Source organism: Lysinibacillus sp. FJAT-14745, assembly GCF_001275675.1.
In the GTDB taxonomy this organism is placed as follows: Bacteria; Bacillota; Bacilli; order Bacillales_A; family Planococcaceae; genus Lysinibacillus.
The window spans coordinates 94,625-152,295 of the sequence record NZ_LITM01000004.1 but is presented as its reverse complement, the minus strand read 5'-3'; the positions used below and the strand labels follow the sequence as shown (position 1 = coordinate 152,295).

54 protein-coding genes, 1 pseudogene and 1 riboswitch (1 of these 56 cut by a window edge) are annotated in these 57,671 nt (G+C 37.6%); of the genes and pseudogenes, 15 read left to right on the top strand and 40 right to left on the bottom strand.

The annotated features are described in order from the left end of the window. Nucleotides 1-9: 9 nt before the first annotated feature. The 6 genes from AMS59_RS07250 to mutY all read right to left on the bottom strand — a co-directional run bounded on the left by AMS59_RS07250 (nt 10) and on the right by mutY (nt 6,747). Nucleotides 10-999, bottom strand: a complete 990-nt coding sequence (locus tag AMS59_RS07250; protein ID WP_053483077.1) for an ABC transporter ATP-binding protein — start codon at nt 997-999, stop codon at nt 10-12. Next, a complete protein-coding gene (locus tag AMS59_RS07245) occupies nt 974-1,987 on the bottom strand; it encodes an ABC transporter ATP-binding protein (RefSeq protein ID WP_082337422.1) in 1,014 nt (337 codons plus the stop codon). The genes AMS59_RS07250 and AMS59_RS07245 overlap by 26 nt, the downstream gene beginning before the upstream one ends. 560 nt (nt 1,988-2,547) lie before the next feature. Then, a complete protein-coding gene (locus AMS59_RS07235; protein ID WP_053483075.1) occupies nt 2,548-4,293 on the bottom strand; it encodes an ABC transporter ATP-binding protein in 1,746 nt (581 codons plus the stop codon). Nucleotides 4,294-4,531: 238 nt separating this feature from the next. Continuing rightward, nucleotides 4,532-5,080: a DUF402 domain-containing protein gene (locus AMS59_RS07230; RefSeq protein WP_053483074.1), complete on the bottom strand. Its 549-nt coding sequence runs from the start codon at nt 5,078-5,080 to the stop codon at nt 4,532-4,534. 362 nt (nt 5,081-5,442) lie between these two features. Further along, nucleotides 5,443-5,628, bottom strand: coding sequence for a hypothetical protein (locus tag AMS59_RS07225; RefSeq protein WP_053483073.1), 186 nt, complete (start codon nt 5,626-5,628; stop codon nt 5,443-5,445). An 84-nt stretch (nt 5,629-5,712) separates the two neighbouring features. Next, a complete protein-coding gene (gene mutY, locus AMS59_RS07220; RefSeq protein WP_053483072.1) occupies nt 5,713-6,747 on the bottom strand; it encodes an A/G-specific adenine glycosylase in 1,035 nt (344 codons plus the stop codon). A 205-nt stretch (nt 6,748-6,952) separates the two neighbouring features. Between mutY and AMS59_RS07215 the strand changes: the two genes are divergently transcribed. Continuing rightward, entirely contained in the window at nt 6,953-7,939 is a 987-nt protein-coding gene (locus AMS59_RS07215; protein WP_053483071.1) for a metal-dependent hydrolase, read from the top strand. A gap of 35 nt (nt 7,940-7,974) precedes the next feature. Here the strand turns inward: AMS59_RS07215 and AMS59_RS07210 are convergent, their stop codons facing one another. From AMS59_RS07210 to recX, 3 genes are read right to left on the bottom strand one after another with little or no spacing between them, the layout of a single operon-like run. Continuing rightward, nucleotides 7,975-8,244 carry a YfhJ family protein gene (locus tag AMS59_RS07210; RefSeq protein ID WP_053483070.1) on the bottom strand — a complete coding sequence of 90 codons (270 nt, stop codon included), beginning with the start codon at nt 8,242-8,244 and terminating at the stop codon, nt 7,975-7,977. After that, a complete protein-coding gene (locus tag AMS59_RS07205) occupies nt 8,245-8,574 on the bottom strand; it encodes a YfhH family protein (protein WP_053483069.1) in 330 nt (109 codons plus the stop codon). Beyond that, complete coding sequence (recX, locus tag AMS59_RS07200) at nt 8,571-9,374, bottom strand: recombination regulator RecX (RefSeq protein WP_053483068.1); 804 nt, start codon at nt 9,372-9,374, stop codon at nt 8,571-8,573. Before recX ends, AMS59_RS07205 begins: the two co-directional genes overlap by 4 nt. A gap of 512 nt (nt 9,375-9,886) precedes the next feature. Here recX and AMS59_RS07190 point away from each other — a divergent pair. Together AMS59_RS07190 and rlmD are read left to right on the top strand one after the other, a co-directional pair. Then, nucleotides 9,887-10,705, top strand: a complete 819-nt coding sequence (locus AMS59_RS07190) for a polysaccharide deacetylase family protein (RefSeq protein ID WP_053483066.1) — start codon at nt 9,887-9,889, stop codon at nt 10,703-10,705. A gap of 44 nt (nt 10,706-10,749) precedes the next feature. Continuing rightward, entirely contained in the window at nt 10,750-12,132 is a 1,383-nt protein-coding gene (gene rlmD / locus AMS59_RS07185; protein ID WP_053483109.1) for a 23S rRNA (uracil(1939)-C(5))-methyltransferase RlmD, read from the top strand. Here the strand turns inward: rlmD and AMS59_RS26180 are convergent. The 4 genes and pseudogenes from AMS59_RS26180 to AMS59_RS07170 all read right to left on the bottom strand — a co-directional run. After that, nucleotides 12,129-12,561: pseudogene (locus AMS59_RS26180) on the bottom strand (transposase); the annotation flags it as partial. The gene rlmD and the pseudogene AMS59_RS26180 sit on opposite strands and share 4 nt — an antisense overlap. A 263-nt stretch (nt 12,562-12,824) precedes the next feature. Beyond that, complete coding sequence (locus AMS59_RS07180) at nt 12,825-13,778, bottom strand: hypothetical protein (RefSeq protein WP_156304577.1); 954 nt, start codon at nt 13,776-13,778, stop codon at nt 12,825-12,827. An 854-nt stretch (nt 13,779-14,632) separates the two neighbouring features. Continuing rightward, nucleotides 14,633-15,268 (bottom strand): hypothetical protein, encoded by a 636-nt coding sequence (locus AMS59_RS07175; RefSeq protein ID WP_053483064.1) that lies wholly within the window; start codon nt 15,266-15,268, stop codon nt 14,633-14,635. A 353-nt stretch (nt 15,269-15,621) separates the two neighbouring features. Beyond that, complete coding sequence (locus AMS59_RS07170; protein WP_053483063.1) at nt 15,622-16,800, bottom strand: MFS transporter; 1,179 nt, start codon at nt 16,798-16,800, stop codon at nt 15,622-15,624. A 370-nt stretch (nt 16,801-17,170) separates the two neighbouring features. On the opposite strand from AMS59_RS07170, the gene AMS59_RS07165 reads away from it, so the two are divergent. Continuing rightward, nucleotides 17,171-17,356, top strand: a complete 186-nt coding sequence (locus tag AMS59_RS07165) for an SE1561 family protein (protein ID WP_049668848.1) — start codon at nt 17,171-17,173, stop codon at nt 17,354-17,356. A gap of 53 nt (nt 17,357-17,409) precedes the next feature. On the opposite strand, the gene AMS59_RS07160 is transcribed toward AMS59_RS07165, so the two are convergent. Continuing rightward, nucleotides 17,410-18,201, bottom strand: coding sequence for a YwqG family protein (locus AMS59_RS07160; protein WP_053483062.1), 792 nt, complete (start codon nt 18,199-18,201; stop codon nt 17,410-17,412). Between the two features lie 630 nt (nt 18,202-18,831). Between AMS59_RS07160 and AMS59_RS07155 the strand changes: the two genes are divergently transcribed. Beyond that, nucleotides 18,832-20,370 (top strand): fumarate hydratase, encoded by a 1,539-nt coding sequence (locus AMS59_RS07155; RefSeq protein ID WP_053483061.1) that lies wholly within the window; start codon nt 18,832-18,834, stop codon nt 20,368-20,370. Between the two features lie 606 nt (nt 20,371-20,976). Beyond that, the gene (locus tag AMS59_RS07150) at nt 20,977-22,881 is read left to right on the top strand and encodes a heavy metal translocating P-type ATPase (protein WP_082337421.1); all 1,905 of its coding nucleotides are present in this window, start codon (nt 20,977-20,979) and stop codon (nt 22,879-22,881) included. 56 nt (nt 22,882-22,937) lie between these two features. Here the strand turns inward: AMS59_RS07150 and AMS59_RS07145 are convergent, their stop codons facing one another. Beyond that, nucleotides 22,938-23,876 (bottom strand): YihY/virulence factor BrkB family protein, encoded by a 939-nt coding sequence (locus AMS59_RS07145; protein ID WP_053483060.1) that lies wholly within the window; start codon nt 23,874-23,876, stop codon nt 22,938-22,940. Nucleotides 23,877-23,899: 23 nt separating this feature from the next. Continuing rightward, nucleotides 23,900-24,226 (bottom strand): hypothetical protein, encoded by a 327-nt coding sequence (locus AMS59_RS07140; protein ID WP_053483059.1) that lies wholly within the window; start codon nt 24,224-24,226, stop codon nt 23,900-23,902. 378 nt (nt 24,227-24,604) lie between these two features. Here AMS59_RS07140 and AMS59_RS07135 point away from each other — a divergent pair, with 378 nt between their 5' ends. Then, on the top strand, nt 24,605-24,826 hold the full coding sequence (locus AMS59_RS07135; protein WP_053483058.1) for a DUF1128 domain-containing protein: 222 nt from the start codon (nt 24,605-24,607) through the stop codon (nt 24,824-24,826). A gap of 64 nt (nt 24,827-24,890) precedes the next feature. Here AMS59_RS07135 and motB read toward each other — a convergent pair whose 3' ends face one another. Then, nucleotides 24,891-25,667 carry a flagellar motor protein MotB gene (gene motB, locus AMS59_RS07130; protein WP_053483057.1) on the bottom strand — a complete coding sequence of 259 codons (777 nt, stop codon included), beginning with the start codon at nt 25,665-25,667 and terminating at the stop codon, nt 24,891-24,893. Continuing rightward, nucleotides 25,651-26,454 (bottom strand): flagellar motor stator protein MotA, encoded by an 804-nt coding sequence (gene motA / locus AMS59_RS07125; protein ID WP_053483056.1) that lies wholly within the window; start codon nt 26,452-26,454, stop codon nt 25,651-25,653. The genes motB and motA overlap by 17 nt, the downstream gene beginning before the upstream one ends. A gap of 922 nt (nt 26,455-27,376) precedes the next feature. Here motA and AMS59_RS26625 point away from each other — a divergent pair. Both AMS59_RS26625 and AMS59_RS07120 read left to right on the top strand, forming a co-directional pair. Continuing rightward, nucleotides 27,377-27,511: a hypothetical protein gene (locus AMS59_RS26625; RefSeq protein WP_255350001.1), complete on the top strand. Its 135-nt coding sequence runs from the start codon at nt 27,377-27,379 to the stop codon at nt 27,509-27,511. A 182-nt stretch (nt 27,512-27,693) separates the two neighbouring features. After that, the gene (locus tag AMS59_RS07120; RefSeq protein WP_053483055.1) at nt 27,694-28,257 is read left to right on the top strand and encodes a carbonic anhydrase; all 564 of its coding nucleotides are present in this window, start codon (nt 27,694-27,696) and stop codon (nt 28,255-28,257) included. A gap of 49 nt (nt 28,258-28,306) precedes the next feature. On the opposite strand, the gene AMS59_RS07115 is transcribed toward AMS59_RS07120, so the two are convergent. Then, entirely contained in the window at nt 28,307-28,894 is a 588-nt protein-coding gene (locus tag AMS59_RS07115) for a GNAT family N-acetyltransferase (protein WP_053483054.1), read from the bottom strand. A 301-nt stretch (nt 28,895-29,195) separates the two neighbouring features. Beyond that, nucleotides 29,196-30,029: a polyphosphate kinase 2 family protein gene (locus AMS59_RS07110; RefSeq protein WP_053483053.1), complete on the bottom strand. Its 834-nt coding sequence runs from the start codon at nt 30,027-30,029 to the stop codon at nt 29,196-29,198. A 202-nt stretch (nt 30,030-30,231) separates the two neighbouring features. Between AMS59_RS07110 and AMS59_RS07105 the strand changes: the two genes are divergently transcribed. After that, entirely contained in the window at nt 30,232-30,945 is a 714-nt protein-coding gene (locus tag AMS59_RS07105) for a hypothetical protein (protein WP_053483052.1), read from the top strand. A 26-nt stretch (nt 30,946-30,971) separates the two neighbouring features. On the opposite strand, the gene map is transcribed toward AMS59_RS07105, so the two are convergent. Together map and thiT are read right to left on the bottom strand one after the other, a co-directional pair. Further along, nucleotides 30,972-31,727, bottom strand: a complete 756-nt coding sequence (map, locus tag AMS59_RS07100; protein ID WP_053483051.1) for a type I methionyl aminopeptidase — start codon at nt 31,725-31,727, stop codon at nt 30,972-30,974. 471 nt (nt 31,728-32,198) lie between these two features. After that, entirely contained in the window at nt 32,199-32,759 is a 561-nt protein-coding gene (gene thiT, locus AMS59_RS07095) for an energy-coupled thiamine transporter ThiT (RefSeq protein ID WP_053483050.1), read from the bottom strand. A 131-nt stretch (nt 32,760-32,890) separates the two neighbouring features. Further along, nucleotides 32,891-32,998: riboswitch (TPP riboswitch) on the bottom strand. A 124-nt stretch (nt 32,999-33,122) separates the two neighbouring features. On the opposite strand from thiT, the gene AMS59_RS07090 reads away from it, so the two are divergent. Next, entirely contained in the window at nt 33,123-33,458 is a 336-nt protein-coding gene (locus tag AMS59_RS07090) for a DUF4870 domain-containing protein (protein ID WP_053483049.1), read from the top strand. A 210-nt stretch (nt 33,459-33,668) separates the two neighbouring features. Here AMS59_RS07090 and AMS59_RS07085 read toward each other — a convergent pair whose 3' ends face one another. The 9 genes from AMS59_RS07085 to AMS59_RS07040 all read right to left on the bottom strand — a co-directional run bounded on the left by AMS59_RS07085 (nt 33,669) and on the right by AMS59_RS07040 (nt 47,004). Beyond that, on the bottom strand, nt 33,669-36,749 hold the full coding sequence (locus AMS59_RS07085; RefSeq protein WP_053483048.1) for an AAA family ATPase: 3,081 nt from the start codon (nt 36,747-36,749) through the stop codon (nt 33,669-33,671). Then, entirely contained in the window at nt 36,746-37,903 is a 1,158-nt protein-coding gene (locus AMS59_RS07080) for an exonuclease SbcCD subunit D (RefSeq protein WP_053483047.1), read from the bottom strand. The genes AMS59_RS07085 and AMS59_RS07080 overlap by 4 nt, the downstream gene beginning before the upstream one ends. Nucleotides 37,904-38,382: 479 nt before the next feature. Beyond that, on the bottom strand, nt 38,383-39,297 hold the full coding sequence (locus AMS59_RS07070; protein WP_053483045.1) for an SGNH/GDSL hydrolase family protein: 915 nt from the start codon (nt 39,295-39,297) through the stop codon (nt 38,383-38,385). A 33-nt stretch (nt 39,298-39,330) separates the two neighbouring features. Then, nucleotides 39,331-40,560 carry an aminopeptidase gene (locus AMS59_RS07065; RefSeq protein ID WP_053483044.1) on the bottom strand — a complete coding sequence of 410 codons (1,230 nt, stop codon included), beginning with the start codon at nt 40,558-40,560 and terminating at the stop codon, nt 39,331-39,333. A 1-nt stretch (nt 40,561) separates the two neighbouring features. Further along, nucleotides 40,562-41,710 carry a DEAD/DEAH box helicase gene (locus tag AMS59_RS07060; protein ID WP_053483043.1) on the bottom strand — a complete coding sequence of 383 codons (1,149 nt, stop codon included), beginning with the start codon at nt 41,708-41,710 and terminating at the stop codon, nt 40,562-40,564. A 383-nt stretch (nt 41,711-42,093) separates the two neighbouring features. After that, nucleotides 42,094-42,795, bottom strand: coding sequence for an aspartate/glutamate racemase family protein (locus tag AMS59_RS07055; protein WP_053483042.1), 702 nt, complete (start codon nt 42,793-42,795; stop codon nt 42,094-42,096). Continuing rightward, nucleotides 42,795-44,024: a hypothetical protein gene (locus AMS59_RS07050; RefSeq protein ID WP_053483041.1), complete on the bottom strand. Its 1,230-nt coding sequence runs from the start codon at nt 44,022-44,024 to the stop codon at nt 42,795-42,797. Before AMS59_RS07050 ends, AMS59_RS07055 begins: the two co-directional genes overlap by 1 nt. 122 nt (nt 44,025-44,146) lie before the next feature. After that, nucleotides 44,147-45,133 carry a C39 family peptidase gene (locus AMS59_RS07045; protein ID WP_053483040.1) on the bottom strand — a complete coding sequence of 329 codons (987 nt, stop codon included), beginning with the start codon at nt 45,131-45,133 and terminating at the stop codon, nt 44,147-44,149. Between the two features lie 374 nt (nt 45,134-45,507). Next, the gene (locus tag AMS59_RS07040) at nt 45,508-47,004 is read right to left on the bottom strand and encodes a class I adenylate-forming enzyme family protein (protein WP_082337420.1); all 1,497 of its coding nucleotides are present in this window, start codon (nt 47,002-47,004) and stop codon (nt 45,508-45,510) included. Between the two features lie 490 nt (nt 47,005-47,494). Here AMS59_RS07040 and AMS59_RS07035 point away from each other — a divergent pair, with 490 nt between their 5' ends. Further along, nucleotides 47,495-48,091 (top strand): metallophosphoesterase, encoded by a 597-nt coding sequence (locus AMS59_RS07035; RefSeq protein ID WP_053483106.1) that lies wholly within the window; start codon nt 47,495-47,497, stop codon nt 48,089-48,091. Nucleotides 48,092-48,179: 88 nt separating this feature from the next. On the opposite strand, the gene AMS59_RS07030 is transcribed toward AMS59_RS07035, so the two are convergent. The 5 genes from AMS59_RS07030 to AMS59_RS07015 all read right to left on the bottom strand — a co-directional run bounded on the left by AMS59_RS07030 (nt 48,180) and on the right by AMS59_RS07015 (nt 49,872). After that, nucleotides 48,180-48,761: a DUF305 domain-containing protein gene (locus AMS59_RS07030; RefSeq protein WP_053483039.1), complete on the bottom strand. Its 582-nt coding sequence runs from the start codon at nt 48,759-48,761 to the stop codon at nt 48,180-48,182. 123 nt (nt 48,762-48,884) lie between these two features. After that, nucleotides 48,885-49,055 carry a cysteine-rich CWC family protein gene (locus AMS59_RS24115; protein ID WP_082337419.1) on the bottom strand — a complete coding sequence of 57 codons (171 nt, stop codon included), beginning with the start codon at nt 49,053-49,055 and terminating at the stop codon, nt 48,885-48,887. A 116-nt stretch (nt 49,056-49,171) separates the two neighbouring features. Next, nucleotides 49,172-49,369 carry a hypothetical protein gene (locus tag AMS59_RS07025; RefSeq protein WP_053483038.1) on the bottom strand — a complete coding sequence of 66 codons (198 nt, stop codon included), beginning with the start codon at nt 49,367-49,369 and terminating at the stop codon, nt 49,172-49,174. A 15-nt stretch (nt 49,370-49,384) separates the two neighbouring features. Beyond that, nucleotides 49,385-49,597, bottom strand: coding sequence for a hypothetical protein (locus AMS59_RS07020; RefSeq protein ID WP_369814312.1), 213 nt, complete (start codon nt 49,595-49,597; stop codon nt 49,385-49,387). A 41-nt stretch (nt 49,598-49,638) separates the two neighbouring features. After that, the gene (locus tag AMS59_RS07015) at nt 49,639-49,872 is read right to left on the bottom strand and encodes a hypothetical protein (RefSeq protein WP_053483036.1); all 234 of its coding nucleotides are present in this window, start codon (nt 49,870-49,872) and stop codon (nt 49,639-49,641) included. A 291-nt stretch (nt 49,873-50,163) separates the two neighbouring features. Here AMS59_RS07015 and AMS59_RS07010 point away from each other — a divergent pair, with 291 nt between their 5' ends. After that, nucleotides 50,164-50,658: a L,D-transpeptidase family protein gene (locus AMS59_RS07010; RefSeq protein WP_053483035.1), complete on the top strand. Its 495-nt coding sequence runs from the start codon at nt 50,164-50,166 to the stop codon at nt 50,656-50,658. A gap of 423 nt (nt 50,659-51,081) precedes the next feature. On the opposite strand, the gene AMS59_RS07005 is transcribed toward AMS59_RS07010, so the two are convergent. Then, nucleotides 51,082-51,846 carry a DUF2935 domain-containing protein gene (locus AMS59_RS07005; RefSeq protein WP_053483034.1) on the bottom strand — a complete coding sequence of 255 codons (765 nt, stop codon included), beginning with the start codon at nt 51,844-51,846 and terminating at the stop codon, nt 51,082-51,084. 189 nt (nt 51,847-52,035) lie between these two features. Here AMS59_RS07005 and AMS59_RS07000 point away from each other — a divergent pair, with 189 nt between their 5' ends. Further along, complete coding sequence (locus AMS59_RS07000; RefSeq protein ID WP_053483033.1) at nt 52,036-53,709, top strand: ribonuclease J; 1,674 nt, start codon at nt 52,036-52,038, stop codon at nt 53,707-53,709. 133 nt (nt 53,710-53,842) lie between these two features. Here AMS59_RS07000 and AMS59_RS06995 read toward each other — a convergent pair whose 3' ends face one another. Then, the gene (locus tag AMS59_RS06995; protein ID WP_053483032.1) at nt 53,843-54,478 is read right to left on the bottom strand and encodes a restriction endonuclease subunit S; all 636 of its coding nucleotides are present in this window, start codon (nt 54,476-54,478) and stop codon (nt 53,843-53,845) included. 211 nt (nt 54,479-54,689) lie between these two features. On the opposite strand from AMS59_RS06995, the gene AMS59_RS06990 reads away from it, so the two are divergent. Continuing rightward, a complete protein-coding gene (locus AMS59_RS06990; protein WP_053483031.1) occupies nt 54,690-55,079 on the top strand; it encodes a helix-turn-helix domain-containing protein in 390 nt (129 codons plus the stop codon). Nucleotides 55,080-55,287: 208 nt separating this feature from the next. Here AMS59_RS06990 and AMS59_RS06985 read toward each other — a convergent pair whose 3' ends face one another. Together AMS59_RS06985 and AMS59_RS06980 are read right to left on the bottom strand one after the other, a co-directional pair. After that, a complete protein-coding gene (locus AMS59_RS06985; RefSeq protein WP_053483105.1) occupies nt 55,288-56,166 on the bottom strand; it encodes a radical SAM/SPASM domain-containing protein in 879 nt (292 codons plus the stop codon). Between the two features lie 432 nt (nt 56,167-56,598). Further along, nucleotides 56,599-57,671 carry the 3' portion of a SpoVR family protein gene (locus AMS59_RS06980; protein ID WP_304438248.1) on the bottom strand. The gene runs 331 nt beyond the window's last position, so the window shows 1,073 of its 1,404 coding nt (coding positions 332-1,404); its start codon lies beyond the right edge, outside the window; it ends in the stop codon at nt 56,599-56,601.

Here is a 57,671-nt window from a genome sequence, read left to right as displayed (position 1 = left end):
TAAGTTTTTTTATATCATTGAATGTTGGATTGCATCATATAGATGGCAAGCAACATAATGACCCGGTTTTACTTCTTGCATTTTCGGAACTACTTGAGAACATTCTTCTTTTTTAAAAGGACATCTCGTATGGAAAGTGCACCCGCTTGGCGGATTCGAAGCACTTGGAATATCACCAGAAATAATGAGCTGTTCACGTTCAAACGTAGGATCCGGAACAGGTACCGAGGATAGCAGTGCCTGAGTATATGGATGAAGTGGCTCAGCATATAAATCCTCGCTTGCTGTCAACTCCACTAATTTCCCTAAATACATCACACCTACACGATTACTAATATGGCGTACAACCCCTAAATCATGGGAGATAAAAATATAAGTTAGCTTTAAGTCCTTTTGTAAGTTTTGCAATAAATTCAATACTTGCGCCTGTATTGACACATCAAGTGCAGAGACAGGCTCGTCCGCAATAATCAAACGCGGATTCGTCATCAGAGCACGGGCAATGCCGATTCGCTGTCTTTGACCACCACTAAATTGATGTGGATACCGTTTCACATGATATTCATTTAACCCAACAATTTCGAGAAGCTCTAGAACCTTCTGTTTCCGTTCCTTTGCATTGCCCATTCCATGAACAATAAGAGGCTCCTCCAATATTTTCCCAATATTATGCCTAGGATTAAGAGAAGCATATGGATCTTGGAAAATCATTTGAATGTCTCTACGAGCTTTGCGCATTTCATTGTTCGATAACTCTGAAATCATTTTACCTGCAAATTCAATCTCACCCTCTGTTGGCTCAAGCAATCGCATTAAAAGTCGGCCAGTCGTTGATTTACCACACCCGGACTCACCTACAATGCCTAATGTTTCTCCTTCAAAAACTTCAAAGGAAACATCATCCACTGCCTTTACGTCTCCAACCTGTGTATTCAAGACGCCCTTCCGAATGGGGAAATATTTTTTTAAACCATCAACTTTCAACAACACTTTCGACATGCTGCTTCACCTCCTGTTTCTCTAGTAAAAAACATCTCGATTTATGCTGCTCTGCTGCTTCATATAAAGGTGGTGTTTCTTGTACACAGCGATCCATCGCAAATTCGCAACGCGCTGCAAAACGACAGCCTTCCTGAATACTTCCGGGCTTGGGTACACTTCCTGATATAGAGTAAAGGTTGTCCTTTTTATAACGCATATCTGGTACAGATTTAATAAGTCCTTGTGTATAGGGGTGCTTTGGATTAACGAATATCTCCTGAATAGGAGCCTCTTCTACAATCTGACCTGCATACATCACAATAACTCGCTCGCATGTCTCTGCTACAACGCCTAAATCATGTGTAATTAATAACACAGCTGTATGTAGACGTTTATTTAAATCTTTCATAAGCTGCAAGATTTGAGCTTGAATCGTAACATCTAATGCAGTAGTCGGCTCATCAGCAATCAATACCTTCGGATCACAGACAAGCGCCATGGCAATCATGACCCGTTGTCGCATCCCCCCAGATAGTTGATGTGGATAATCTTTTAATAATTCCTCAGCACGCGGTAAACCTACTAGTTTCATAATTTCAATTGCCCTTGCAAATACTTCTTTTTTCGACCATTTTGGATTATGAATTAAAATCGCTTCTTTTAGCTGATCCCCAATTGTAAACAAAGGATTTAAAGATGTCATAGGCTCCTGAAAAATCATCGCCACATCTTTTCCACGAATTTTTTGCATTTGTTTATCCGATAATGTGACGAGGTTTTTGCCATCTAATAGTATTTCTCCCCCTGTTATTTTTCCAGGCGGTGACGGTATTAAACCCATAATGGACAGTGATGTGACACTTTTTCCACTTCCTGATTCCCCTACAATCCCTAATATTTCTCCCTCATGAACAGAAAAATCGATATCATCTACGGCAGGAATTTGTCCATCATCTGTAAAAAAGGTTGTCTTTAAACCTTTTATTTCTAGCAGCTTTTTTCTCATGATCAATCGCCCCATCCCACCCATATTTTCACTAAATCACTTAACTATCACTCTATTCCCTATTTTCAGATAATTCTAACCAAAAAACATCGCTCTTTCAATCATTATTATTCTGCAATTAACATAGATTTTCTACATCGTTCGAGTTTCATATTAATAACATCTTATTAATTGATAATATTTTATAAATAAGACAAAAAAATAGCCTTCCATTTATGTTTAAACGGAAAGCTATTTTTAGGTTATTGGCTCATTAATAAAATATAGAGATGACATTTTGTTAAAACATATGTCATGAGAATAAGTTGATTGGAGTGGAGGCCAGGCGACTCCTTGGGGATCAGCGATAAAGGAACGAAGGCTAAAAGCATCACATCCTGTGATAACGCCTTCGTGACCAACATCCTGTTGCCCCAAGCGGCTCATCGGACGCCCCCAGGAAGCTTTGCTCTGTGCGAAAGCGTAGTGCTAACGTAGCGGCAGCAACAAAGCGCCTGGCCGGAACGGAAATCAACCCCACATTATGGTGAGCTAGATGTTTTCTATTATAACGTTGTATATCAATCTAAATGTTGCACCTGGAATAAATTAAAGTAAGTCCCCTCTTTTTGCATTAATTGCTCGTGCGTACCACTTTCAATTAATTGTCCATGATCTATAACCAAAATTTTATCTGCATGTGTAATCGTAGAAAGTCGGTGAGCAATTATAATGGTCGTACGTTCATGTGCAAGTACTTCCAATGATTCTTGAATAAGTGCCTCGCTTTCTAAATCCAATGCAGAGGTTGCTTCATCCAGTATTAAAATAGGTGGATTTTTTAAAAATACACGGGCGATCGCTACTCGCTGCTTTTGCCCACCTGATAACTTCACACCGCGCTCCCCAACCTTTGTGTCATAACCATTTGGCAAGCTCATAATAAAATCATGAGCATTTGCCGCTTGTGCCGCAGCAATAACCTCTTCATCAGAAGCATCTGGCTTGCCCATTAAAATATTCTCTTTTACTGAATCACTAAACAAAATATTATCCTGTAGGACGATTCCAATTTGTGAGCGTAAAGAATGTAATGTTACATCACGAACATCATATTCATCAATACACACTGTGCCACTCGTTGTGTCATAAAAGCGAGGAATCAAACTAATGATCGTTGATTTTCCGCCACCACTCATTCCTACAAATGCAACGGTCTCTCCAGGGTTAATCGTGAAATTAATGTTGTTTAAAATTTGTGAGCCATCTGCTTCATATTGAAAGTTCACATTGTCAAAGCGCACTTCACCCTTTACGCGAGGTAGCTCTACCGCATTAGCCTTGTTTTTTATTTCATAAGGTTCGTCTATTAATTCAAACATTCGATCCATTGATGCAAATGATTGTGTTAACATCGTTGATGAACTTACAAGACGACGGAGTGGACCATAAAGTCGTTCGATATAGGCAATAAAGGCCACCATCGTTCCAACTGAAAGTGGACCATTAATAACCTGATAACCTGCATAGGCAATTACTAGGAGAGGTGCTACATCCGTGATTGTATTCACCACTGCAAAGGATTTAGCATTCCATTTCGTATGATCCAGTGCTTTCTCTAAAAATTCACCATTGGCTTCATCAAATAATTTTTGTTCATGCTTTTCTAGCGTGAAGCTTTTAATAATACTCATCCCAGCTACACGTTCGTGTAAATAACTTTGCACACCTGCAAGTGCTTGTGACCGTTTACGTGTTAAAGATCGAAGTTTACCAAAGAAGTACTTCACACTAAATCCATAAAACGGGAACGCAACTAATGCTACTAGCGTAAGCTTAACATCCATGGCAAGCATAATACCGATAGCAATAACAATTGTCGCAAGGTCAAGCCAAACATTCATCAAACCTGTCATAATAAAGTTTTTTGTTTGTTCCACATCATTAATCACTCTTGAAATAACATCGCCAGCTCTTGTATTAGCATAGTATCTTAAACTTAGTCGCTGTAAATGTGCATATATTTGTTTTCGAATATCGAAAAGCACCTTGTTACTAACATGCTGAGCAAAATATTGACGGTAATACTCAATCGGTGGTCGGATAATAAAGAATACAATGATCGTACCACCTAACCAATAAAACAGTTCTTTTGTCTTCTCTGCATCCGTTAGATTTTCTGCAGCAATAATATCATCTAACACAATCTTTATGAGTAATGGGATAAACAATGGAATCGCAAATTTCACTATACCAATCAAAACCGTTAAAATAATTTCCCATGTATATGGTTTTACAAATCTCATATAACGCTTTATACTACCCAACTTATTATCACTTCCTTATTTTAAAAGCCTCGCACTTATGAAAATAAAAGGCATTTTATTTCGTCCATCGCGAAACACCTCAAACCACTTCGCACATAAAAAGAAACAGACATCCACAAACTGAATGCCCAAACGTATTATAGCAATATTTCGTTTGAAGTACAGTTAATTCAACTTTGTCACCAACTATTTTAAGACATAAAAAAAAAACACCCATTAGTAAAACTAATAGGTGCAACTAACAATCATCTGCTTGCATATCGAGCTGAAACTTATAACGACTTGTCCAAGCATCGATGAAATCAGGTGCAAATGGTCCTCTTTTTTGTTGAATCCAGCTAATTAATTTATCGACATTGCGCTTTAAAATTTTATCTATGACATCTGGATAAGACATTTCCTTACGATGTAGTTCATATTCATCCTCATCTAAGAGTGAATAAGACATATCAGGGAAAACTTTAATGTCTAAATCATAGTCAATATATTTAATGGCATTATTATCGAAAACAAATGGTGAGCTTAGATTACAATAATAATACACACCGTCCTCACGTAGCATACAAATGATGTTAAACCAGTGCTCCGCATGGAAATAACAAATAGAAGGCTCTCTCGTTAGCCACGTTCGACCATCGGATTCTGTCACAAGTGTCCGTTCATTCGCACCGATAATAATATTTTTCGTTCCTTTTAAAATCGTTGTTTCTTGCCAAACACGGTGGATACGGCCATTGTGCTTATAACTATGTATTTGTATCGTTTCTCCTTCTATCGGTATTGCCATCTTTGAAGCCCACCTTTTCGTCTATGCTATCTCTAGTATATTATAGCAATGTGTACGCGAAAGGTGTAGTTAGAAAACCACAAATTTCCCTGCGCTCTTTTAAATTTGTACAAAATTTCGTTAATTCAAAGCGAGTTTTATCATAACAACAACTCAATTGGAATTATTTGTTTATTTTTACAGATCTGATCGGGGTTATTTCTTGTGAATTTGAGCGCTTTTCTCGGCTATTCGAGCAACTCCCCTAGCTTCCTGAGCAATTAGATTTTACTAAATAAAATTTAAAAGGAGCTGTCTTTTTTAAATCTTTTCGATTTTAGACAGCTCCTTAGAGGTAAATGCAATTATGCAATTACAAAGTGTTATTCACCAAGATCTTGGTTAGTTTTATTGAAGTTACCTGATGCTTGAGCTTTTTTCTGCTCTGCTTTAGCATTTTGCTTTTGCACTGCATTAGCGTCTGTAACGTCTGTTTCATAACCAAATTCTTGACTTTGACGTTGCATGTTTTTATTCGGTTGTAAATTTTGGTTGTTTTGCTTTTTCATTATTCATTCACCTCCACGTTCATTATTGTGTACCGAGGTGAATGATTTTATGCTCATAAATTTTTATAAATATTATTTTCTTGATTAATCCTTAATTTCTTGCCAAATTTTCAGCATTGGAACGGGCATTGGTAATAATTCTATTTGTTCGCGAGTCAGCCATTCGCCCTTTACTGCTGAATTGCATTTCATATAATAGCTATTTATATGCCATGTTAAATGTGAAAAAACATGTTTAAATGTTAACAAATCCTGTTGCGATTGAACATTTATAGCATAATCATTCATAAAAGTATCTGTTGAATCTTTGCCGTGCTCAAACATTGGAAACTGCCATAGATTAGCTAGTAAACCTTTTGTTGGGCGCTGCTCCAATAAAATTCGACCTTTATCATCTTGACATACAAGCACATCGTATGTGATATGCTTCATCTTTACTTTTTTAGATTTGATAGGTAATTTTTCAGGCTCGCCTTCATTAAACGCGATACAGTATTCGCGAACTGGACATAATAAGCACTTTGGTGAAGTTGGCGTACAAATAAGTGCACCTAGCTCCATTAAGCCTTGATTGAAGGACGATGCATTTTCAGGATCGATCAGTTCTTCAACTGCCTCTTCAAAAATCTTTTTAGTTTTTGGAACGGCTATATCATCGTGAATAGTAAGTACACGACTTAAAACACGCATAACATTGCCATCAACTGCATGTTCGGGCTTATTATAGGCAATACTTAAAATAGCTCCAGCAGTATACGGACCTACGCCTTTTAATGTTGAAATCTCATGGCGATTATCGGGTACTACCCCACCGTAGTTTTCTAATACCTCACGAACACCTGCTTGTAAGTTACGCGCACGGGAATAATAGCCAAGGCCTTCCCAATGCTTCAATAAGTATTCTTGTGGAGCTTCCGCGAGTAATTCTAATGTTGGAAAACTTTCCATGAAACGATTGTAATAAGGAATAACTGTGTCGACACGTGTTTGCTGTAGCATCACTTCCGATACCCAGATTTTATAAGGGTCCGTCGTATGCCTCCAAGGTAAATCACGTTTCTCAACATTAAACCATTCGACTAAAGATTGTCGAAATTCTGTTACATATGGATAATTCACAGTGACCTCCAGCGTCTTTACGATTTTATTTATGGTAAAAAGAGTATACAATTAAGAAAAGATCATCTGTCTGAAACGACAAAAAACGTCACAATTTTCAAACTTCAAATTTGTCTTAATTAAGTAAATATCAGGTAATACGGATTATTGAAATATACATGTATGCAATTGTACTCTATTTTTTGCATACAAGGAGTGGATATTTTTGGATTCAGGTACACATTTCGTTATGGGTATAGCCCTCGGTGGTCTTGCATTAGTTGATCCCGTTGTAGCAAATCATTCTATGACCTTTACCGCAGTAATGGCAGGTACGATTATTGGCTCGCAGGCACCTGATGTCGATACTGTTTTAAAACTGCGCAACAACGCAATTTATATTCGACATCATCGTGGAATTACACATTCACTACCAGCAGTAGCTATTTGGCCCATCTTAATTACCGCGGTTTTAGCACTTATTATTCAGGACGTAAATGTGTTTCATTTATGGCTTTGGACATTTTTAGCTGTAGCGCTTCATGTCTTTGTTGATATCTTCAATGCTTATGGTACACAAGCACTTCGACCATTCTCTAGAAGATGGGTTGCACTTGGTGTCATTAATACATTTGATCCTATTATTTTTACACTACATTGCCTTGGCATTTTACTTTGGGCATTTGGCGCAAATCCAGTTTGGACATTTAGTATCATGTATCTCATTATTATCGTTTACTACATTTTACGATTTGCAGTCCAAAAGGCTGTAAAGAATGCTGTGCATAATACTATTCAGGATGAAGAGTATGTTATTGTAGCTCCTACAATGCGATTCTTCCACTGGCGAATTGCAGCAAAATCCAGAACGCATTATTATGTTGGCCGTGCTTATGGGCGAACTGTTAATATTTACGATAAATTCGAAATAGAACCTTTACCGAAAACGCCTCTTATCGAAATAGCATTGAAAGATCGCAATCTCGCTGCCTTCGTGTCATTCTCACCATTGTATCGTTGGGAAATTTCAGAACTCGATAACGGCTTAACAGAAGTAAGATTAATTGATCTGCGTTATCGTAGTGATAATCGCTATCCGTTCGTTGCTGTCGCTCATTTAAACGATGACAACGAGATTGTCACTTCATACACAGGCTGGATATTTACAGAAGATAAACTCCAGAAAAAATTACAGATTGGCGCAAGTAATTAAACAACAAACCCTGACCAACATTGGCCAGGGTTTTGTTATTGCACCATATCATCACTAGCATCAAGTAAATGTGCGTATTTGGGATTGCGTCCTGCAAATGTATGCAATTTATCGCCATAACTAGTAATTAATTGACGCACTAAATTTTCAGTGTAATCAGCACCTCGATAGGAGTAGCCAGCTTTTGCAGAAGTTGATTCAAAATCACTCCATAAAAGCTCAATCCATACTCGTGCACGCCCTACTGACATTTGCGGGTTTTTCGCAAGTAACTCAGCAGTTAGTTTCTCAATTTTTTCATCCATTTATTTGCCCACCTTAACAGGAGATAGCATTGAAACCGGTAAAGCCTCTTGGTATTTCTCGCCCCCTAAGCGATGTCCCCAGGCAAAGCGTCCTTTTAAATAATCCACTTGGAAAAATTCATTTTCAGAGCCATCAATACGATACATTTCTCCAGGAATTATTGTATCTAAATCAACCAAATAAGCAGCTGCCATTAAAGCCTTGCGCTCGTAAACTGCGAATTCATTGATAATTCCTAGCTGCTCCGCCTTACGTGCTTTTTCCTTTATCATAGCTATTTCTTCACGTAATTCGTGCTCTGACATTGCAGCATAATTTTTTTCGTTCATTCCTCATTCTCCTTCTCTTCTATAAAACGATCTATAACTTCTATAGGAAAACCCTTTTGATAGAGCGCCTGCTTTACTTTCATTTTCAATTCATAGCCAGTATACTTTGATGAATACTTTTTCCAAACTTTTTCGCCTTGTACCTCAAGTAGCTGTTGCCATTCATCTTCATCTTGCTCAATCTCTACTTGACTTAGCACATCATCTACAACACTAAAAGAATAACCTTTTCGCATTAAAAAATCTTGAATTTTAGCTTTTACTTGTGTTGGTGTTTTCTTTTTTTCTGATCGAATGACCTTCTCAGCCAATTGTGTCGCAAGCTTTACTTGTTCCGCATGACTATACGTAGCAAGTACCTCATCCTGTAAGCTTTTATCAATTCCTTTTTTCATAAGGTCTTGTCTAATTGCCTTGGGTCCCTTTTTCATCGTAGCTTTTTTTGTGTTGAGTAATGCCTTGGAGTAAGTTTCATCATTTAAAAAGCCATATGATTTCAGCTTTTGTATAGCCTCTAAAATAACTGCCTCCCCAAATTCCAACGCAAGAAGCTTTTTCTTAACTTCATGTTCACTACGCATTTGATAAGATAAAAAATTTAACCCTTTATTAAACGCTTTTCGAATCTCATCCTCATAGGCAATTTCCTGAATATCAAATTCCTCAAGCACTTTTCCCTTCGTTAACCCAAATTGAATGAGAATTGCCTCATCTACAGGAAAAGCGTATTCTTCGTTCAAATATATATTATAACGTTCTGGATTGTTTTTTTGACGTGCAATTTTCGTAATAATACGCATTAGTAACACCTCACTATTAACCATTATAACATTTTTCAAGGGTATTGCTTTTTTCCCATAGGCATTTCATGTTTGTGGGTGTTCGCTTCTCTTTCGCGAGTATTTTCACGTTTTGCGCGGGTGTTTGCTTCGCGGGTATTTGTCCGGTTCGCGCGGGTATTTGCTTCTCTTCCGCGGGTATTTTCACATTTCGCGCGGGTATTTGCTTCTCTTCCGCGGGTATTTTCACATTTCGCGCGGGTATTCGCTTCTCCTCCGCGTATATTTTCCGGTTCGCGCGGGTATTCGCTTCTCCTCCGCGTATATTACTGCTGGGAGATTAACAGTTGCAAATGAATATGTTGTAAAATTTTCAATTACACCTATGTACTACCTACTGTTTAAGAAAAACATCATTTTACATCTAAATTTCTTCATTTAAAAGAAGCACTTCAAAATTTATTGTATTAAATCGACTAGGATAATTTTTAAAAAAATACACATTCTAATGAAAAAGAAAGGATGCGTTTTTAATGTGGAAACAGCATATTGTAGGAGCGGTCATCGCTACTTTTATTATTGCCGCGGCAATTAGCTATAATCCATTTTCAGCTTCCGGCTCTGATGAATACCATTGGGGATTAAAGCGAGCGAAAAACGGTGAACCAGCTGAGGCTGGGGCACAGCTTGATCAGCTACTTGAGAAGTATGGCGCTATTTATAAAGGTAAGCCTGATAAAAAAGTTGCTTATTTAACCTTTGATAACGGATATGAAAATGGGTTTACGGAAAGCATTTTGGATACATTGAAGAAGGAAAAAGCACCAGCTACCTTCTTTTTAACTGGTCATTATTTAGAAAGTGCCTCCGATATAGTGAAACGCATGGTTAAAGATGGCCATACAATCGGCAACCATTCATATGGACACCCAAATATGGCGAGATTAACGCCAGATGCTATGCGTACAGAATGGAAAAAATTTGACGATAAGCTGAGGGGGTTGACTGGTATAAAACGTACAACATACTTCCGCCCACCTGAAGGTATATTTAATGCGAAATTATTAGAGGTTGGAAATACTGAAGGCTACCGTCATATTTTCTGGTCTGTTGCCTTTAAGGATTGGGAAAGGGATGTACGGCGTGGCGCAGATTATGCGTATAATGCTCTAATAGAACAGCTACACCCTGGTGCCGTAATATTAATGCATACTGTAGCGCAGGATAACGCTGAAGCGCTCCCTAGGTTTATTGCCGAGGCGAAAAAACAAGGCTATACATTTTTATCCCTTGACGATTTAGTTTTAGAACATGAAGATTTCCCTGTCGCTTTGCAATCGTCTACTCCTTAGTTATAATGGGGAGATGATATTAAAAGAACAGGGACGTGGAACGCTTGACGCAGCAAACAACAATGGAAGTAGGACAAAAATTTCCTCTAATAATAAAAAGACTTGGTATTAATGGTGAAGGAGTAGGCTTTTATAAGCGTAATGTTGTATTCGTAAAGGGCGCTATTCCTGGTGAAGAAATTACAGCACAAGTGACTAAAACACAGCGAAACTTTGCCGAAGCAGAAATAGTAACAATTAGCAAAGCTTCAAAATATCGTCAGGAAGCACCATGCCCAGTTTACAACGAATGCGGCGGCTGTCAGCTTCAACATATGACATATGAAAAACAGCTAATCGAAAAGCGTGATATCGTAATTCAAGCATTAGAACGTTATGCTAAGCCTTTAGCTAATACAGTTGAAGTTCGCAAAACTCTAGGGATGGATAATCCATGGAATTATCGTAATAAAAGTCAATATCAAGTACGTAAAGAGGGTAAGCGTGTCTATGCAGGGCTATTTGCAGAAGGTAGTAACAAGTTACTGAACATCAATGATTGCCTTGTTCAACATCCGATTACATCCAAAATTACAGTGGCAACACGTAAAATTTTACAAAAACTGAATATTACTATTTATGATGGTCGTACACTTGATGGCTTAGTACGTACGATTGTTGTACGTACAGGAATTCGTACTGGTGAAACACAAGTCGTGCTCGTAACAACTCGTAAGGAAATTCCACATCAAGCGGAACTCATTGCACGTATTAAAAAAATCGACCCAAGTATCGTATCGATCGCACAAAATATTAACCGTGAGAAAACATCATTAATCTTTGGCGATGAAACGATTGTCCTCGATGGCAAAGAAACGATTCATGAGGAGCTTGGCGAATTAGCCTTTGATTTATCCGCTCGTGCCTTTTTCCAACTGAATCCAACACAAACCGTTCATCTTTATGATGAAATTAAAAAAGCAGCAGCATTAACAGGCAAAGAAACAGTTGTTGATGCTTACTGCGGTGTTGGGACAATCGGTTTATGGCTAGCTGACCAAGCAAAAGAAGTTCGCGGAATGGATGTTATTCCAGAAAGCATTCAGGATGCACGTAAAAACGCCCGAAACCATGGCTTTAAGCATACAAAATACGCAGTCGGCACAGCAGAAAGTGTCCTAGCAAAATGGCGCAAGGAAGGATTTACACCAGATGTCATTACAGTTGATCCACCACGCACAGGTCTAGCACCAGAGTTCATTCGTACGGTATTGAAACTAAAACCGAAGCGCTTTGTCTATACGTCTTGTAATCCTTCAACATTAGCGAAGGATTTAAATGAATTATCGAAGTTTTATGATGTGGAGTACATTCAGCCCGTGGATATGTTTGCACAAACAGCTCAGGTGGAATGTGTCTCGCAACTCATTTTAAAAGAAGGCAACTAACCGTACCTAGTTGCCCTTGAATAGGTTCCTATAATATGGATATTGTTATAATAAGTAATATAATCTTCGACGATTTGTTTTACACATGCATTCGTTGTGCTGTGTATGCCGTCGAAGTAGAACGTTTCTAACTTTAGCGAGGAGTGAAACGTTTCGATTGGGGAATTATCAGCGGCGTGCCTTTACGGGACATGCTCATGGTAATTCCTTTTTCTTTTACTGTTTTTTGATAGTCATACGACGTATAGACAGAGCCTTAATCACTATGCAAGGTAGATGATGGAGCTGACGAAGGATATCTAAGACAAAGTTCGTATCTTGAACAGAACTAATTGCATACGCAATAATTTCACCGTTAAACGATTGTCCAAAAGGCAAGTAAGTAATATCTGTTACGAGCTTCTGTAAGGGTTGGTCAGTGTGAAAATCTAGACTAATTCCAAATAGATAGACAGCATGGACTCATAATAAAATGTCATCAGTAATATATAATTCTTATTCCATTAGATGATGCAGGTTACTTGCAAAAAGAAGTTATTCTTTAGTCATTACTGTAGCTAGAATGGTAAAAGAGACACCAGAATTTGGTGTCTCTATCGGAATAATTCTCTTATGTTGGGGATGAAAAAGAGAAGTACTTCCAACGTTTCATTGTTGTTCTTCCTTTGAGTCAATTTCTTTAATTCCAATTTTTATAAATTATAAGCCAAAGTTGCTGGATCTGTAAGACCAAAAGTCAGATACCAAGGTGCTCCTAACTGTTGACCTGCAGGCACGAAAACGTCAAAAGTCTTAGTCTGAACATTATAACGCCGTACTGAACCTGTATCAGGTCCAGTTCCCGAAATAGGCACAAATAGTTTTCCATCTGGTCCAAACAGGATTGCCATAGCAAAAGCACGCGGTCCACCGACTGTATCAAGGTCAATCTTATCTAGAAATAATCCAGTTTGGCCATCAAAAATAAGAATTTTATCCGTGTCGTTCTCGTCTGCGCGAAAACTCGTCACATAAAGGTTACCGTCTGGACCGAAAACTAATCCTTCAGGACGGTGTAGGTTGTTGACGGCATCACTCTCAACAAACACCTTTATGAACTCCCTTTTCACCGGGTCAAACTGTAAAACCCAGCCATTTAGTGGGTCAAAAGGATTGAAGACCGAGACATAAAGCAAACCGTCTGGACCGAAGACTACACTGCGTGGAAAGAACGTTCCATTGAAACCAGAATGGTTAAAATTACCCAAAAACTCACCAGTAGTACCATTATAAGCGCTCAGTTCTCCGGGCTGAGGCGTGTCGCCAGGGCTTTGTATGTCTGCCACATACAATACATTGTTGTCGGATAGGACTATGCCGCGTGGAGCAAATGGTGCACCTATTTGAACAGAACTAACGAGTTCGCGTAGAAACTTCCCTGTCTGTCCATTGAACTTTAATACATCGCCGTTTTGGGGCTGATTAACGTTCTGGTTGGAGACAAGAAGATTGCCTATATGGTTGAAGATAATTCCCCTAGGACCGTGCAACCCACCGCTTTCTGATGCTACAAAAGTACCGAGGAATCGCCCGGATGTTGCATCAAAACGCTTTACGGTGTCGTCGCTCGTGTCTCCAATATAAAGAAAATCTCTATGAATACCCAAAAAATACCCCCTTTCTATAAAATATTCCATAAGTAAAAAATGATTCTACTTACTCTAATAATGTATGATAACGATAGTGTATTGATATAGGTAACCTTCTTGATAAAACAGCACAATTTATATTCTTCTTAACGAACTGCTTCTATTGAAGATTAATCCTAGATTATTCACTAACTAACACAAAATCCCACTGAAAAGCTGACTTATCGGCTTTTCAATGGGATTCTCTTTTCACTCAATAGATGAAAAATGAAGCCATTTCTGTTAAGGTTATTGCGACTAAACTCTAACCAAATGAAACAAAAATGCTACATCTTCGCATCTCTCACCTTTTTATAGCGCTTATTATATATAAGTAATGCTAATTAATAGAATTATCACTTTATGAAACCAAAACGTTGAGACAAAGTTATACCAGTACATATAGCCCCTTCTAAACATTCTTTTAATTTACATCTTGTTTCCCATTTATTTCATATGTAATCCAATGCGTTTTAACAGAAGCAAAACAGGCGTCTCCTAAAATTAAGAGACGCCTTCATTGTTTTGTATATTATTTTTATATGTACTGCACAGCTCCAGCTGCCTGGTGGATGACGGACGGTCCAGAAAAATCAACACCTTAACCAGTAAACCAGGATTTAAAAGATTTTTATGCTTTAAGTTTTTAGCTTTAATACGAAAGAACTTTGAAACGTAAACTTTAGACTTTTAACTTTAATCTTTGAACTTTTATCTCCGATTATTTAAACTATCCATTGTAGTAAGACATGTTTCAAGTTTTAACTCGCACACATGTCTTGAAGCGCGAGCGACTTTTCGTTTTCCGTTTTCGCTAGGCCATGCATATTTAGTTAGGCTTGCACTTCAATAAATGTCGTTGCATTCGATTCCGATAATACTGCATCGACCTCTGATTCGAATTCTTCAATTCGATTACTTAACGCCTCAATTTTCTTTTTAACATTCATCGGATCAATTAACTCGTACTCGTTTCTTTTCATAAATGTATCCGTATGTAATTTTACTTCTTCTGGAGATTGTTTATCTTTATTTCCTAATATATTAACTAAATACGTTTCTAGCTTTGCTGGCAACGCATCATTTTCTTTTGCAACCGTATTTATCGCTGAACGATATTGCTGTTGCATGACTTCTAACAGTTCCTTTTCATATTGAATGGACTGTTTGCGCTCAATCGCTTCTGCTACAGTCATCTCTTCTTTTCCCACCATTACGTTTGTTTTAGCATTAGACTGTACAACTAGCGCCTTAATTCGGTTGCGATAGTCAATTAAGCTAACTACTTTATCGTATGAGGCTTGCATTTGCTTTTCATATTCTTGAATCTCTACACCATTAATTTTGCTATTGCTTTTACGATTAGCTAACACTGAACTAACTTCATTCGTTGCTGCTTCGATACGGTGATTTAGCATCTTTAATTCTGTTAATGCACGGTGAATCGATATTTTTTTATATTCTGCCATGTGTTAATCTCCTCATTATAAATAGTCATCTTAGTGTGTTCTTCTATTATATAGAGATAGAAATCCAAAATTCAAATATTACCTATCTGCAAATATTATTTGATTTTATGTTTGCTTGTCTGTATAATACAATTCTAGGTGCCAAACCTATGTGACTTGGACGGAACATCCTTGTCACGCAAAGAACGCCATAACAGCACGGATTTGCTGGGCGTTTTTTGTTTTATGAGCGGGAGATGAGCCCCGCTCTTTTATTTTGCTCAAAAGTCTCCGAGCTGAGCGATTCTTCTGTTTCCCCGAGCGTTTGACTTTCTTCCTCCGCTTCAAGGATAATTTCCAAAAGACAATGCCCCTTACATCGACACTAGTCGCTTATTTTTATTTCGTCCAAATACTAGTAAAACAATGGCTATAGCTAGCAAAAGCATCGCCACTAATAAAAGGAAGCTGTAATTTACATATTCTAAATAAACGCCTCCTAAAAATGGCCCTGTTAAGCTACCAATACTAAGGGCAATGCCGCACAGCAGATTTCCTGTTGGCAGTAGTTCCTTGGGTGTTAAGTCAGCCATATAAGTAATACCTAATGAAAACATCGAACCGACTAATGTACCTGTAAAGAAAAATGCTACGGCTACTGCCATTTGTGAATGCTCTACATAGCTTGCAATGCCAAAAATAATAGCCCCTCCGAACGAGCCTATCATTAAGACATTGCGTCGCCCTACTTTATCCCCTATAGCTCCAAGGGGTACTTGTGTTAAAATCCCGCCAAATGTAAAGACTGATAAAATAATAGGAATCATATCCATGTCAAAGCCTTTACGTAAAGCATAAACTGGGAACAAAGCATTTAAAGAAGATTCTAAAAACCCATAAACAAATGGCCCTAAAAATGCAATCCATCCAAATACAATGGCTATTTTATAGCGATGCCAGCCTCTTGCATGTAAGTCTCCCGTTAAACGCTCTGGTTTTTCATTTTGTAAGAGAAATACAAAAGACCACGCGAATAAACACATAATTGAGGATACAATAAACGGTAATGCCTCTGAAACTTGTATAAGTTTCACCATCAGAGGACCGACCGCAAAACCTGTACTAAAAGACAAGCCATAAATGGCCATACCTTTTCCTAAGCTTTTATGATCCGATGTGCTTGTAATCCACGTCTGTGTTGCAAAGTGTAATGCATGATCCCCAATCCCAATGAGTAAGCGAAGGGTAAACCAAAAGGTCGCACTCTTCCATAAAGGAAATGCTAACAGCGAAGCGAAGACAAGTGCACCGCCAATTAAAATAATTGGTTTGAAGCCCCATTTTCGTAATGGCTGCTCGATAAACGGTGAGATTAATAAAGTTCCTATGTATAGACCTGTTGCGTTCAATCCATTCAACGCAGAGGATACTCCATCACGTTCGAAAATAATTGAAATTAGTGGTAAAAGCATCCCTTGCGAAAAGCCTGAAATAGATACAATTAACACTAGAATGGCAAATCTTTTTTTGCTGTAATCTGAGAAGTATGTCATCTTTTCCTCCAACATCAAGTCATCCTTACAAATATCAGCATAACAAAAAGCCTTAGCGCTCACCACATGTGATTTTACGCTAAGGCCTAACTAACACTTATCTCCATTTAATTGTATAAACACGAATTTCGGCTTTTACATTGGCCGAGTACTTGTTTAAACTCCCTCCTTTTCGAGTTAGAGTCTTTTTAGATTTTTTAAATCAGCTCCTTTACTTTTTCTTAATATTAATTTAACACACAGCTTCATTATTGTAAATATTCTGTCTATTGATTTTCGCAAAATAATCGCTTAGTCCTAGGTGTTTACCTAAACATTGAAATTTAGTCCCGAATCAGCTAAGATGGAGGGGACGAAATGAGGTGTATGCATGTCAAATCCAATCACTGATAAAAAACAGCAAATGAATTACTTAAAAGAGCGTCTTGAAATGTTTTTAGAAGTTTTAGATGCCATTGATCCTGAAACAACTGAATTAGAGGATATTGATCGTTTAATTCAAATGATGGATGATTTAGAGGACAAAATGGAGCAATTTAATGCTCGTGAACAATAATTGATAAAAGCAAGTGGACATAAAGCTCTCCACTTGCTTTTTTCTTCTGTTATTTAATAGCAATCCCAATTATATAGGACTTTACTAAAATCTCTACGTTGCAGTTCATCCTCTGTGATGAAAAAGTTGCCGACTCCGACATCTCCCCACAAAATATGATCACCTATACTGTCAATCTGAAGCAATAAGACTGTTGAATCTGTATAATCACCAAAGGCTCTTGGATCATCCTGAGTAAAAAATGGATATCCCCCGATTTTATGGCCTGTACTATTTAATGTTTCATAAAATGAGTCTACTAAATTATCATTGTCTTCTATATTAGCAAGGATCTTCGCATATGGTTTTTCACTTCTAAAGTCATTAGCTGATAATGGTTCATAGCCTGTTCTAAAGGACAATGCCATTTCTTTTTCCACTGGAAAGTATAATTCTTCTTCTTTCGCTTCAACAAATGAGAAGTCTTGTACTAACTGTGATTCGTCGCTGACAATATGTTCGTGAAAAATAACATGGAAACCTTCCTGATTTTGACCATTATCAAAGTCCATTCCTAGTACATCGTCATAACCATCAATATAAAACTGCAAGATTCCCTCTTTAGGGAAATTTGATAAATGCTTCGGTACATCTGCAAAATTAATTTGAGCTAGTAATTTTAATGGTTGCCCTTCAGAACTTTTCGGGTACTCCATTGACAGCGGGAAATACGGATCGCCTGCAAACTTACTTTCAAATAAAGACGTTTTTCGTTCTTCCGTTTCAATATATACAGTAGGCTGTATCGTTTCCTCTATTACTGTCCTATATTGTTCAAATGCTTCAGGTAAATTAAGTAACTTCATATATTACCTCCTAAAGTAGATTTAATACCATTGTAGAACAAACGTTCCTTTTCAACAATCTTTATTTCGATGAAACTCCAACTTGTGAATAAGACAGGAAACCTACGTTTACAAATAGATATGTTCAAGTTCTAAAAGTGATTAGCTTTGCTACAGAAGTGATCGGCTTTGGCCTAAAAGTGCTCGGCTTTGTTCCAAAAGTGCTCGGCTTCTGCCTAAAAGTGCTCGGCTTCGCTCTAAAAGTTCGGCTTTGCTTCAAAAGTGATCGGCTTCGCTTCAAAAGTGCTCGGCTTCGCTTCAAAAGTGCTCGGCTTCGACCTAAAAGTGCTCCGCTTCACTCAAAAACCGCTCGGCTTCGGCCTAAAAGTGATCGGCTTCGACCTAAAACCTCGGTTTCGCTTCAAAAGTGCTCGGCTTCGGCCTAAAAGTGCTCCGCCTCGCTCCTAAAGTAATCGGCTCCAACCTAACGTTAGATAATATTTGAATAACATAATTTTACACTTAAATTACCTCTTTTTGAGAATAGGCCCTTAATTCCGACTACAATGAGTTGAACTCTTTTTTTCATTAGTTGAAAAGAGTATAATGTAACGTGGAAATAATCAAATTTTCTATGGGGGGCAATACTAAATGAATATCCAAACTTTGGAGAAAAGTCTTTACGATTTAATTACTCAAACATCTACGAATCTACCTAAAGACGTACGTCGTGCAATTAAGAAAGCTAAAGAAGCTGAAAATGCTGGTACTCGTGCTGCAATGAGCTTAGACACAATCTCAACTAATATTATTATGGCAGAAGATAATGTATCACCTATCTGTCAAGATACTGGTCTACCAACATTCAAAATTTATACTCCTGTTGGTGTAAACCAATTAGAAATTAAAGAAGCTATTAAAAAAGCTATTAACGATACATCTGCTGATGCAAAATTACGTCCAAATGCGGTTGATTCATTAACGGGCGCAAACAGCGGTAATAACCTTGGTGAAGGTCTACCTGTTATGAAATTCGAGCAATGGGAAAAAGACTACATCACAATTAAGTTAATCCTTAAAGGTGGCGGCTGTGAAAACAAAAACATTCAATACAGCCTACCATGTGAGCTTGAAGGTCTTGGCCGCGCTGGTCGTGATTTAGATGGTATCCGTAAATGTATCCTTCACTCAGTATACCAAGCGCAAGGACAAGGCTGTTCAGCTGGTTTCATCGGTGTAGGTATCGGTGGTGACCGCTCTTCTGGTTATGACTTAGCGAAAGAACAATTATTCCGTCATGTGGAAGATACAAATCCAAATACTGATCTTGCTAAATTAGAAGAGTATGTAGTAAAAACTGCTAACACATTTGGTATCGGTACAATGGGCTTCGGTGGTGAAGCAACATTACTTGGTTGTAAAATTGGTGTTATGCACCGTATCCCTGCATCATTCTACGTATCAGTAGCATATAACTGTTGGGCATACCGTCGTATGGCTGTGGACATTGATCCTCAAACTGGCGAAATTATTAACTGGCATTACCAAGAAGGCGAAAAAATTACATTTAAAGAAGATGAAGTTGCAGCAACAACAGAAGATACTACTACAGATGTAGTGGAACTTACTGCACCAATTAGTGAAGAGCAAATTCGCGCTCTAAAAGTTGGGGACGTTGTATCGATTACTGGTCGTATGTATACTGGCCGTGACGCAATTCACCATCACTTAATGAGCCATGATGCTCCAGTTGATCTTAATGGACAAGTTATTTATCACTGTGGCCCTGTAATGGCAAAAGATGAGGAAGGCAACTGGACAGTAAAAGCAGCTGGTCCAACTACTTCTATTCGTGAGGAGCCATACCAAGGTGACATTATGAAAAAATTCGGTATCCGCGCTGTAATCGGCAAAGGCGGTATGGGACCAAAAACACTTGCTGCATTAGAAGAACATGGTGGCGTTTACTTAAACGCAATCGGTGGTGCTGCACAATACTACGCAGATTGCATTAAAGGTGTAGATGGTGTTGATCTAATGGAATTTGGTGTTCCAGAAGCGATGTGGCACTTAAACGTTGAGAAGTTCACAGCTGTTGTAACAATGGACTCTCACGGTAACTCTCTACACGCAGACGTAGACAAATCATCATTAGAAAAACTTGCGCTACACGCAGAAAGAGTTTTCTAATAAAGAAAAATAACTTTTATAAAGAGTTACTTTGAATAGCAGTAATGTTTATTTTAGCTGTGGCGTAAGCGAAGCGGCAGCCACACCGCAGAACGAGTATTCTAATATTTTAAGACTAGTAGTAGTCTTTTAGCTGTGGCGTAAGCATAGCGGCAGCCACAATAACGAGTTTATAATTAAATAATTTATGGCTCATCACCAAAAGTTGGGTATGACATTTGTTAAAACGTATGTCAGTTGATTGTAGTGAAGACTGGACGCCTCCAGGAAAGCGCCCAGCCGGAACGGAAATCAACTCTCTTTACGGTGATGAGCCTGCACAAATTTGAAAAGCACAGAATATTCCTATGAATAACTGTGCTTTTTCTTATGTTCAAAATTAATTCAAAAATCCTCATAATCGCCGCAATCTCAATCCTGGACTGCTTTTATTCCCTTTCTTTAACAATCCCTTCAAATTTCTTACTTTCTTTTTCCAAAAACCTTTGTTATAATAATTCTAAATTAGAAAGGAGCTAATTGAAATCTATTTTCAATTCGATATTGTTTATATATACTGATTTATAAAGGTTTTGATATTGATTTTCATTATCAGGAGGGATAAGAGTGGAACAATCTAAACGAGAAAATTTTAATTTAATTGAGAAAATGAAGGAGCACGCTGAATTAATCGCAGCCCTTATAGCAGGTTTGTTTATTTTACTTGCATGGCGTTTAGATACTAGCGGGCAAACAACAGCTTCTATTATTTTATATATTGTTGCATTTTGTGTTGGTGGATTCGCTAAAGCAAAAGAGGGCATCGAAGAAACCATTGAAAATAAAGAGCTTAATGTTGAACTATTAATGGTATTAGCTGCAATTGGTTCAGCTGCAATCGGTTATTGGACGGAGGGCGCAATTCTTATTTTCATTTTTGCTGTAAGTGGCGCTCTTGAAACATACGCAATGAATAAAAGTCATCGTGAAATTTCTGCACTCATGAACTTACAACCCGAAGAGGCTTGGCTTGTTCGTGGTAACTTCGAACCAATGAAAGTTTCGGTCTCTACATTACAAATTGGAGATCACCTGCTCGTAAAACCTGGTGAGCGTGTACCAGCAGACGGCGTGATCTTTAAAGGACAGTCTTCTATCGATGAATCTGCTATTAGTGGTGAGCCCCTTCCAGTGGCAAAACGTGAAGGCGACGAGGTATTTGCAGGTACAGTGAACTTAAATGGTGCCATTACGATGGAAATGACAAAACCAAATTCTGAGACACTATTCCAAAAAATTATCCAGCTTGTACAAAGTGCTCAGAGTGAGAAATCTCCATCTCAACAGTTTATAGAAAAATTCGAAGGTACTTATGTGAAGATTGCGCTACTTACCGTTGCCCTTATGATGTTTCTACCTCACTTTGTACTCGGTTGGGACTGGACAACAACTTTCTATCGAGCAATGGTACTCCTAGTAGTTGCTTCTCCATGTGCACTTGTTGCATCCATTATGCCAGCAACTCTTGCAGCCATTTCAAATGGTGCAAAACACGGTGTGCTATTCAAAGGAGGCCTACATTTAGAGCATCTAGGTGCATTACGTGCACTAGCGGTAGATAAAACAGGTACTTTAACACAAGGAAAACCAACCGTTACTGATTTTATTGTTCGAGAAGGATTAGACCGTGAAAATACAATGGCAATCCTTGCAGGTATTGAAGCACAATCAAACCATCCACTTGCTCAAGCAATTACTTTATTCGCAAGAAAAGAAGGTATCACACAGTTTGCTCAAGCCACTATAGAAGATATCCCAGGTTGGGGTATCAAAGGTTACGTTAATGAAGTCGAATATCTTGTTGGTAAACCAGACTTTGTTGGTCTAGATGAGGCAAATGAATTTGCAAATGGTGCAGCAGAAAACCTTGCCTCAGAAGGGAAAAGTGTTATTTTTATTCGTGACAAAGATGGCATTGCCGCATTGGCAGCTTTAAAGGATACCGTTCGCAGTGAAGCAAAAAAAGCAGTATCATTACTAAAAGAGCTAGGTATTGATGTGATCATGCTAACGGGCGACAACGAGAAAACAGCAAAGGCAATTGCTAAGGAAGCAGGCGTGACAGAATACGTTGCAGAATGTCTCCCTGAAACAAAAGTGACTGAGATGAAACGACTTCTTTCTGAACATAAGTTTGTAGGGATGGTCGGTGACGGCATTAATGATGCACCCGCTTTAGCAACTGCAACTACCGGAATTGCTATGGGAGAAGGAACAGATGTTGCTTTAGAAACAGCAGATGTCGTTTTAATGAAAAATGACTTATCAAAAATTGCCTATGCAGTACGTTTATCACGTAAAATGCAACGCATCATCAAACAAAACATCTCCTTCTCTATCGGCGTTATCGTTTTATTAATTGCCTCTAACTTCTTACAAGTCGTCGATTTACCTCTAGGAGTTATTGGACATGAAGGAAGCACTATTTTAGTTATTTTAAATGGCTTACGTATGCTTAATAAAAACGTCTAAAAACAAACAGCCTCGTATCATAAAACGTGATAGCGAGGCTGTTCTTTTCAATAATCCTAACGGTTTGTTAGCGTTTCCTGCTTCATAAGTTCTTTTTGCAATACTTTTTTCTGCATCGTCGCATTTAAAATGCCACCAAAAATTAAAATAATCCCCGTGAAATATAGCCAAAGCATTAAAATAATAACGCCACCAATACTGCCATATGTAGCGGAATAATTCGCGAAATTATTAATATAAAAAGAGAAAGCATATGTTACTGCCACCCAGGCAAGAGTTGAAAACAATGCCCCTGGCCAAACTCCCATTAACTTCAAACGAGGATTTGTATTCGGAACAATTCCATATATCCCCATTAAAACTATAAAAATAAGTAGAGGTGGTATCGACCAGCGCATTCTATACCAGATTATTTCAAATTGTTCCTCAATGCCAACAATTGAAAATAAGAAATGCCCCACTTGTTGCCCAAAAACCGGTAAAAGTAGAACGACAGCAATAACAACGACAAATGCTAAGGTGAAAACAAGGGATAACCCTCGATCTAATAGACTCCCCTTAGTTTCAGTATCATAGGCCTTATTCAAGGCTCTAATCAATGCATTAATTCCTTTGGAGGCAGACCAAATTGTTCCAAGCACCCCGATAGATAATAAACTACTATTACGAATTGTTAAAATTTCATCTAATGTATTTTTTATAAGCCTATATACCTCGTCCGGCATTATATTCACTAGAAATGAATACACTTGCGTCGTCTCTAAATTCAAATAAGGTAGTAATGTGACTAGAAATATTAGAAGCGGGAAAAAAGATAGTAAAAAGAAATAAGCCAATTGCGCTGCAAGAGCTGATATTTCCACTCGCTTTAAGCGTAGCATTAAATCTTGCATAAAGCCCCTTGATGTCATCACATCTACAGTGTCTTCGTCTGGTGAGACAAATGATTTCACCAGACCGACAGCTGTATGTATCGATGCTTTTTTCTCCTCCATACAAATTTCCTCCTGTACGACAACTATTCTTTATCTGGTAAAGAAAAGGCCGATTTTGTATCATTAATCATGCCTTCAATTGTGGAAGGTAATTCTTTAAATTCATCCACTTTTTCAACAATTGTGTTGACATTTTCTGATACGCTTTCACACAGCACTTTAGCGGACAATACTTTTTCCTCAACTAGTACTTGTAATTCATCTCGATTGGCTGCATAATACGATATTGCTTCTTTCATCTTTTTCGTTGTAGCTATTGTTTTCTCACGCGTTGCACGATCAAACATGCTTAATGCAGCACCAACTGTGGCACCAACTACGATAGATGCTAATAATTTACTTCGTCCCATATTAAATACCCCCTGCTTGGTAAATGTATATTCCTTTAAGATAATTAAGATTCATCTCCAAAAGTTAGGGATGATTTTGTTAAAACGTATGCCATAAATAAGTTGATTGGAGTGGAGACTGGGCGACTCCTTGGGGATCAGCGTCACAGATGAGACCCTGGAGCGCAGCGAAGCGGCTCATCGGACGCCCCCAGGAAAGCGCCCAGTCGGAACGGAAATCAACCACACGTTATGGTGATGAACCATAATTAAACTACTTACTGCCCTTATTCTACCCAATAACAGTTTATTTTTAAAGCAATGTCGAAATACAGTGTTGACATTTTTTTTATTCAATGAAATGATATTTTCGAGGATTACGAAAGGTAGGTTTAAATAATGGATTTATCAGTACCGTCAAAAGAGAACGTTATTTATATGGTTGATCAAATGAAAGACAAGCTTCGTATGGTTAATGTTGATGCAATGAAATCGGAAAATTTCGATGAAGCTAATTACGAAGACCTAGTCTATTTATACGAAATGGTCATGAAGCGCAACACATTTAGTCCTAGTGAAATGCAAGCCATCGTTGCTGAATTAGGAGCTTTACGCAAATAAATAGGATTTTGTAAAAAAAGCTATTAGCAATGAGGCACCAAAGCCGTTTGCTAATAGCTTTTTTCTATTTTTTTGTATTCTTTACGGCAGAACCATCCTCAGTTACAAGTGGTTGTATTAACACTTCTACACGACGGTTTTTAGATCGCCCTTCTGCAGTATCATTTGGTGCAATGGCACGATTTTCACCGAAACCTTGCGTACTAAAGTTTCGACCATCTAACTTCGAGTTACTCTTCAACAGAATTTCTGCGAAGTTCACTGCCCGCAACGCTGAGAGCTGTAAGTTAGAAGAGAAGTTTGGACCAGCTGGAACATTATCCGTATGACCAGTAATAACAATACTACGTGGTGGATTAGATACCAATACATCTGCAAGCTCTTTTGCTATTGTCATGTACTCTGGTTTAATGTCTGCTTTCCCCGAATCGAACAGGATACTATCACGAATTGTAACAAGTAATCCCTCATCAGTCATCGCTGTTGCGAATTGACCTTCCATCTCATGAACAGCGATGAAATTATCAACACTATCTTTAATTTGAGCTAACTCCTGCTGATCCTTTAAATAAGCAGAGTTTTGTTGTGCTTGTTGTGGCACTTGGTCACTTTCTGCATTCGGACTTTTTATCGGTGCAGGCTGATCTAAAAAGCTTGTACCACCATCAAATACTTGATTAAACACTGCTGACATTCTCTCTAGCTTTTCTTGGTCTACTGAACTGGATGCAAATAATATAATAAATACAGCTAATAGCAGCGTTAAAATATCTGCATACGGAACTAACCAAGACTCATCAATATGATCATCATGCTTTTTTTTCTTAGCTTTCTTTGCCAAGGCCGCCCGCCCCACTTTCATGAGAAATTTGACGACGTTCTTCCATTGTTAAGTAAGAAGATAATTTTTGTTCGATAACGCGTGGAGCCTCCCCTTCTAAGACAGAAAGGATGCCTTCGATCATCATTCTTTTTTGCTTAACTTCGATAGCAGATTTACGTTTTAATTTATTCGCAAATGGATGCCATAAAACATAACCTGTAAAAATACCTAATAATGTAGCCATAAAAGCAGCTGAAATAGCATGTCCTAGCTTTTCTATGTCATTCATATCTGCTAATGCGGCGATTAACCCTACTACCGCACCAAGTACCCCTAAAGTCGGGGCATATGTACCAGCTTGTGTAAAGATCGCAGAACCACTAGCATGACGTTCTTCCATTGCTTCGACTTCTTCTGTTAGGACGTCACGAATATAGTCCGCATTCTGACCGTCAATTGCTAATGTAAGTCCATTTTTCAAAAATGGGTCTTCAATCTCTGAAGCTTTACTCTCAAGCGCTAATAGACCTTCACGGCGAGCTAAATCAGCCCATTGTGAAAACATCTTAATAATCTCAATATCATCTGCTAATTTTGTTTCTTTAAAAAGAATTTTAAATAGCTTTGGTACACGCTTTAACTCCTTCATTGGGAAGGCAATTGTTACTGCGGAAATTGTACCGAAGATGATAATTAGAATGGCGGCTGGGTTATAAAATGCACTTAAACTTACACCCTTTAGCACCATTCCTGTTAACAGCGCTACTAGCGCAAGTATTAACCCTACAATCGACGATATATCCATTCTAGAACCTCCAAATCTCCTATTTACCTTTATTTCGTCCTTTTTTTCCATTTTTTAATAAACACATAATATAGTATAAATGTATTTCACATTTTTTTCGACGAAATAAATACTTTTTATTCACTTTTCGACCATATTTGATTATATTGAATTAAGAATAATACACTAAATTGTCTTTATTCGAAAAAAGTTAAGAATTTGTTATCATCCTCGACACAAAATTACTAAAATATGCCGAACTAGCCGTAAAAATAGGTTTAAATATTCAAAAATACTAAGATATCCATATAATCTGTTCGAACTATAATTCAAAACTAATTCAGATAATTACTAAGAAATAACATAAAAATGATACAAAACAGTTTATTATCGATTCATCAGACAATACACTTTTTTCATACTCACTATAAAAACGCTCCGAAAGACTCATTTGATTTCTTCCCATATTTAATCAATTATGCCTCAGTATAATAGTGTCCAGATTGGCTTTATGCTTGCACAAAAAACTACTTTCACCATCTAAAGGCACGGAATTACCTATTTCACAGTCTTGTTTATGATTATTGGTGAAAATGCCCCTAATCAATTCGCTATAGAGAATGCTGCCTATTCTTTTTGTAGTGAGAGTCGGAAGGAAGTATCCTTTAAAGAGCTGTTGAAGAATAAACTAAACCAAAACTTAACACATGACTTTATGATTAGTTCAGAGTAACTGAGTATAGAAAACATTACTAATGATAGGTAAAAAGAACTTATTCTTCGTAATGAAAACTGGACATTTTAAGTATTTTATACCTACTAACATTAGTCTGGTTTATGCATGTTATGGATGTCATAAATTCTCCTTAGATTTTCCTAGTAACCTATTGTATAATTACTTTAGATAGTATTGTAGATTATTTAGGAGAGAGGAGATTTCATTATGTTCATTACGACTGTACTTGGCTTTTCAGCCGTTTTACTAATTTCTCTAGCATTCTTCATCCACTACCTACAAGTTGGTTTAGATTCTAAATCTTCAGTAACTGTAGATCCAATGCCAAAAGAAAAATATTAATTGCATTAAAAAACAGCTACTAAAACGTAGCTGTTTTTTATTTATTCCCAACTAATTCGGTTCGCTAAATAAATTACTAAACTCCTTTTTTTTTCAATAAAATTGCGTGAATATTGTCATTATTATTTGCATATTCAAAGTTTTGCTCTAAAATATTTCTGTAGGGAAGGGAGCAATCTTTCATGACAATGTTACAAGATATTCTTAAGTTTAATGAAGATTTCGTTCAAGAAAAAAAATATGAGCCTTTTATTACAACAAAGTATCCTGATAAACGCATCGTTGTGTTATCTTGTATGGATACTCGTCTTGTAGAGCTATTACCTAAAGCTATGGATATGCGTAATGGCGACGTAAAAATCGTTAAAAGTGCTGGGGCATTAGTTAGTCACCCTTTTGGTGCAATTATGCGTAGTTTACTTGTAGCTGTTTATGAACTACAAGCAGATGAGGTGTATGTTGTTGGACATTACGACTGCGGTATGAGTGCAGTTGACCCAGAAGCAATGCTAAATAAAATGGTTGCTAGAGGGATTAACCCTGAAACGATCAAAACGGTAGAATATTCAGGTCTCGATTTAAAAGAGTTTTTACGTGGCTTTGGCGACGTAGCAACAAGTGTAAAGAAAAGCGTCGATACAATTCGCAATCACCCGTTAATGGTTAAAGATGTGCCTGTTCATGGATTAGTAATTGATCCAAATACAGGTCGCCTTGATTTAATCATAGACGGTAGCAAACAATAGTAAGAAAGAAGCGTCTATCCTTCAAACAACGAAAGATAGACGCTTCTTTTTATTGGCCCTCTAAACGTGCATACATATAATGATCCACCCATTGACCATTAATATACAGCAGCTTTCTTAAAAGACCTTCACGCTGAAATCCAGCCTTTTCTAAAACTCGGATAGAAGGATTATTTTGTGTTGAAACATAAGCCTCTACTCGATGTAAGCCTACTTGCTCGAACGCAAATTGCACGACCATATTAACTGCTTCTGTCACGATCCCTTTTCCAATATAAATTTCATCCATCGCATAACCAACAAATGCACTGGAATACGGTAAACGTTTTACTGCATAAAGAGCAATATGCCCTATTAGATTATTTGTACCTGGCTCAAAAATACCGAAAGTAAATTCTCTCTTTGAATCCATTAAGTATAAGCTTTCTTGAATTTTTTTATATTGAGCATTAATTGTATAATATTCCGGTCGTTGTAACGGTTCGTATGTAGACCAAAAGTATTTATTGCGACTTACGAGATCAGTTAAACTTTGTGCATCTTTTTCATAAAATGTGCGAATGTAGCATTTCCCGCCCTGAATTGATACCACATTTTCACCCTTTTTCCTCAATAATCTCCAAATTTTAAGCACCATTTTCCACACTAACCTTCCGATAATTATCAACACGTTTTAATGCCTGAGTTCATTTTATCAATGGATGAAACACCCACTGATTGAAGTTTTACTTTATCCCGCTTTAACGGTCAGTAAATGGCTTTCCCAACTTTAAATTGAGATTTGTCGTCATAGTAGACGATTAACTGACCGTAAAAGCCCGATTGGTTCAACTAACAATCAGTGGATGAAACACCCACTGATTGAAGTTTTACTTTATTGTATGTAAAAAAAGATGCTGCTACAACTAAAACATTTCGTTGTTACAGCATCCTTAACATTATTTCATTTTTTGTTTTTTTTGTTTTTTAGGCTTCTCTTCTAGCAATTCAAGGCTAGATGATTCAGCATCTTCTAAATGTGCTTCGCCTAATATATTCGTTAAATGAAGGCCACGTTTTTTTGCCTCACGTTCAATATGTGCTAATGTTTCTTGCAACACCTGTACACGTGCATATTGTTTATCGTCCCCTGGTACTAGAACCCATGGCGCACTTTTCTTATCCGTCTTCTCAAACATTTCATTCGCCGCTTCTATATACTGAGGTGTTTTGTCACGATTTCGCCAGTCTTCATCTGTTAGCTTCCAAGACTTATATGGATCCAACTCGCGTTCTTTGAAACGATTAAGCTGCTCCTCATCAGATACTTGGAGCCAAAACTTAATAACAATATAATCTCCTGCTGTTAAAATCTTTTCAAAATTATTAATTTCTTCGTATGCACGAGACCACTCTTCCGTTGTTGCAAATCCTTCAATACGCTCAACTAATACACGACCATACCATGAGCGATCAAAAATAGCAATTTGACCATGCTGTGGCAACTTTCTCCAAAAGCGTTGTAAATAATTGTAGCGCAGTTCATGCGGCTGAGGTGCTGAAATTGGGTGTACGACATAGCCACGAGGATCAGCACGTTCAATTAGACGTTTAATAGCGCCACCCTTACCAGCAGCATCCATACCTTCAAATACTAAAATTAGCCCAATTTTATTGTTTAATAAAAACTGTTGAGCATTTAACATTTCATATTGGAGTACTTTTAATTTCTTTTTATACATTTTCTTATCCAGTTTAACTGATAAATCTAGATCATTTAAATTTTGAGTCATTAAAAACTTCACTCCTTACATTTGAATATTCTTATTGTACTAAAGAAATATATGACTGCCTATTCAAATGGTAAATTGTAGATATTTTTAACGAAACAACACGATACATTGTTGGAAATTTCCGTTATAATGGAAATATTGTTACAGTCCTATACTTATTTGTCTTTTCCCTATACAATTTAACACGAAGGGAGAGGAAAACATGCCTCGATTTTTTTTGATGACAATCACTTATATTGTCTCACTCATCCTAACCTTTTCATCCTATTTCATGAAAATAAACGGTCAATCTTCTTTAGAGATTTCAAATCGTTTTCCTGTAATATTTGCACCTTTTAATGTTAGTTATGTGATTTGGATTGGGGTTTACATGTTACTTGGTTATTGGTTAGTCATGAATCTAAAAAAGACAACTATGAAACAGACTGTTCTCTTTAGTAGCATTTGTATCATGCAGGCGTTAGCGATTGTTGTTTGGCATCACGAACTATATATCCTGTCAATTGTCAGTACGTTCATTTTAGTACTGTACTTATATAAATTGTACGAAACGTACCCTCTCAGCAATAATTCACTCACAGGTCGTATACCCTTCTCAATTTACTTCGCATGGGTTACATTTAGCCTGATGACAAATGTAAGCTTAACGCTAACATCTTATCAATGGAATGGTTTTGGCCTTAGTAATCCACTATGGGCAGTTATTTCACTGACACTTGGGGTAGCAATAGCGCTACATATCCGATTCCATTATTTTGATATTATCTATCCAAGTGTATTTATCTGGTCCTATATTGGGGTCGCATTACATAATGGTTTTGATGAGCTACTTGTAACGACGGCAGCCTTGTTTTTATGTGGAGTGCTACTTGTCGGTATATTATTTATTAAAAAAAATCCTGCCTACCAAAAATAAATTGGTTAGCAGGATTTTTAGCTTTTTTATTGTTCATCAAGTGAAGTTAAAATAATTGGTTTGTCTTTTGTAACGATAATTGAATGTTCAATTTGAGCAACTAATGATTTGTCTGGCGTAACGAATGTCCAACCATCACCAGATTCCACAATATGCTCCGCTTTCGCTGAGATAAATGGCTCGACTGCAAGCACCATGCCCTCTTTCATAATTGTAGAATCCCATGCATCATAATAGTTTAAAATATGATTTGGCTCATCATGTAATGAACGACCTAAACCATGACCTGTTAAGTTCATAATTACTGTTAAATCATTGGCATATGCTTCACGCTCAACAGCTTTTCCGATTTGGTTTAATTTTGATCCGGCTTTTACTTTTGTCATCGCACGGTCAAAAGCACTTTTAGCTACGCGACATAGCTTTTCTTTATCCTCATAGCCTTCACCAACGACAAATGAAATGCCCGTATCCGCAAAATAGCCATTTAATGAACCAGATACATCTATATTGACGATATCTCCGTCATTAATCACACGTTTACCTGGAATACCATGTGCAACTTCCTCATTAACACTAATACATGTGTATCCTGGGAAATCATACTCCCCTTTAGGTCCAGAAACTGCTCCTGCCTCAGCAAACATACGACCTGCAATTTCATCCAGTTCAAGTGTTGTTACACCTGGTTTTGTAGCAGCCTTCATTGCCTCACGAATTTCAGCACAAATACGGCCGATTTTTTTAAATGCTTCAATCTCTTCTTGCGTTTTTACAATCATTTTTAACGTCCCTTTCATCTAATATCTATTCATTAATATAACATAACTTTTTATACAAAAAACGCTAAACGCTTTAAATATTATATGCCATCATAAATTGTAAAGTGCTGAAAACAGGCTCATCTCCATAACGTGGGGTTGATTTCCGTTCCGGCTGGGCGCTTTGTTGCTGCCGCTTCGCTTTCGCACAGAGCAGAGCTTCCTGGGTGCGTCTGATGAGCCGCTTAGGCCTACACGATGTAGGTCACGAAGGCGTTATCACAGGACGTGATGGTTTTAGCCTTCGTTCCTCTACCTGCTCGCTCCAGGGTCTCATCTGTGACGCTGGGAGTCGCCCAGCCTCCACTCCAATCAACTTATATACATAACAAAAGGTTTAAATTACGCCATCCCTAACTAGCTAAAAAAGCAACAATTCTTCATTCAATTTAATAAAATAAAAACCCTCCACTCATGTGAAGGGCATACTAATTAGGATTTTCGTTGCATTAATTGAGGTGCTGCCGTAAATAACAAAACACCTACAATCGCTGTTAAAATCGTTGCTGGTAGCATATATGTTCCATTATAGATAATTGAATAAATCCACGCATTTTGATCGCCAGCATACTCTGCAAAAAATACAGCGCCCGCAATGGTATGTGCTGCATAACGTAAAAAGCCTGCTAATACCGTTCCTAAAATAATATAAAGCGCCATTTTCTTTTTGTTTAAATCTTTAGAAGCCTCGAGCACTGGTCGACGAACAACGGCCGCTAAACCCACTATCGTGAAGGCAACACCATAATCAAGTAATCCTTGAAGCCAATGCACAATATAGGCACCAAACATTGTTTGCATTACACCAATGAGTAAACCCGTTGTAAGACCCGGAATAATACCCCAGCGGAATGCTATTAAAATAATTGGCACCATCACTAGACTAACAGAACCTCCTTGTGCCCATACTTTAAAGGAAACCTGATCTAGCACAAGGCCTATCGCTGCGAATATCGCAATCTCCACAAGCATTAAAAGTCTTTTATTGTCCATAAAATTATTCTCTCCTTTGTTCCGATGTAGGATACAAGAGCAGGAATAGAAAACAGTTGGCAAATATGTCCCTATCTGGCATCAATAAAGATAAAAAACGATGCCAGGACAGAGCCTCACATCGTAAAAGTGTCGGTTTCTATCCACATCCCTACGCAAGTGTTAACTTACAGGTTCAAAGAGTCGAGGCATTACGTGCCCAGTCTCAGCTGACATCATCAGCTCCCCTTGTGGTCGTTACATCTTAATTTATTTGAACAACCTCATTGTACGCAAACACGGTTACGATTACAACCTCTTCCATATTATTTTTTGAATCTTTACTGTTTTTCATGCGTAAATATTAAAAAAGGAGGTACAACTATGGAGAACCAAAAAATTTTATCTGCCTTTAGTTATCTCAGTATTTTATTCGCACCCTTTATTGTGCCATTAGTCGTTTACTTTGTTGCAAAAGATAGCGACGTAAAGAGTCACTCTATTCGAGCACTAATATCACATGTAATCCCAGTCGCATTCGGAATTATATTATTTGCAGTCTTTGTCTTCTCAACATTATCATTCAGCACCAATGTTGACCTAAATTCAGATAGCAATTCTTTTCTTATCATTTGGTTTGCTTCATTCGCAATTTACATTCTCGTTTCATTAGGAGTCGTTATTTGGAATATTATTCAAGCTATTCGAGTTATCCGATAAGTTCCATTCCAACCTCACCTTGAACAGATAGTACTTAAGGAGCTGTTATTTTGTGAAAGTATCTAAAGTTGTTAAAACCGCTATAAAATTAGCACCTATCGTAATCCCGATTGTAAAAAAAGTAATAGCTGCAAAAAAAGGTACAAATCCTAACGTAACTAAAAAATAACAAAAAGGCGTATTTCCATGCAACGGAGATACGCCTCTTTGTTATTTCACTTCAAAATATGTTTGACTATGACCGTTCATTGCTTTTTCGACATGCAACACAGCGGGCATTGTAGCCTTTAACTCTGCAACGTGTGAAATGACTCCGATCATGCGTCCGGAATCTTGTAAATCAATAAGCGTATCAATCGCCTTATTTAACGCTTCTTCATCGAGAGAACCAAAGCCCTCATCAATAAACATCGTTTCAATGCGGATATTACCTTGAAAGCTTTGAATAACATCTGCCATACCAAGGGCAAGACTTAAAGACGCATTAAACTTTTCTCCCCCTGATAATGTTTTCACATCTCGTAATTGATCCGTATAGGCATCATACACATCTAGTCCAAGCCCACTTTGCTTGGCATGCTTTTCTAATCGATCTGAACGTCGGAGCTCAAATTGACCGTTGGATAAATGATAAAGCCGAACATTCGCTGCCTCTGTAATTTTATCTAAATAATTGATTTGAATATAACGCTCAAAAGACAGCTTTTTCGCATTCTGTCCATTTAACATTGCATAAAGTTCCTTCACTCGTCCCGCCTCTTTTTCAAGTAAGCGAATCTCCTGTTCGGTCTCCTCAACTTTTTCGATAAAGTCTCCGCAAGCTTTTGCAAATCCTTCGATCTGTTGCAATACTTTAAAGGCTTCCTCATATGTTACACGAAGCATTTCTAACTTTTCTTCCATTGCCGTTAGATCTTGCTTCTCTTGCCCTTTTAGATGCTTTGCTCCTTCAGCAATTTGTACTTGTAATGTGTGGATTTGCAATGCATACTCATTGCAAGCCTTCCGTAAAGCTTCTATTTGCAACACGCTACGCTTCCCAGTAGCAAATTCTTCATAGCTTTCAAAGCCTGCTTCCTTCATACTTACTGAAAATTGCTCGCGCTTTTCATCCATTTTCAACTTTAATTCTTCAAAAGCCTGTTTCGCTATTTCTACGGTCATTCTAGCATTACTTGCTGCTTCCTTAGCAGATTGCAGACTTTGCTGGCTGCTATTCCACGCAGTTTGTAATGCAACCTTTTGTGAACCTATATCAGCAATCGCCTGCTTCAATGCTTGTAGTGTCGTAAGATTTTCTGGAATATGCTTTTGCTGCTCTTCCACAATCGCTTGTTGCTTAGTCAATTCCTTCGTCTTCTCAACTAAATATTGTTCTAGTTTTATGTGCTTTTCTTGTAGCTGCTCCAGTCGTGCACGATGATCCTTTTGTTTCATGCGTATATCAGATAATTGATTGCTCACTACTTTTAAGGTTGTAATTTGTTGTTCTATATTTTGTAAGGAAGCTACAATTTGTGCTTGATTCGATTGATCAATCTCATTCGTCTCTAACTGTTCTAGCGCCTCTTGTAGAAGATGCTTTGTAGAATTCAATAAAGCTTCTTTCTCTAAAAACTTGCGCTCATCAGTAGTAGCTTTTCCACGTAAAGCTTCTACTTGTGCTAATTCGATCATTTCTAATTGCTCAGAATGCGTTTCGAGATGTGTTGTACTACCGCACACTGGGCAAGGCTCTCCGTCCTTAAGTTGCTGTGCTAAAATACTTGCCTGACTCGCAATCCATTGCTGCTCCAACTTTTGAAGAGCCTGTTTACTTTTTTGATAATGGACATTAGCAGTAGCTACATCTTGCTCCGCAGTTGCAACTGCTCTCGTGTATTTTTCAACTTGCGCTAGTAATGACACTTGCTCTTTTAGCTTTGGTAGCTGTTCTAAATAACTTTCATATGGCTCAAGTTGTTTTTCATATTGATCAATTGTTTTTGCTAGTTGTTGAACTTGCATTTGTCCTGTTTCTACAATTTTACTATTATCGTCTACTGCTAGCTTTGCTGTTGCAACATATTGTTCAGCTATTTGCATTTGCTGCAGATTGTTCTCATACGCCTCGAATGTCGGTAATAATGTTTGCAACTGTAATTCCTGTTGTAGAACATGTTGACGTTCAGGTTCTTTCGCCTCTTCAACGTTAAACTTTTCCTGTGCTATCTTTAACTGAGCTTCTGCGTTTTGCTGCTCTGTCATTGCTTGCTGAAAAGATTGTTCTTTACGATTTTGCTCAGCACGTAAATCAATACATTGTTGCTCAAGTATGACAAGACGCTCCGCCTTCTCTGCTAATGCAATTTCACGTTCTTTTGCGCTATATACATCTTGTTCTTCAAGCAATGCTTGTAGGCGATTCTGACGATTAGTTTGCTCATCAAATTGCTCATTTAATGTTTTTGCCACACTATAATATTCTTGCTCTTTATGATGATGTGCATAAGCCTCTTTATAGCGCTGTTGTTCCAATTGTATACATTCCGTATAATAGGTCTGCTCCTCTTCAAGAGCCTTCTTCAGTTGATGCATATTTTCAGTATTATTAGTAATGCAAGTAAATAAAGATGACGAACGCTGTGGTAAAGCCCCTGCGATTTGACCAAGTAGATGCTCCTTTAATTGTTGAGCACGCAGTAAATCACTTTCCGCTTCTTTTCGTTTCCCATCAAGTCTTTTTGTCATCGTACCAAAGCGATCTGTTTTAAAAATTTTGCGCAAAATAACTTCTTTATTCGTAGAATCTGAGGTTAACAATTTGCGAAATTCACCTTGTGGTAGCATAACAATTTGACTAAACTGATCCTTTGTGAGGCCGATTATATCCTGTAGCTTTTTATCTACCTCAAGCGTTTGCTGCTTTTCTACAATACTATAATCAAGCGTGTCTCCTTTGATTTCAGCTAGTTCAATTTTCTTGCCAGTAACACTTTTGTTTTTTTCTTTAATATGACCTGGCTGACGTAAAATTTGATAGACTCTATCATGCATTTCAAAAACGAGCTCCACAGCCGTATAGACATCATCATCTGCAAACCCGCTTCGTAGCATAGCAGTATCCTGTCGATCTTCACCGCTACCCGCTCCGTAAAGTGCATAGCAAATAGCATCAAAAATCGTCGTTTTCCCTGCACCTGTTTTTCCGGAAATCGCAAATAGACGATGTTCACCTAACTGTTGAAAATCAATAATCTCAGTATTTTTATATGGACCGAATGCAGTAATCGTTAACTTTAAAGGCTTCATTTTACTGTCTCCCGCTCCTCATCTAATAATTCTTGCAGCATCTCTGTAAATAGACGCTCTGTATCTTGATCTGGCTGTATGCCAATTATATCTGTAAAAAATGATCGGAATAAATCGATGTCTTCTATTTTCTCTGTCTCTATCGCCTGAATTTCATGTGGTACTTCTTGACGTATTACTTTTCGCTCAACATGCATCGCATGAGGAAATACTGTACGAATACGTTCCATCGGCGAAGTTACTGACGTAGTATCTGTTAAGCGTACAAATACATAATCATCACTTGGTGGTAATTGCAATAAATCATCCATTAAGCCCTCTACCACACGTAAATCTCGTCTCGCTATAAGCTTTCGTTTTGTGACAGTGATTTCTCCCTGTGCATCTAGCTCCACTATTAAAAAGCCCTTCTCATGTAAGTGCTCCGATAATGAATACTTCAATGGAGAGCCAGCATATCGAATCGTTTCATTCAACACAAAATGCGCTTTATGCAAATGTCCAAGTGCTGTGTAATTAAAAGCCTTAAACAACGCTGCATTTATGCAATCCGAGCCTCCTATCGATAAAGGTCGCTCAGAATCACTCGTATTCGCTTCCTCTTCTCCATACTTCGTCACAAAGGCATGTCCAACAAAAACATTACGCTTCGTCGTATCTAAACTTTGCCCAATATGTTCGATAATTTTTTCCATCGCCTCTTGATGAGATCGAATAGAATCATCCTCTAAAATAGTCCGAACTGAAGCCGGCTCTGCATAAGGTACGAGGTGAAAATGTACTTCACCATACTCATCATGGAAAACTATCGGTGCATGATCTTTCGTAAATTGGCCTTTAATATGTAAGCCACTATCACTCATTAAACTACTGCCAAAGTTCAATCGACCTGCACTATCATGATTCCCAGCAACCGCTAACACAGGTATTTTTTTATCAAGCACAATTTTCGCCAAAATATCATTTAGTAAATTCACTGCCTCAATAGGGGGCATCGAACGGTCATATAAATCACCTGCTATAACGATAACATCCGGTTTTTCCTCATCAATGGCTAGCATAAATTGCTGTAAAATATAATGTTGATCCTCGGTCATATAGACGCCTTGTACAAGCTTCCCTAAATGCCAATCTGCTGTATGAAATATTTTCATTCTTTGCGCCTCCTGTCTATTTCATTTTATCATGCTGATGGATTGATTGTTTTTCCTTTTATTAGTTTAATAAAGGTTCCTCATCATAACGTGGGGAGCTAAAGTGTCGGCGTATCCCGCACTTCAGGGATTCCATCCGTCACTTCGTCAATTCTATCCGTCGCTCCGGGGGTTCTTTCCGTCACTCCGACAATTCTTTCCGTCGCTTCAGTTCTATCCGTCGCTCTGACGATATCATCCGTCGCTTCGTCGATTCTATCCGTCGCTCCGGGGGTTCTTTCCGTCGCCCCGACAATTCTTTCCGTCGCTTCAGTTCTATCCGTCGCTCTGACGATATCATCCGTCGCTTCGTCGATTCTATCCGTCGCTCCGGGGGTTCTTTCCGTCGCCCCGACAATTCTATCCATCACTTATATTTTGATAGATATTCAACATAAAAAAGAGCATCACTGTCGATGCCCTGTTACAAATAATTATTATTAAAACAATTCTTTAGCTTTTACCTTCTCCATAAAAGCGACGTATCCTGTAAAACCTGGAATGATACGCGCAGTAGGTTTTGGCTTTACTTTTTCTTCTTGTTTCTGCTCAGCCTTCGCTAGTTGTTTTAAAATCTGCTCAAATGAAGCAGGGTTAGGTTTTGGCAATTCATTTGAAGAAATGGCTAGTGCTTTACTGCCGCTATATTCATGTAAAAATGCATTTGCCATATGGCGATAGCCTTCAAAATTTGGATGTACATCAGAGATATTGGGTACAAGATTTGTTGCGTTTAACCCAAAAGCATCATAGACGTTTACATAAGCTGCTCCAGCATGCTCTGCCTGTTTCTGTAAAATCGTATTTAGCTTTACAAGCTGTGTATTTGTGCCTTCTTTTTGCGTAGCATGAGCATTTGGATAAGCAAAATAATAGCCCATTACATAGACCTTTGCTTTAGGTGCCCGCATTTTCAATTCTTCTAAAATCTCCGCCATATTTTTTCTGGCAACGTTTAATGCATAATCTGTTTGTAGCTGCGCAAAGGCTAATGTACCGGCAGTTGGATTGACCTGCACTAGACGTAGTAAATCGTTGGCACCTGCCGAAACAGTAATAAGTGTTGCATTAGCTAATAAATCACTTGCTTCCTCTGACTTTACTCGTTTCAAGACATCAGCTGTTGTATAGCCTGGGAAAGCGAGCTCCTTCGTATAGAAACTCAATTGTCCAGTCATCCCTAATTTCATGGCGATTAAATCACTGTAGCCTGTATCAATCTGTTGATAAGGCGTTTGACCAGCCGCCAAGGAATCTCCAATTGATAGGTAGTTTTCAGTCTGAGCAAAAGCAGATGAAACACCTAATGCCATCATTAATATAGCTGTACCAATTATGCTTAGAAATCGTTTCATCTGCCTTACTCCTTTCTTCACATCAAGAGCCGCCTAAAATGTCCAGCTACCTTTGCGGAAAATTGGTTCTACAGTTCCATCTGGTAAAATACCGTCAATGTCCATCTCACCGCTGCCAATCATAAAGTCCTCATGAGTAACTGAAATATTTGCACCTAACGCTTCAAGCTGTCCGTTCTCTAAATCTCTTCCACCCTCTAGGCAAGTTGGATAAGCTTCACCAATCGCTAAATGATTCGATGCATTTTCATCAAACAATGTATTAAAATATAAAATCTCAGATGCTGAAATTGGTGATTCATGCGGTACAAGTGCTACCTCACCTAAATAGCAAGAGCCTTCATCTACATTAATAAGCTCCTGTAATAAATCATGACCTACTCGTGCTTCAGCCTTAACAATTTTTCCTTCTTCAATTGTCAGTTTAAAGCCATCGATAATATTCCCTTGATAAACTAATGGTTTTGTATTGCTTACAAAGCCATTTACACCTTGTTTCATCGGTAACGTATAAACCTCTTCTGTCGGCATATTAGCAATAAAGATAGTATCATCTGGCGTTTTACTACCTCCAGTAAGCCATTTATGCTGTGGCGCTAACGCAATTGTTAAATCAGTGCCTGGCGCTGTATAGTGAAGCTTCGCATATTTTTTATTGTTCAGTAGGGCCGCACGAGATTCTAAATTTACTACGTGTTCACGCCAGTTTTCAACAGCATCGCCTTCACCGATACGCACAGTTTTAAAAATGGCCTCCCATAATGCTGGTACTTGTTCCTCAGCTGCTAAGTTCGGGAATACCTTCGATGCCCACTTTGGTGAAGGGACGGCAACGATCGACCAAGCTATTAAATCCTTCATTACGGCGTTGCGATAGTTTTTCAGAGCAGCTCCTGATACCTTTTGATGGGTAGCTAGACGATCTGCTGAAATCCCTGTTAATTTATCAGGGTCTGCAGCATCAATCCATAGTAGTGCTCCTTTACGTTCGATCACTTCGTCACGCATTTTAACTATCCATTCTGGGAAACGATTAAATTCTTCATTTGAGGCATGCTCAAAGTAAGCACGATCCATTTCATCATCTGAAAAGTTAACATGAACACGTCCTGCCCCAGCCTTATAAGCTTCTTTCACAACTAAACGGGCAAAATCTAGCGCATTCACTGATGTGTTAACTAATAAGTATTGCCCTGGTTGAATATTGACACCTACTTTTACCGCAAGTTCTGCATATGCTTGTAATTTTTCTTCAAAAGTCATATTATTTACCTCGCTTTTGTCCAATTGTTTTTGAATTACCCTCCACTAGCTTGCCTTCATGCCATACTTTCTGTACAGGTTTTGCTGAAATTTCTCTTGTCCATTTTTTATACGTTTTTTCATCACGATAAGATAATAACGTTAATACTTCACCATCTGCTCCAGCACGACCTGTACGACCAGAACGATGCAAATACTGCTCAATTGTTCTTGGAACATCGACATGAATAACATGTGTTAAACCTTCAATATCTAAACCACGTGCTGCAATATCTGTTGCAATTAAAATACGCGCATCACCTTTACGGAATGCATCTAACGCCTTTTTACGTTCTTCCTTCTTCATGTCAGAATGTAATGTCACAATCGGTGCCGTACGATATTGTAATTTCGTTTCCTTCATCAGCAATTGATCGATATTGTTGACGAAAGCCAATCCACGTAATCCTTCCGTATGTGATAGTCGGCGTAGGAAATCAGTTTTATCACGCTCCTCCACTTTCACGAAAGAATGTACAACTTTACCAACCTTTAACATATCCTCAGGTTTGATTTTGAAACGTAATGGCTCGAACATCATGCGACTAGCTACTAATTCAATTTCCTCCGTAATTGTTGCTGAAACAACAACTACTTGTCGCCCAAATGCTGCACCTTCGATAAAGGATTTTACGACAACACGATATTCACGACTTAGTAACTGATCACACTCATCTAAAATAACTGTTTCAATTTCTTTTAGCTTTAATTTCCCAGCACGTGCTAATTCATTTAATCGGCCAGGTGTTCCTACAACTATCGTCGGTTTTTTCTTTAACTTTTCGATTTGACGTGCAGAGTTTGCGCCACCAATTAGTTGTTGAACCGTAATATCAGAACCTGCTGTCCATTCACGGATAACCTCTACAATTTGCATTGCTAGCTCCTGTGATGGGGCTACGATAAGTCCTTGTGTTTGTTTTTTTGAACCGTTTACTTTATTTAGTAAAGGAAGTACATACGCTAAAGTCTTCCCCGACCCTGTCGGCGATTCAGCTACAATATCTTTGCCCTCAAGCATTGCTGGAATCATTTCTTCTTGAATTTTCATCGGCTCTTCAAATTTCCATTTTGCTTGTACATCTTCATTTAATAAATTTATTACTGACATGTAATTTCCCACCTTCTATCTGCTTGACACTAGTTTAACACACTAATCATTTTCCTACTTCATAAGTACGTAAACCATTATATTATCGTTATAATGAGGTTTTCTTAGTTTCACCTATCTATTTTTGAGTATGCGAATAAAAAAAATCTGAGCGACTTATGCACGGGATTTGTCAGCCTTCAAGCCCTCATAGACACTTGAGCTTCTTTGAAGGTTTACAACTTACCTGTGAAAAGCGAACAGATTTTTGGGCCAACATGATGTTGGTCACTCAGTCGTTGACACAGGACGTGGCGTTCTTAGACTGAGTTCCTCTATTTCAGCAGGTGTTTTTTGTAGCTGACGCTATAAAAAACACCTGCTGAAATAAGTTCATACAATTGTTAATCTACAATTTTATAGCCACATGCCAATATAGCACGTTCTGCTAAAACGATTAATGAGTCGATATATTTGTTACTTAATTTTAAATCTCGATTGACGATTGATAATTCAGTACATCCTAATACGATACGATCGCAATTAAGTGCAAGCATTGCTTCTTCTATCGGCTGCCAGTCCTCCTGAGAGACATCTTTTCCAGCCTTTACATAATCATAAATAATAGACATGACTTTTTCTTTCATCACATCGTCTGGTAAAACTGGTGTTATACCAAATTCCTCTAACGCATCTTGATACATACGTGAGGTTAATGTACCCGTTGTCGCTAAAATACCTACACGCTCTGCCCCTAAATCAGAGGCGCGCTTTGCCGTTTCTCTTATCATATGTAATACAGGAACTGGAGAACCTTCAACAATCTCATCATAAAAGGTATGTGCCGTATTACATGGAATAGCAATCACATCTGCCCCAACAGAAGCAAGCTTTTTTGCATCTGCGACTATTACTGGTACAGGATTTTCCTTTGTACTGTCTAAAATAAAGGCAGTACGATCAGGGATATTTGTATCATTATCAATGATTGTATGTAGATGCTCCTGATCCTTTGTTGCCTTCGTACGTCTTACAATCATTTCACCGATAAACATCGTTGCAAGTGGACCAACGCCACCAATTATACCTAAAGTTTGTTTTTCCATTAGTTTGACAGACCTTTGTTGTTAAAATATTTCTTATATTGGCGATAAAAGCTTAAATTATCTAGCGTTATATTCAACCAACGCTTCGCATTCATATCCTTATAATTAAAGATGGAATCCGTTGCCATACCTTGGCGAATAAGGCTTTTCGCTTCAATCACAAGCTGTTCATTTTGTACATATTTAAAGAGGACACCATTTGGCACAATTGTCCAAAGATGCTTGTTCTGAACATATGTTAGCTGTTGCTTGCTTCCGCGGATAAAATCATCCGCAACATATTGCATTAAATTATGGCCACTTGCTGTCACATAATAATTTGAAAGTTCATTATGTAATTCAATACTTAATAACTTATATTGACCATCACGTTCATCATACTTCATATCAAACGTAGCAAAGCCTTGGAATCGTATTTCTTCTAGAAACAATTTCACGCGGTCCATTAATTCTTTATCATATGCTGTCATGATGGCTACATAGCGACCAATCCCCTCTGGAGAATGCTCTTCTAAAATCGGGTTACCTACTGAAAGCAGTTTCACCTTACGATCTTGCCCAACATAAGCATTTACGACGCACATATGAGCATCTTCGCCAGGAATATATTGCTGTACCATTATGTCATCTCGGTATGCCGATTCCTTATAAATAGCATGGAAAATAGCATCCTTTTCGTCGTTATCTTTTGCAATATACACTTTTTTCTTGCCTGGAAAAATACATGTAGCATACTTTGTCATATTCAAAGGTTTAATGACAACTGGGTATTCAAAAGGGATGTCAAACCCCTCATAGTCATTGACAGTGCAAACATGCATTGCCGGATAATGAAAGTCGAACTTCGCACAAAGTTCATACATGCTCTCACGTGTCAATAGCTCGTTAGCAAGTTCAGCATCCACATAAGGAATTACAAAATACTCTGCTAGTTCCTCTTTATGTTGCACAATTTTTTTTACGTAAAATTCATCGCAGGCTAATAACAGCAATTTTTTACCTGCAAATTCCTCTGCAATTGCCTTTAACGCAATGACAAAGCGTTCTTCAATATGGAGTCTTGGAACTTCACGAAATGTTAATAAATCACTTTGCTGTATTTTCTCCATATTCGTATGATTTAATGCAAGTGGTTTAACGCCATAGGACTCGTAAAATGCTCTTGCCATGCCGTAAGCATTCATTTCATCTCCTAATAAAACCGGTAAAAAAGTGTGCTCAATGGCCATTCTACTCAACTCACTTTAGCTTTTTTTAGGCTCTCACATAACGCTGGGTTTCATCCCCAGTGATGAGCCTTTTTTATAAGTGTAACATACTTTCCTTGTACTCCTTATAACTCTTCTTTGAATCATTTATGAACGGCTACAGCTTGTTTATCTAAATCTTTATAGCTTTTAAAAAACTGATCGACATTGTAAGTGACAAAGCCTTTTAATGGATCCATGACAACTACTTTATCACCTAAATGCCCGGTTAAAACAACAGCATGTAAGTTCATAAACGCTTTATGCGGCACTGTTTCACCTTCATAGATCCAACCCTTATCTGGATTTATTTTCGGCTCTGATAAATCCAATGTCACCCATGTCACAACAGGGACTCCCTCCCGAACAAGCTGTAAAATTTCATCCTGCGAGGCTCCACTCTTATTTGTCACTCGTAAGTCTGCCTGTTTATCAGCTATTACTGCCTCTGCTGCTTTGACAATCGGAGCTGCAAAGACATACATACCATGTGCTTTATCACGAGGATCTCCCGCAAAAGCCTGTGCTGGATTTGGACCAAATCGTTGTCCGTCTACTATACTTATTGTTTGCTTTGGTAAATAGTTATCAGCCATTTCCAGCTTCGTAACATCTAGCCCATAATAATTTAATACAGCTGTTAACGATGTTATTTCACAGCCATGTGGTAGTTCAGGATTTTGCATAACAACTGGCACATCCAGCTCTTGCTCGTCCCTTGAAAAATGTGTTTCCAATCGATAATACGGCTTTGTCGCATCATATGTAAAATTTTCGATTGTCGTATAACCATCGTTTTTCGTACTATTTTCAAGCGTAGTTGCCGCCATAGCATATTTCCGTCCCTCGATAAGCTTCGAAAATGTTGCTTCGCCCTCTTCCGAGCCAACTGCATCCTCCACTACCTTACCCGTCTCTATATCTGTAGCAGTTATATAAAGGTTAGGTATGGGTGCACCACTATTAAATTCTACCGTTAAAACCGTTAATCCTTTGTTTTGCGTTTCCTGCTGAGAAACTGGATTACAACTCGAAAGTAGCATGATGATCATAATACCTATTAGTAAAAGGTGTTTATACCTCGTCCACAAGACAAATTCCGCTCCTATCTTGTTTGAAGACAATAACTTCAATTCTATTATATTATTTCAATTTGTCGCAGACTCTATTATACGCTAATTTCATAGACGTTCCTATTTTAACTTCTTTCAGCATTGTCCAAACATCCAGTGAAATAGAGGAACTCAGTCTAAGAACGCCACGTCCTGTAGTAATTTATCAATGCGAAACGCTTTCGCGCAATAAAAATCTGCTGACTTAAAGCCTCAGACGCAAATGCGCAGAGGCCTAATTGATCTTCATATACCCTCTATATGCGACACAATAACATCTCTAAATTTAGAGTGCATCTTATCAAGGTATTACTAGGTTTGCTACTTTCGAGTTTTACTTTTATACACTTTATTTATGGCGTGCTTACTCTCGGTCGTAATGTATGCTTCAAAACTTTACCCGAGGCATTACGTGGCAATTCAGTTAAAAACTCAATTTCATGTGGCACTTTATACTTTGCAAGCTGAGTCCGACAATAAGCCAATATCGCCTCTTCATCGGAAGACTTTCCTTCCTTCAATACGACAAATGCTTTCGGAACTTCACCATATACTTCATGTGGTAAACCTACAACGGCTGCTTCTAAAATTTCTGGCAGTTGATATAAAACCTCTTCTACCTCGATAGGATAAATATTTTCGCCACCTCGAATGATCATATCTTTTTTACGATCAACAATATAGAGATAACCTTCTTCATCAAAACGTCCTAAATCTCCTGAATAAAGCCAGCCACCTTTAATTGTTCTAGCTGTTTCTTCAGGACTACGTAAATAACCTTTCATGACTTGTGGTCCTTTGACACAAATTTCTCCTACCTCACCTGCTGGCACAGTTTCACCAAAGCTATCAACAACACGGACGTCTGTTTGTGCTAATGGTTTTCCTACTGATCCAATCTTTGTCAATGCATCGGCATCTAAAAGGGAAGTGGCCGCAGGAGAATTTTCAGTTTGTCCATACAGGTTTTGTACTTTCACATTAGGGAATGCCTCTTTCACTTGCTTAACAAGCTCATAAGGCATCGGTGCCGCTCCGTAACATAATAAACGTAAATTTTTAAATGTATGTTCCTTAAAGTTAGGTGTATTTAAAATAATTGTATACATTGACGGAACACCAAAGAAAATTGTTGAAGCTGTAGCGGCAAACTGTTCTAATGTGTTTGTCGAAGAAAAAGCCTCTTCTATAACCATCGTACCGCCTTTATAAAACATTGGCATCGCAAATACATGAAGACCTGCACAATGAAATAAAGGCGTACAAATAAACATTTTATCCTCATTGGTCATATCCATTGATGACGACCATATATCCGCAGTTGATACAATATTTTGATGAGTTAGCATTACTCCTTTCGGTTTACCCGTCGTACCAGAAGTATACATAACAACAGCAGTATCATGAGGCTCCAATTTGACAGTTTTACTTTGACCTGGATAGTTTTTAATAACTTCTTTCATTTCTTTGAGCCCTACAATATGTTGAAACGGATACGCCATAGTTGCGAGTACATCCTCTAACCTTTCATCATAAATAAGTCCTTTAGCTTCTGAATGATTAAAAATAAATTCGACCTCTGGAGCTGCTAGTTTTGTATTAATGGGCATGACAACATAGCCCGCTAACTGAACACCGATATAAGCAATTAAAAATAAATCTGAATTGAGCGTATATAATGCAATTACATCATCTTTTTTAAAACCTTGCTCTTGTAAGTACGCTGCGAATTTTTCTGCACTTTTATAAAATTCACTATAAGTTAGCTTTGTCCCATCGTATACCGTTGCAATCCCTTTTGGTTGCTGCACAGCATAGTTTTGTAGAATATCTGTCATTAACATCGTCATCATAAGCCCCCCAAATCTTTAATATTCATTACCCTCACGCTATAAGAAAATTCAGAAAATTACAATTATATTTTATCAATCTATGAAAAGGTTGGCAATTTTTCTATACATAAAAAAGTATGAGGCCCAGAGCGCAAGTTGGAACGGAAATCAGCTTACGCTATGGTGATGAACCAAAATACGACCAATATTTTACTAAATATACTTATACATTTGGATCATCACCAAAACGTGTGGTTGATTTCCGTTCCGACTGGGCGCTTTCCTGGGGGCGTCCGATGAGCCGCTTCGCTTCGCTGCAGGGTCTCATCTGTGACGCTGATCCCCAAGGAGTCGCCCAGTCTCCACTCCAATCAACTTATTCACATAGTATACGTTTTACCAAAAGTCATCCACGACTTTTAGTGATGAACCATACATTTTACTTTTCTATCAATTTCTGTTAGGTGTATGATATTGTATATTGATTTTTAAGAAAGGCCTGATTAAAATGCTGTACGCGCTTTTAGGAGATTTACATTCTAATATAGAGGATACGAAGGCAGTTCTAGCCCATATTCAGCGAACTGCGAAAGATGCAAAAGTATTGGGATTAGGTGATTTATATGAATGTACTGTAAGCAAGAAAAAGGCACAAACATTATCGGGTATACCGCTACAAAAAGCTGCGATAGTAGAAAATGATTTTGAAAATTTACTAACATTCCCCTCAATTCGCGGTAATCAGGAAGAGCGTATTACACTTGTCACTGGCATCGAACGTTTTACAGAGCTACCTGAAACAATGGAGATTGATGGTGCAACACTTATACATGGACATCAATTTCAATGGAGTGTGACGTGGCAACCTACATTTCCGCCATTCAAAAAACCACTTCTTTTCTTCGGACATAGTCATGAATCAGGTCTTTATCATCTCAATAAAAAATTACCTATTCGTATTCGCTTTGGCCAACCAATTGCACTACAAGAAAAGCAGTACGGTATCAATGTTGGATCAGTTGTTGATCACCGTGAGTGGTGTCTTTACGATAGTAATAAACGAACAGTAACATTTATGTGCGCTCCTTCTGTTGAGAATGTTTGATTTTTTTCATCAAGAACACACCTCAATATGGAGTTTCGCTAATATACAAAAAACGCTAAAGTCAACTTTGACTCTAGCGTTTTTTAAACTAGCAATTCTCACAATCCTTTAAAGCATCTAGTAATTTTTCCATTTCACAAATACGATCGCACATAGTTTGAATCATATTTCGAAGGATTGGTATTAATTCTTGGCAAATACAGAACCTTAAAACGTTTTGTGCTAGTCGAACGCCTCCCTGATGGTGAACAATCATTGTTCGCAGAAAGTTTATATTAATATTATTGGAAACAGGCGGTAAATTCATTGCTTGGAACATAGCTCCGGTAATTTCTTTATACGCACACATGTATTCGTACAATTCACATTCCGAATTTTGTACGATACAGCATCTATTTTGTATCGCTTCGAGGCATTCAACAGTCTCCGTAGTTGTTGCTATTATTTCTAATGCAAGATTTTGTACAAGTATATTAGTGGTGTATTGCAAAACATTTTCCGACAATTTAATAGCAGCTACTTGATGCGGTAATATTTGCTTAATAAAATTTTCTGAAATACTACATGTAATTGTCACATAGGTCATGCCCTGCATCATTTTATCGAGGATTCTTTGATTATCCTCTAAATAAGCCTTTGTTACATTACTGAGTACAACTGTTTTAGTCATTAGACACACTCCTTTCAGAGTAATATATGCCCGATAGATTGTCGTGCTGTAGACAATTGTACCAACTGATATCTATTGTTTCTTGCCAGCTATTGAAGTATTTTTAAGGATAAAATAAAAGGATTAATCTTTTCTATATGTATCCAAGCACTTTTGACAAATACATTGCTCTTTAGGTACTGCTTCAAGAATTTCTTTAGGAAAACTTTTTGTCATACACCAGCAATCCTTTTGCCCATTTACTACTCCACAATGATTTTCTTGCCCACATAACGGACAACGTTTTTCCTTCATTTGTACACCTCCCTTACATGTACTTTACATTGTAAAATTGATTTTTTCATTCCAATCGCGCTTTTACGGGATCAAAAAAAGAGGAGTACTTAATTTCATACTCCTCTCCAAATAGTTTATTGCTTTTTCCCATGAATCTCTTGCTTTACTTCTTCGACATCTGTATCACTATATATTTCTGTACCGCCTCCGCCTCTTTGGGCTAGCAGCTTTTTCACTTCATTGTAAGATAAACCACCTTCTGCATTGTTTCTTTTTACTTCATTAATATTCGTTCCTGCAGAAGTAAACTGAGCTTCGTTATGGTTAGTCATGAAAATCCCTACCTTCTATAATTCATCAGGCTGCAATTCAATCAATTCATCGCCTTCACGTTCTACTTTCTTATTGAGCTCCCTAACCGGGATAGCATCAACCGTTTGCATATCTTCGTGTAAATCGAAAAGACTTATAGTATCTGAATCAACCATGTCTGGTTTGTTCTTGCTCGCTAAGTTCATAAATACTTTTTTCTTATGTGGTATGTTTTCTATATCCATCATTACTCACTCCTTTACTTGTAGTATGTGCAACGGTGGACAAATCATGTGCCTTTCGTTTTCGCGCTTTTATCGATACGATGATATTCAGATATTTGAATAACCCGAACATGTCTTGTATGCAACTCATGATAAATCCCTCTACTATCTGTAAAGGATATATATTGATCTCGTTCGCTTCGAACTAATGCCTCTGCTTTTTCCTGTGATTCGATATGGATAAATCTCCTTACATAATGCATTTCATCAAAAAAATAAGTAATTTTAAATTCTTTCATAAATAACTCCTCGATTACTGGATATGGCTTGTTACTGCTTATCATATCCAACTAACTGCAGTTGCTATCCTTGTGAAAATTCAAGGTATTTTCTATATCTATGGCATAACATGTATTAAAGCTATTATTTTAGGCACATTGCCATAACGTGTGGTTGATTTCCGTTCCGATTGGGCGCATTCTTGGGGTCCGTCCAGTCTCACTCCAAACAACTTAAATTCATGGCATACGTTTTAACAAAATGTCATCCATAACTTGGTGATGAGCCTTATTTTATTGGAGGTGATAAATTTGATCCATACAGTTAAAGCAGGCGAAACCTTGGCTCAAATAGCTAGAAATTATCGTACACCGTTGTCGTCCATAATGGCTGCTAATCCTGGGTTAGATCCGAATGCACTTTATTTAGGACAGCAAATTATTATACCTGGATTTCCTAATCCAAATACTATCCCTTATAGAATAGATATTTCTACTGAAAATCGATGGTTACGGTTATATAAGGATAATATTCTTCAAAAGCAATACCCCATTGCAGTTGGTAGAATGCTACATGGTACACCTACTGGCGATTTTATAATCATTAATAAGGATCCAAATCCTGGTGGTCCGTTTGGGACAATGTGGATGAGTTTATCTAAAGAGCATTATGGAATTCATGGAACTAATAATTCTAGCTCTATCGGTCATGCAGTTTCACGTGGTTGTATTCGTATGCATAATAAGGATGTCGAAGAGCTTGCAAGCATTGTCCCAATTGGTACTGAGGTTTTTATTCATCCTTAAAATTCATTTTTAGACTTTCATTTTATACTTCCACTTATTTAAGTTAGGCGCTTACAATCATTAAAATTCAGGCTAAAAACATTCCTTAGATTTTATCGGAATGTTTTTTAGCTTTATCGGAACATTATGTGGATTTATCGGAATGTTTTCCAATTTTATCGGTACATTATGCTGATTTATCGGAATAAAAAAAGGCAACCTGAAAATCTCAGATTGCCTTCATTTTTATGCCTTCATTTCAAAAGTGAACGCTATGGCCACTTACCATAATTGGACGGAAAACACATGCCAGAATATGCTATATGAAGTGGTTGATTGGAGCGACTCCTTGGGGATCAGCGATATAGGAACGAAGGCTAAAATTATCACGTCCTGTACGGAAATCAACCTCTCACTTTGCTAAAGAGACTACTTTAATGCAAATTAATCTTCACCTCTAGATTGTGCAAGCTTCGATAAATAGTATTGTTCCTCTCTTAGCATATGATCCGCCATTAGAGCTGTAAATGTTCCTAATACTTCTGCACTTAACTCCATCTCCTCTAACTCACGCAAAAAAGTTTTGAATAATCCCATTTCTATATCCACATCATGATTAAAGCGAGTTAATGCGGGGAATGAGTCTATTTTTGAACGTAAAAATCCTGTAAGCTCCACTGCTTTTAAATAAAATTCTTCAAAATGTTGGGCAAAGGTAGTACTTTTCTGCCTCAATCTTCTTTCTACACCATCCAAATCGTCATGAATGAAACCTGCATGTCCTGATGCATCTAGAAGCCAGAGTAAGTGATGATGTAGTTCATGAAAGATCGGTGGAACTTCCCCCTTCTTCAAATAGCTAAGAACATTTTGATATTCCTCTAATTCATTCACCATATGATTAAAAAAAGTAGGTGGTAGATGGATATTAATATTTCCCGTTAATTGCTTTCTAAGAATATAAAATTTAAATTGCTTTAGTTGTTCTACAGCATCGTCGACTGTAAGTGAAAAGGAAACCGCATTATTGGCATCTATTGAATGAACATAGGCAAGCAGCTGAGAAAATTGAAGAATAAATGAACTCGCTCTTTTAATATCCTCTATTTCCGATGGATACAAGGAATCATGAATAAATTGAGAATGATCTTTTAATATCCTTAGCCAAAACTTATGTTCAAACATCGCATGTTGTAAGTAATTCGACAACCAGTCACATCCCCTTTATTCTATACGTTCCTCTATTCTATTCTTCTTGAAAATCTAATATTAATGCTTAACCTCAAATTGTCTTTTCGTATAGGATGAAACGCTTAAAGCTATACTACATAATGTTGAAGCATCGAAACAAAATTTCATTAAAGGTATATCCAAATTAAAAATTAGGAGGGAATATGCTTGTCCGCAAAAGACAATACATTATCGATTTTCGCCTTAGGTGGCATTAATGAGATTGGCAAAAATATGTATGTAGTACAGTATGGGAATGATATTTTAATTATCGACTGTGGTGCTAAGTTTCCTGACGAAAGCTTACTTGGTATCGATTTAATAATTCCTGATATTACGTACCTACTGGAAAATAAAGAGAAAATCAAAGCATTAATTGTGACACATGGACATGAGGATCATATCGGCGGTATCCCTTATCTGTTAAAAAAAATAAATGTCCCTATTTATGCAACACGTTTTACTCTTGGTTTAATCGAGCTAAAGCTGAAAGAGCATAAGCTTTTAAGAGAAACAGAACTAATAGAAATTCGTTCCGATTCATCTTTAAATTTCGGACAACTTGATGTTAGTTTCTTTAGAACAAACCATAGTATACCTGATTGCTTAGGTATCGTTATGAATACACCTGAAGGAAATGTGGTACACACTGGCGACTTTAAATTTGATTTAACGCCTGTCAATAATCAGTTTGCTGATATTCATAAGATGGCTGACATAGGATCAGATGGCGTACTAGTACTGATCTCTGAAAGTACGAATGCCGAAAGACCTGGATTAACTCCTTCAGAGAAGCTTGTCGGTGGTCATATTGAAGATGCATTTTTACATGCCGAGCGTAAAATTGTTATCTCTACTTTCGCTTCTAATGTTAATCGCATACAGCAAATTGTAGATGCAACGATTACTACAAATAGAAAGCTTGCATTACTTGGCCGTAGTATGGTGAATGTTGTAGATGTTGCACTTGAGCGAGGCTATTTAGACGTTCCAGAGGATTTGTTAATTGATGCACGTGAGGTGAAATATCTCCCTCCTGAAGAAGTTGTTGTACTATGTACAGGTAGTCAGGGTGAGCCATTAGCTGCACTCTCTCGTCTAGCAAATGGCAATCATCGCGAAGTGAAAATTTTACCTGATGACACAGTTATTTTAGCTTCATCCCCTATCCCAGGAAATGAAAAGGGCGTTTCACGGATTGTTGATAATTTGTTCCAACTAGGTGCGAATGTTATTTATGGCTCGTCTAGTCATACAGGTATGCACGTTTCAGGTCATGGCTACCAGGAAGATTTAAAACTAATGCTAACACTAATGAAGCCTAAATTTTTCATTCCAATTCATGGTGAATTCCGTATGTTACATCAGCATCGTTTGCTAGCTGAGTCCGTCGGTGTCAAAAGAGGGCATACATTTATTATGAAAAATGGGGATGTTGTTGATATTGAAAATGCAATGGCTAGGCAAACACGTAAAATCCCTTCAGGTGATACGTATGTCGACGGTATCGGTATCGGTGAAGTCGAAGGAATTGTCTTACGAGATCGCAAACAGCTGTCAGAAGACGGTATGCTTGTTATCGTTATAACACTTAATAAAATAGATGGTACCTTTATTTCTGAACCAGATACAATTTCGCGAGGCTTTGTTTATGCTAAAGACTTTGAAGAGCTTTTAACGAAAGTAAATATTCTCGTCAAAGAAACCGTAAATGAGCTTCAGGAAGAAAGTAAGCAGCCAATCCATGTCGTAAAAAGAGAAATCAAAAGAGCTGTCGGTCAATATCTATTTACACAAACAAAAAGAAAACCGATGATTTTACCTATCATTATCGAAATTTAACTTCTTTCAGCAGATGTCCCAACATCCGCTGAAAGAAGTTAAAGCCTCCGGCGGATGTCGGTGTAAGAGGTTTTTGCCTTTACACCGACTAAATTTATTTTATACGATTATTTCTCATTATGGATTGCCCAATTTATTTAAGCTCATTTTCGAAAATTTTATGTAGCATACTATTGTAAATATGCTGAGCCTGATTAAACCCATGCTGTAAACTTTTTGAGTGATTTTCTAGTTGCACCGAAAAATTGTCAAAATGCTGTGGTAGCCCTTCTACTGCTGTCATCAAAGACTCTTTATTTTTTAGTAAAAGCTGAATCTTATTTAAAATTTGCACCTTTCTGTGTTGGATATCTATCATCGGAATATCAATGGATATCTGGTACAAATGATGCCATTCTTTATTAATTTGATACCATCTGAGAAAGTGTAATAAATAATCACTTAAAATAATTGTTTCATTTGGAATAATAGCGACGATATCATTTGCAATACAGATTTCAGTTTCACATTGATAAATATATTTATTTGTGTCCTTCAAATTAGCTTTAGTAAGAATGATGGTTTTAGCTGGTACTGGTGCACACTTAAAATGTTTTTTAAATGTAATATTAACTTTTGGTAATTGTTCAATATCATCATCTAGCATTAACTTTTTTAAATTTCCTGCTGTAATTAGGGGTACTCCGATGTTCGTAAAATACTTTTTTCTAGGTACTATTTTTCCATCTTTTATTATAGCAACTTCATCTAATCGATAACGCTTTACCATGCCTGAATCCTCCAATCCTTAACTTAATTAGTTATACCCTAAAACAAGCTACTGGAATCATCAACACTATTTTGTATAAGTCTTTTTTCTCAATAAAAACTTACTAACAATCATTGTACCATTTTACTGTAACATTATCTCTATTATACCACTATAATGGTATAGGCATTTTTAATGTTTTTCACTAGCTTTTTACATAGAGGTGAATCATATGTCAGACTTTTTAAAGCTAGTAGGCGAACAACTCCGTATTATTAGGGTTTCCAAGGGGCTTAGTCAGGAAGAAGTAGCAGAAAAAACGGGGAAACTAGGTTTTAGTAAAGGACGAATCTCAAACATTGAACACGGGCAATCTAATATCACATTAAGCACTTTAGAAACGCTGATGAAAGCATTAGATATTGCCCCTGAGGAGCTTTTTAATTTTCAAAGATTATCTGGTGTTACTGATATTGAAGAAAAGAACCTTGTGCTTGACATACATCGATCAGTATTAAGGGAGCGCAATTTAGACGAGGTAAAATACGTAGTACGCATTACGAAGGATTTTTTAGATACTATTGATTCACAATCAAAGAAAAACAGCTCCAATAGTCAATGACGTTGGAGCTGTTTTGACGGCAAGCTACAAATTACTTTTTGAAAACTCTTGATACACTGCTTTAAGACGACTAATATCCATCTCGTATTTATTTTCATATTTTCTAGCAATATTTTGGCCCGAAGTAAATAATATTAAAATTAAATGCCCGATTGGTGAAGACTAAAAATCCGTGGAGATAAAAAACCCCACGGATAAAAGTTTCACTTTATTCCATTCCAAACTTTTGACGATAGCCGCATTTTCTACATAGCTCTTCGACTGCTTCTCTACGTGAAAATCCGTCGACAATATTATTTGCACGTTCACCTTGAACAATGTCTGTGAAGGATTTCTCGTTCACATTTCCCAAATTAATAACGCCCTCACCATCAAGACAACACGGCACTACTGTACCATCCACTAAAATAGCGGCTTGGCTTCGTAGTGCATGGCAAAAGCCTTTTCCTTCATCTTCAGGCTCCAGTAAACTTGGCCACTTAAATTCATGATCTTGATTTAAATAAATATTATTAGCGATCTTTACACCTTTACCAGGTTGCACTTTTTCTTCGATGCGATAATCAAGATTATATTCTTTTTCTAGAATTTCGAGCGTTTCACGATTTCTTCGTGCCGCAATATCCGTTACATGATCCCTCTGTAAATTCCATAAACGATATGAAATAATTGTATTATAGTCTTTCGAAGCACGCACAAAATTCAAAATATCTCCTAAATATTTCTCACGATTTTCTGATCCCTCATGACCGTCGAAACTATGCAAAGAAAAATTGATTTGGCGTAAGGCTGGTTTCCCTAGTATCTTTTCATGATTCTTTTTAATCAGTGTACCGTTCGTTGTAATATTGACTTTAAAACCTTTCTCATGCGCTGCGTCAAGCAACTGATCAATGCGTGGGTGTAATAGCGGCTCCCCTTTTACATGCAAATAAATATATTTCGTATGAGGACGTATTTCATCCAATATTTTATTAAATTGTTCCACTTTAATAAGTCCCTTTGCACGAGCAGTTGGAGGACAAAAGCTACAAGCTAAATTACAGACACTCGTTATTTCTATATAAACCTTTTTAAATGTTCTCAACGTTGATTCACCGTTCCAGTTCTTCATATATTCAAATCCTATTCATTTTAACAAATTTCACGATAAGGAACAGTTTTTCAGTCTCCTTCCCCTCATTTTTATACATTTTAGGGCTACATGAACAAGTAAGCTAAAGAAAGATTAATAACTAAATAGTAATGCTAAAATGAAGGAGGTGAAAATTATGCCTGATAATGAACATTCAAAGGATCCATCTAAAAATCATATTACCATCAATCTTACTATTAATATTGGCAATAGAAATCCATTTTGAACAAAGGGCTGAATGAAAGCGCCCAGCAGGAACGGAAATCAACCCACATTATGGCGCTGAGCCTTTATTTGTTACTGCAAAAAACTTCTATCTGTGAGTATAGCCCATGCTAACAGATAGAAGTTTTTTGTTTTAGTTATCCACCAAGCAATCATGTCTCACACATTGCGCTTATAATTTTTTGTACCATCATATGAATAAAGCATCGGCTTTCCATCCACATATGTTTCTAAATGAACAGGACGACCCCATAGCTGATAAATATAGGGCAAAACGTTTTCTAAATAGCGCGGATCGAGCTCCATTCCCTCATAGCCATGTACTAAATAGAGCTCTCCGTTGCGAAGATAATCCCCATTTTTAACGACGATATATGGGAATCCTCCGTTTACACGCATCGATACGAGCTGATCTCGTACCATTTCATGATCCTTATCTGTAATACGGTATTCATTGCCCTTTTTCTGGAACAAATAAAGATCCTCTCGCTTTGCTAAATCCTTCGTCAAATAGTTGCGGATAAAGGATATATCCGATTCTATCTCTCTAACCTCAAACATTTTTTCCCGTCCAGAGTTCGGTTGTACACCTAGCTTTCTCATCTCTTCCGTTGGATGATTATAGCGCTCTTCAATGTCCTCAAATATTTTCACACCAAGGTAATAAGGATTAATGGATGTCTTTGAAGGCTGCACAACACCTGCATTTAACTTTGCAAATTCAATCGTTTCCGCTGTTGTTAGCTTAAGCTCCCGCATTATACGTTGATGCCAAAAGGAAGCCCAACCCTCATTCATAATTTTTGTCTCTAATTGTGGCCAAAAATATAGCATTTCCTCACGCATCATCGTTAATATATCTCGCTGCCAGTCCTCGAGCTCTCGACTATGCTCCTCTAAAAATAGCAATAAATCTTTTTCTGGCTTTGGCGGGAAGTGCTTTATTTTTCGCCTTACTGATCTATACTCTTTTTCCTTATCATCTAAACGCCATAGATCATCATATGGTGATTTTGCTTGAGTAATTTCCTCATCAAGTTCATCTTCTGTATTCCATGACAATTTTGGTCGTAAAAGGGATGGATCGATATGCTCCTGAATCGCTAAAACTGCATCTAAAAACTGTTCGACCTCATCCTTTCCATATTCTCTTTCATAACCAGCTATCCGTTCAGCTGTTGCAGTCATACTCTCCACCATATCTCTTCTAGTATTGGAGAAGCGTACATTAT

Excerpts from the sequence above, each read along its gene's own strand:
- AMS59_RS07085 (WP_053483048.1), bottom strand. The coding sequence starts at position 36,749 with ATGAAGCCTTTAAAGTTAACGATTACTGCATTCGGTCCATATAAAAAT.
- motA (WP_053483056.1), bottom strand. The coding sequence starts at position 26,454 with ATGGATATATCGTCGATTGTAGGGTTAATACTTGCGCTAGTAGCGCTG.
- AMS59_RS07205 (WP_053483069.1), bottom strand. The coding sequence starts at position 8,574 with ATGAACGAAAAAAATTATGCTGCAATGTCAGAGCACGAATTACGTGAA.
- AMS59_RS07230 (WP_053483074.1), bottom strand. The coding sequence starts at position 5,080 with ATGGCAATACCGATAGAAGGAGAAACGATACAAATACATAGTTATAAG.
- AMS59_RS07105 (WP_053483052.1), top strand. The coding sequence starts at position 30,232 with ATGCCTCGATTTTTTTTGATGACAATCACTTATATTGTCTCACTCATC.
- AMS59_RS07225 (WP_053483073.1), bottom strand. The coding sequence starts at position 5,628 with ATGAAAAAGCAAAACAACCAAAATTTACAACCGAATAAAAACATGCAA.
- AMS59_RS07210 (WP_053483070.1), bottom strand. The coding sequence starts at position 8,244 with ATGGATGAAAAAATTGAGAAACTAACTGCTGAGTTACTTGCGAAAAAC.
- map (WP_053483051.1), bottom strand. The coding sequence starts at position 31,727 with ATGATTGTAAAAACGCAAGAAGAGATTGAAGCATTTAAAAAAATCGGC.
- AMS59_RS07020 (WP_369814312.1), bottom strand. The coding sequence starts at position 49,597 with ATGATGGATATAGAAAACATACCACATAAGAAAAAAGTATTTATGAAC.
- AMS59_RS07090 (WP_053483049.1), top strand. The coding sequence starts at position 33,123 with ATGGAGAACCAAAAAATTTTATCTGCCTTTAGTTATCTCAGTATTTTA.
- AMS59_RS07245 (WP_082337422.1), bottom strand. The coding sequence starts at position 1,987 with ATGAGAAAAAAGCTGCTAGAAATAAAAGGTTTAAAGACAACCTTTTTT.
- AMS59_RS07135 (WP_053483058.1), top strand. The coding sequence starts at position 24,605 with ATGGATTTATCAGTACCGTCAAAAGAGAACGTTATTTATATGGTTGAT.
- AMS59_RS07080 (WP_053483047.1), bottom strand. The coding sequence starts at position 37,903 with ATGAAAATATTTCATACAGCAGATTGGCATTTAGGGAAGCTTGTACAA.
- AMS59_RS07035 (WP_053483106.1), top strand. The coding sequence starts at position 47,495 with ATGCTGTACGCGCTTTTAGGAGATTTACATTCTAATATAGAGGATACG.
- AMS59_RS07155 (WP_053483061.1), top strand. The coding sequence starts at position 18,832 with ATGAATATCCAAACTTTGGAGAAAAGTCTTTACGATTTAATTACTCAA.
- AMS59_RS07055 (WP_053483042.1), bottom strand. The coding sequence starts at position 42,795 with ATGGAAAAACAAACTTTAGGTATAATTGGTGGCGTTGGTCCACTTGCA.
- AMS59_RS07070 (WP_053483045.1), bottom strand. The coding sequence starts at position 39,297 with ATGAAACGATTTCTAAGCATAATTGGTACAGCTATATTAATGATGGCA.
- AMS59_RS07025 (WP_053483038.1), bottom strand. The coding sequence starts at position 49,369 with ATGACTAACCATAACGAAGCTCAGTTTACTTCTGCAGGAACGAATATT.
- AMS59_RS07165 (WP_049668848.1), top strand. The coding sequence starts at position 17,171 with ATGTCAAATCCAATCACTGATAAAAAACAGCAAATGAATTACTTAAAA.
- AMS59_RS06995 (WP_053483032.1), bottom strand. The coding sequence starts at position 54,478 with ATGGTAAAGCGTTATCGATTAGATGAAGTTGCTATAATAAAAGATGGA.
- AMS59_RS07065 (WP_053483044.1), bottom strand. The coding sequence starts at position 40,560 with ATGACTTTTGAAGAAAAATTACAAGCATATGCAGAACTTGCGGTAAAA.
- AMS59_RS06990 (WP_053483031.1), top strand. The coding sequence starts at position 54,690 with ATGTCAGACTTTTTAAAGCTAGTAGGCGAACAACTCCGTATTATTAGG.
- thiT (WP_053483050.1), bottom strand. The coding sequence starts at position 32,759 with ATGGACAATAAAAGACTTTTAATGCTTGTGGAGATTGCGATATTCGCA.
- AMS59_RS07040 (WP_082337420.1), bottom strand. The coding sequence starts at position 47,004 with ATGACGATGTTAATGACAGATATTCTACAAAACTATGCTGTGCAGCAA.
- AMS59_RS07190 (WP_053483066.1), top strand. The coding sequence starts at position 9,887 with ATGTGGAAACAGCATATTGTAGGAGCGGTCATCGCTACTTTTATTATT.
- AMS59_RS07015 (WP_053483036.1), bottom strand. The coding sequence starts at position 49,872 with ATGAAAGAATTTAAAATTACTTATTTTTTTGATGAAATGCATTATGTA.
- AMS59_RS07145 (WP_053483060.1), bottom strand. The coding sequence starts at position 23,876 with ATGGAGGAGAAAAAAGCATCGATACATACAGCTGTCGGTCTGGTGAAA.
- AMS59_RS24115 (WP_082337419.1), bottom strand. The coding sequence starts at position 49,055 with ATGAAGGAAAAACGTTGTCCGTTATGTGGGCAAGAAAATCATTGTGGA.
- AMS59_RS07120 (WP_053483055.1), top strand. The coding sequence starts at position 27,694 with ATGACAATGTTACAAGATATTCTTAAGTTTAATGAAGATTTCGTTCAA.
- AMS59_RS07030 (WP_053483039.1), bottom strand. The coding sequence starts at position 48,761 with ATGACTAAAACAGTTGTACTCAGTAATGTAACAAAGGCTTATTTAGAG.
- AMS59_RS07110 (WP_053483053.1), bottom strand. The coding sequence starts at position 30,029 with ATGACTCAAAATTTAAATGATCTAGATTTATCAGTTAAACTGGATAAG.
- recX (WP_053483068.1), bottom strand. The coding sequence starts at position 9,374 with ATGCGTATTATTACGAAAATTGCACGTCAAAAAAACAATCCAGAACGT.
- AMS59_RS07170 (WP_053483063.1), bottom strand. The coding sequence starts at position 16,800 with ATGACATACTTCTCAGATTACAGCAAAAAAAGATTTGCCATTCTAGTG.
- AMS59_RS07115 (WP_053483054.1), bottom strand. The coding sequence starts at position 28,894 with ATGGTGCTTAAAATTTGGAGATTATTGAGGAAAAAGGGTGAAAATGTG.
- AMS59_RS07060 (WP_053483043.1), bottom strand. The coding sequence starts at position 41,710 with ATGTCAGTAATAAATTTATTAAATGAAGATGTACAAGCAAAATGGAAA.
- AMS59_RS07050 (WP_053483041.1), bottom strand. The coding sequence starts at position 44,024 with ATGGCCATTGAGCACACTTTTTTACCGGTTTTATTAGGAGATGAAATG.
- AMS59_RS26625 (WP_255350001.1), top strand. The coding sequence starts at position 27,377 with ATGTTCATTACGACTGTACTTGGCTTTTCAGCCGTTTTACTAATTTCT.
- AMS59_RS07160 (WP_053483062.1), bottom strand. The coding sequence starts at position 18,201 with ATGAAGTTACTTAATTTACCTGAAGCATTTGAACAATATAGGACAGTA.
- AMS59_RS07250 (WP_053483077.1), bottom strand. The coding sequence starts at position 999 with ATGTCGAAAGTGTTGTTGAAAGTTGATGGTTTAAAAAAATATTTCCCC.
- AMS59_RS07140 (WP_053483059.1), bottom strand. The coding sequence starts at position 24,226 with ATGGGACGAAGTAAATTATTAGCATCTATCGTAGTTGGTGCCACAGTT.
- AMS59_RS07175 (WP_053483064.1), bottom strand. The coding sequence starts at position 15,268 with ATGGCAGAATATAAAAAAATATCGATTCACCGTGCATTAACAGAATTA.